The sequence below is a fragment of the Arthrobacter burdickii genome (assembly GCF_030433645.1).
GTDB classification, from domain to species: Bacteria; Actinomycetota; Actinomycetes; order Actinomycetales; family Micrococcaceae; genus Arthrobacter_D; species Arthrobacter_D burdickii.
In genome coordinates this window covers 2,163,399-2,219,569 of record NZ_JAROCG010000001.1, presented here as the reverse complement: position 1 = coordinate 2,219,569, position 56,171 = coordinate 2,163,399, and the positions used below count along the sequence as shown (strand labels likewise).

The 56,171-nt window shown below is 70.1% G+C and carries 50 protein-coding genes and 3 tRNA genes (2 of these 53 cut by a window edge); 20 read left to right on the top strand and 33 right to left on the bottom strand.

Annotated features, from left to right (window positions below; genetic code table 11):
* A protein-coding gene (leuC, locus tag P5G52_RS10305) for a 3-isopropylmalate dehydratase large subunit (RefSeq protein WP_301227083.1) crosses the window boundary here: on the bottom strand, nt 1-68 show its 5' portion. Its footprint begins 1,402 nt before the window's first position; only the first 68 of its 1,470 coding nucleotides appear in the window; the start codon lies at nt 66-68; the stop codon falls past the left edge of the window.
* Between the two features lie 146 nt (nt 69-214).
* Here leuC and P5G52_RS10300 point away from each other — a divergent pair, with 146 nt between their 5' ends.
* The 3 genes from P5G52_RS10300 (at nt 215) to P5G52_RS10290 (ending at nt 2,288) form a co-directional block, all read left to right on the top strand.
* Nucleotides 215-931 carry an IclR family transcriptional regulator gene (locus tag P5G52_RS10300; protein WP_301227081.1) on the top strand — a complete coding sequence of 239 codons (717 nt, stop codon included), beginning with the start codon at nt 215-217 and terminating at the stop codon, nt 929-931.
* Nucleotides 931-1,521 carry a DUF1697 domain-containing protein gene (locus P5G52_RS10295; RefSeq protein WP_301227079.1) on the top strand — a complete coding sequence of 197 codons (591 nt, stop codon included), beginning with the start codon at nt 931-933 and terminating at the stop codon, nt 1,519-1,521. Before P5G52_RS10300 ends, P5G52_RS10295 begins: the two co-directional genes overlap by 1 nt.
* A 119-nt stretch (nt 1,522-1,640) precedes the next feature.
* A complete protein-coding gene (locus P5G52_RS10290) occupies nt 1,641-2,288 on the top strand; it encodes an MBL fold metallo-hydrolase (RefSeq protein WP_301227078.1) in 648 nt (215 codons plus the stop codon).
* Between the two features lie 34 nt (nt 2,289-2,322).
* On the opposite strand, the gene P5G52_RS10285 is transcribed toward P5G52_RS10290, so the two are convergent.
* The 8 genes from P5G52_RS10285 to P5G52_RS10250 all read right to left on the bottom strand — a co-directional run bounded on the left by P5G52_RS10285 (nt 2,323) and on the right by P5G52_RS10250 (nt 10,169).
* On the bottom strand, nt 2,323-4,251 hold the full coding sequence (locus tag P5G52_RS10285) for a dynamin family protein (RefSeq protein ID WP_301227076.1): 1,929 nt from the start codon (nt 4,249-4,251) through the stop codon (nt 2,323-2,325).
* On the bottom strand, nt 4,248-6,062 hold the full coding sequence (locus P5G52_RS10280) for a dynamin family protein (RefSeq protein ID WP_301227074.1): 1,815 nt from the start codon (nt 6,060-6,062) through the stop codon (nt 4,248-4,250). Before P5G52_RS10280 ends, P5G52_RS10285 begins: the two co-directional genes overlap by 4 nt.
* Nucleotides 6,063-6,224: 162 nt before the next feature.
* Nucleotides 6,225-6,297 (bottom strand) — tRNA-Glu (locus P5G52_RS10275).
* A gap of 68 nt (nt 6,298-6,365) precedes the next feature.
* Nucleotides 6,366-6,437, bottom strand: a tRNA-Gln gene (locus tag P5G52_RS10270).
* A 70-nt stretch (nt 6,438-6,507) separates the two neighbouring features.
* Nucleotides 6,508-7,341, bottom strand: coding sequence for an HAD family hydrolase (locus P5G52_RS10265; protein ID WP_301227072.1), 834 nt, complete (start codon nt 7,339-7,341; stop codon nt 6,508-6,510).
* Between the two features lie 15 nt (nt 7,342-7,356).
* Complete coding sequence (gene gltX / locus P5G52_RS10260) at nt 7,357-8,865, bottom strand: glutamate--tRNA ligase (protein ID WP_301227070.1); 1,509 nt, start codon at nt 8,863-8,865, stop codon at nt 7,357-7,359.
* A 187-nt stretch (nt 8,866-9,052) separates the two neighbouring features.
* Nucleotides 9,053-9,826, bottom strand: a complete 774-nt coding sequence (locus tag P5G52_RS10255; RefSeq protein ID WP_301227068.1) for a fumarylacetoacetate hydrolase family protein — start codon at nt 9,824-9,826, stop codon at nt 9,053-9,055.
* A 202-nt stretch (nt 9,827-10,028) separates the two neighbouring features.
* Nucleotides 10,029-10,169: a hypothetical protein gene (locus tag P5G52_RS10250; protein WP_301227066.1), complete on the bottom strand. Its 141-nt coding sequence runs from the start codon at nt 10,167-10,169 to the stop codon at nt 10,029-10,031.
* 204 nt (nt 10,170-10,373) lie between these two features.
* Between P5G52_RS10250 and P5G52_RS10245 the strand changes: the two genes are divergently transcribed.
* Nucleotides 10,374-11,408 (top strand): hypothetical protein, encoded by a 1,035-nt coding sequence (locus tag P5G52_RS10245; protein WP_301227064.1) that lies wholly within the window; start codon nt 10,374-10,376, stop codon nt 11,406-11,408.
* 516 nt (nt 11,409-11,924) lie between these two features.
* A complete protein-coding gene (locus P5G52_RS10240) occupies nt 11,925-13,499 on the top strand; it encodes a putative bifunctional diguanylate cyclase/phosphodiesterase (protein WP_301227063.1) in 1,575 nt (524 codons plus the stop codon).
* An 83-nt stretch (nt 13,500-13,582) separates the two neighbouring features.
* Here P5G52_RS10240 and P5G52_RS10235 read toward each other — a convergent pair whose 3' ends face one another.
* On the bottom strand, nt 13,583-14,689 hold the full coding sequence (locus tag P5G52_RS10235; protein ID WP_301227061.1) for a branched-chain amino acid aminotransferase: 1,107 nt from the start codon (nt 14,687-14,689) through the stop codon (nt 13,583-13,585).
* Nucleotides 14,690-14,784: 95 nt separating this feature from the next.
* The gene (locus tag P5G52_RS10230) at nt 14,785-15,837 is read right to left on the bottom strand and encodes a 3-isopropylmalate dehydrogenase (protein WP_301227059.1); all 1,053 of its coding nucleotides are present in this window, start codon (nt 15,835-15,837) and stop codon (nt 14,785-14,787) included.
* A 110-nt stretch (nt 15,838-15,947) separates the two neighbouring features.
* Here P5G52_RS10230 and P5G52_RS10225 point away from each other — a divergent pair, with 110 nt between their 5' ends.
* From P5G52_RS10225 to P5G52_RS10200, 6 genes are all read left to right on the top strand, one after another.
* A complete protein-coding gene (locus P5G52_RS10225; RefSeq protein ID WP_301227057.1) occupies nt 15,948-17,153 on the top strand; it encodes a sensor histidine kinase in 1,206 nt (401 codons plus the stop codon).
* 127 nt (nt 17,154-17,280) lie between these two features.
* On the top strand, nt 17,281-17,967 hold the full coding sequence (locus P5G52_RS10220; protein ID WP_301228760.1) for a response regulator: 687 nt from the start codon (nt 17,281-17,283) through the stop codon (nt 17,965-17,967).
* Nucleotides 17,968-18,128: 161 nt separating this feature from the next.
* Nucleotides 18,129-18,914, top strand: coding sequence for an ABC transporter ATP-binding protein (locus tag P5G52_RS10215; protein ID WP_301227055.1), 786 nt, complete (start codon nt 18,129-18,131; stop codon nt 18,912-18,914).
* A gap of 1 nt (nt 18,915) precedes the next feature.
* Nucleotides 18,916-21,474: an ABC transporter permease gene (locus tag P5G52_RS10210; protein WP_301227053.1), complete on the top strand. Its 2,559-nt coding sequence runs from the start codon at nt 18,916-18,918 to the stop codon at nt 21,472-21,474.
* Between the two features lie 81 nt (nt 21,475-21,555).
* A complete protein-coding gene (locus P5G52_RS10205) occupies nt 21,556-23,244 on the top strand; it encodes a sensor histidine kinase (protein ID WP_301227052.1) in 1,689 nt (562 codons plus the stop codon).
* A gap of 31 nt (nt 23,245-23,275) precedes the next feature.
* Nucleotides 23,276-23,815 (top strand): hypothetical protein, encoded by a 540-nt coding sequence (locus P5G52_RS10200; RefSeq protein ID WP_301227050.1) that lies wholly within the window; start codon nt 23,276-23,278, stop codon nt 23,813-23,815.
* 30 nt (nt 23,816-23,845) lie between these two features.
* Here P5G52_RS10200 and metG read toward each other — a convergent pair whose 3' ends face one another.
* The 7 genes from metG to ilvD form a co-directional block, all read right to left on the bottom strand.
* Nucleotides 23,846-25,420 (bottom strand): methionine--tRNA ligase, encoded by a 1,575-nt coding sequence (metG, locus tag P5G52_RS10195; RefSeq protein WP_301227048.1) that lies wholly within the window; start codon nt 25,418-25,420, stop codon nt 23,846-23,848.
* A gap of 29 nt (nt 25,421-25,449) precedes the next feature.
* The gene (locus P5G52_RS10190) at nt 25,450-26,394 is read right to left on the bottom strand and encodes an acetamidase/formamidase family protein (protein WP_301227046.1); all 945 of its coding nucleotides are present in this window, start codon (nt 26,392-26,394) and stop codon (nt 25,450-25,452) included.
* A gap of 32 nt (nt 26,395-26,426) precedes the next feature.
* A complete protein-coding gene (gene serA / locus P5G52_RS10185) occupies nt 26,427-28,019 on the bottom strand; it encodes a phosphoglycerate dehydrogenase (RefSeq protein ID WP_301227044.1) in 1,593 nt (530 codons plus the stop codon).
* A gap of 151 nt (nt 28,020-28,170) precedes the next feature.
* Nucleotides 28,171-29,196, bottom strand: a complete 1,026-nt coding sequence (ilvC, locus tag P5G52_RS10180) for a ketol-acid reductoisomerase (protein ID WP_301227042.1) — start codon at nt 29,194-29,196, stop codon at nt 28,171-28,173.
* Between the two features lie 51 nt (nt 29,197-29,247).
* On the bottom strand, nt 29,248-29,760 hold the full coding sequence (gene ilvN / locus P5G52_RS10175; RefSeq protein WP_087076134.1) for an acetolactate synthase small subunit: 513 nt from the start codon (nt 29,758-29,760) through the stop codon (nt 29,248-29,250).
* Nucleotides 29,761-29,762: 2 nt separating this feature from the next.
* A complete protein-coding gene (locus P5G52_RS10170; RefSeq protein ID WP_301227039.1) occupies nt 29,763-31,643 on the bottom strand; it encodes an acetolactate synthase large subunit in 1,881 nt (626 codons plus the stop codon).
* 369 nt (nt 31,644-32,012) lie between these two features.
* Nucleotides 32,013-33,716 carry a dihydroxy-acid dehydratase gene (ilvD, locus tag P5G52_RS10165; protein ID WP_301227037.1) on the bottom strand — a complete coding sequence of 568 codons (1,704 nt, stop codon included), beginning with the start codon at nt 33,714-33,716 and terminating at the stop codon, nt 32,013-32,015.
* Nucleotides 33,717-33,949: 233 nt separating this feature from the next.
* Here ilvD and P5G52_RS10160 point away from each other — a divergent pair, with 233 nt between their 5' ends.
* Together P5G52_RS10160 and P5G52_RS10155 are read left to right on the top strand one after the other, a co-directional pair.
* Complete coding sequence (locus P5G52_RS10160; RefSeq protein ID WP_301227035.1) at nt 33,950-34,417, top strand: hypothetical protein; 468 nt, start codon at nt 33,950-33,952, stop codon at nt 34,415-34,417.
* A 147-nt stretch (nt 34,418-34,564) separates the two neighbouring features.
* Nucleotides 34,565-35,524 (top strand): IS481 family transposase, encoded by a 960-nt coding sequence (locus tag P5G52_RS10155; RefSeq protein ID WP_301226372.1) that lies wholly within the window; start codon nt 34,565-34,567, stop codon nt 35,522-35,524.
* Between the two features lie 10 nt (nt 35,525-35,534).
* Here the strand turns inward: P5G52_RS10155 and P5G52_RS10150 are convergent, their stop codons facing one another.
* Nucleotides 35,535-36,506 (bottom strand): 2-hydroxyacid dehydrogenase, encoded by a 972-nt coding sequence (locus P5G52_RS10150; protein WP_301227033.1) that lies wholly within the window; start codon nt 36,504-36,506, stop codon nt 35,535-35,537.
* 214 nt (nt 36,507-36,720) lie between these two features.
* Here P5G52_RS10150 and P5G52_RS10145 point away from each other — a divergent pair.
* The 5 genes from P5G52_RS10145 (at nt 36,721) to P5G52_RS10125 (ending at nt 39,872) form a co-directional block, all read left to right on the top strand.
* Nucleotides 36,721-36,793, top strand: a tRNA-Lys gene (locus P5G52_RS10145).
* A gap of 199 nt (nt 36,794-36,992) precedes the next feature.
* Entirely contained in the window at nt 36,993-38,066 is a 1,074-nt protein-coding gene (locus P5G52_RS10140) for a hypothetical protein (RefSeq protein WP_301227031.1), read from the top strand.
* A 231-nt stretch (nt 38,067-38,297) separates the two neighbouring features.
* Nucleotides 38,298-38,540 carry a hypothetical protein gene (locus tag P5G52_RS10135; protein ID WP_301227029.1) on the top strand — a complete coding sequence of 81 codons (243 nt, stop codon included), beginning with the start codon at nt 38,298-38,300 and terminating at the stop codon, nt 38,538-38,540.
* A gap of 43 nt (nt 38,541-38,583) precedes the next feature.
* Nucleotides 38,584-39,291, top strand: a complete 708-nt coding sequence (locus P5G52_RS10130; RefSeq protein ID WP_301227027.1) for a hypothetical protein — start codon at nt 38,584-38,586, stop codon at nt 39,289-39,291.
* A gap of 92 nt (nt 39,292-39,383) precedes the next feature.
* Nucleotides 39,384-39,872, top strand: a complete 489-nt coding sequence (locus P5G52_RS10125) for a VOC family protein (RefSeq protein ID WP_301227025.1) — start codon at nt 39,384-39,386, stop codon at nt 39,870-39,872.
* 54 nt (nt 39,873-39,926) lie between these two features.
* Here P5G52_RS10125 and P5G52_RS10120 read toward each other — a convergent pair whose 3' ends face one another.
* The 5 genes from P5G52_RS10120 to P5G52_RS10100 form a co-directional block, all read right to left on the bottom strand.
* On the bottom strand, nt 39,927-40,955 hold the full coding sequence (locus tag P5G52_RS10120; RefSeq protein WP_301227023.1) for a cation diffusion facilitator family transporter: 1,029 nt from the start codon (nt 40,953-40,955) through the stop codon (nt 39,927-39,929).
* A gap of 66 nt (nt 40,956-41,021) precedes the next feature.
* On the bottom strand, nt 41,022-41,210 hold the full coding sequence (locus P5G52_RS10115; RefSeq protein WP_087076149.1) for a DUF2795 domain-containing protein: 189 nt from the start codon (nt 41,208-41,210) through the stop codon (nt 41,022-41,024).
* A 53-nt stretch (nt 41,211-41,263) separates the two neighbouring features.
* Nucleotides 41,264-42,127: a glycosyltransferase family A protein gene (locus P5G52_RS10110; protein WP_301227021.1), complete on the bottom strand. Its 864-nt coding sequence runs from the start codon at nt 42,125-42,127 to the stop codon at nt 41,264-41,266.
* Entirely contained in the window at nt 42,124-43,674 is a 1,551-nt protein-coding gene (locus P5G52_RS10105; RefSeq protein WP_301227019.1) for a PfkB family carbohydrate kinase, read from the bottom strand. Before P5G52_RS10105 ends, P5G52_RS10110 begins: the two co-directional genes overlap by 4 nt.
* Nucleotides 43,674-45,083 (bottom strand): aldehyde dehydrogenase family protein, encoded by a 1,410-nt coding sequence (locus P5G52_RS10100; RefSeq protein WP_301227017.1) that lies wholly within the window; start codon nt 45,081-45,083, stop codon nt 43,674-43,676. The genes P5G52_RS10105 and P5G52_RS10100 overlap by 1 nt, the downstream gene beginning before the upstream one ends.
* Nucleotides 45,084-45,345: 262 nt before the next feature.
* Here P5G52_RS10100 and P5G52_RS10095 point away from each other — a divergent pair, with 262 nt between their 5' ends.
* The gene (locus P5G52_RS10095) at nt 45,346-46,500 is read left to right on the top strand and encodes a glycosyltransferase family 9 protein (protein ID WP_301227015.1); all 1,155 of its coding nucleotides are present in this window, start codon (nt 45,346-45,348) and stop codon (nt 46,498-46,500) included.
* Here P5G52_RS10095 and P5G52_RS10090 read toward each other — a convergent pair.
* The 7 genes from P5G52_RS10090 to P5G52_RS10060 form a co-directional block, all read right to left on the bottom strand.
* Nucleotides 46,466-47,215: an SDR family oxidoreductase gene (locus P5G52_RS10090; protein ID WP_301227013.1), complete on the bottom strand. Its 750-nt coding sequence runs from the start codon at nt 47,213-47,215 to the stop codon at nt 46,466-46,468. The two genes, P5G52_RS10095 and P5G52_RS10090, sit on opposite strands and share 35 nt — an antisense overlap.
* Before the next feature lie 61 nt (nt 47,216-47,276).
* Entirely contained in the window at nt 47,277-48,644 is a 1,368-nt protein-coding gene (gene rfaE2, locus P5G52_RS10085; protein ID WP_301227011.1) for a D-glycero-beta-D-manno-heptose 1-phosphate adenylyltransferase, read from the bottom strand.
* Complete coding sequence (locus tag P5G52_RS10080; RefSeq protein WP_435868665.1) at nt 48,641-49,354, bottom strand: D-sedoheptulose-7-phosphate isomerase; 714 nt, start codon at nt 49,352-49,354, stop codon at nt 48,641-48,643. The genes rfaE2 and P5G52_RS10080 overlap by 4 nt, the downstream gene beginning before the upstream one ends.
* Nucleotides 49,351-50,643: a glycosyltransferase gene (locus tag P5G52_RS10075; protein WP_301227009.1), complete on the bottom strand. Its 1,293-nt coding sequence runs from the start codon at nt 50,641-50,643 to the stop codon at nt 49,351-49,353. Before P5G52_RS10075 ends, P5G52_RS10080 begins: the two co-directional genes overlap by 4 nt.
* The gene (locus tag P5G52_RS10070; RefSeq protein ID WP_301227007.1) at nt 50,640-51,641 is read right to left on the bottom strand and encodes a glycosyltransferase; all 1,002 of its coding nucleotides are present in this window, start codon (nt 51,639-51,641) and stop codon (nt 50,640-50,642) included. Before P5G52_RS10070 ends, P5G52_RS10075 begins: the two co-directional genes overlap by 4 nt.
* Nucleotides 51,638-52,741 carry a glycosyltransferase family 9 protein gene (locus P5G52_RS10065; RefSeq protein WP_301227005.1) on the bottom strand — a complete coding sequence of 368 codons (1,104 nt, stop codon included), beginning with the start codon at nt 52,739-52,741 and terminating at the stop codon, nt 51,638-51,640. The genes P5G52_RS10070 and P5G52_RS10065 overlap by 4 nt, the downstream gene beginning before the upstream one ends.
* A complete protein-coding gene (locus tag P5G52_RS10060; protein ID WP_301227003.1) occupies nt 52,738-53,283 on the bottom strand; it encodes a D-glycero-alpha-D-manno-heptose-1,7-bisphosphate 7-phosphatase in 546 nt (181 codons plus the stop codon). The genes P5G52_RS10065 and P5G52_RS10060 overlap by 4 nt, the downstream gene beginning before the upstream one ends.
* A 232-nt stretch (nt 53,284-53,515) precedes the next feature.
* On the opposite strand from P5G52_RS10060, the gene P5G52_RS10055 reads away from it, so the two are divergent.
* Nucleotides 53,516-54,556: a glycosyltransferase family 9 protein gene (locus tag P5G52_RS10055; protein WP_301227001.1), complete on the top strand. Its 1,041-nt coding sequence runs from the start codon at nt 53,516-53,518 to the stop codon at nt 54,554-54,556.
* A gap of 176 nt (nt 54,557-54,732) precedes the next feature.
* On the opposite strand, the gene P5G52_RS10050 is transcribed toward P5G52_RS10055, so the two are convergent.
* Both P5G52_RS10050 and P5G52_RS10045 read right to left on the bottom strand, forming a co-directional pair.
* Complete coding sequence (locus P5G52_RS10050) at nt 54,733-55,677, bottom strand: sigma-70 family RNA polymerase sigma factor (RefSeq protein WP_301226999.1); 945 nt, start codon at nt 55,675-55,677, stop codon at nt 54,733-54,735.
* A gap of 226 nt (nt 55,678-55,903) precedes the next feature.
* Nucleotides 55,904-56,171, bottom strand: partial view of a MarR family winged helix-turn-helix transcriptional regulator gene (locus P5G52_RS10045; protein ID WP_301226998.1) — the 3' portion only. 242 nt of this gene lie beyond the right edge of the window; 268 of the gene's 510 nt are visible here — the last part of the coding sequence; its start codon lies beyond the right edge, outside the window; the stop codon is at nt 55,904-55,906.

Genomic DNA, 56,171 nt, shown 5'->3' with positions numbered 1-56,171 from the left:
GCGCCGACGACGTCGCCCTTGCGGACCACGTGCGCGTCCCAGACCTTCTCTGCCAGTGTCTTGCCCATGACGATCATCCTTTTCTGTCCGGCGGGCCGGGACCCGGTGGGGCGGCCGCTGCCGGGACTGATGGTCCTACAACTCAACCAGTGCTGTGCGGCGAGTGCCAGCCGCATAGCTTGCGTCTCAGATAATGAGACGGCAATATCATCCTATGGACAATTCTAGCGGCGTCGGAGTCATCGACAAGGCCGCCCTCGTACTCGACGCCCTCGAGGCCGGACCCACCACCCTGGCGCAGCTCGTCGCGTCGACGGGCCTCGCCCGGCCCACCGTCCACCGTCTGGCCCTCGCCCTGGCGCACCACCGCCTGGTCGGCCGGGACATCCAGGGGCGCTTCGTCCTGGGCAGCAGGATCGTGGAGCTCGCCTCCGCCGCCGGCGAGGACCGTCTGATCGCGGCGGCGGGCCCCGTGCTCCTCAGCCTGCGCGACGCCACCGGAGAGAGCGCCCAGCTCTTCCGCCGCCAGGGCGACTGGCGCGTCTGCGTCGCCTCCGCCGAGCGTCCCGTCGGACTGCGGGACACCATTCCGGTCGGGACGCAGCTCTCCATGAAGGCGGGGTCCGCCGCGCAGTGCCTCCTCGCATGGGAAGACCACGACCGCCTGCTCAAGGGACTGCAGAGCGCGCGCTTCACGCCCACCGTCCTCGCCGGCGTCCGGCGGCGGGGCTGGGCCCAGAGCCTCGGCGAGCGGGAGGCGGGGGTGGCCTCGGTATCGGCTCCTGTACGCGGTCCTTCGGGGCGCGTGATCGCCGCCGTCTCGATCTCCGGACCGATGGAACGCCTCACCCGCCAACCGGGGCGGATCCATGCGGAGGTGGTGTCCGACGCCGCCCGCCAGCTGACCCTCGCCGTCGGCAAGGCGGAGTGATGCCCGCCCGCACCGGCACCGGGTCCACAGCCGATCCCGACGCCGGCCCCGACGCCACCCAGCGGTACGCCATCTTCCTGCGTGGAGTGAACGTCGGCGGGATCACGGTCCGGATGGCGGAGCTCCGCGAGGAGCTCGCCACCCTTCCGGTCACCGATGTGGCCACGGTGCTCGCCAGCGGCAACGTCACGTGCTCGTCCCGGCTCGGCGCTGCCGAGCTCACCGAGTGCGTGGAGGAAGCACTGCGGCGCCGCTTCGGCTACCTTGCGTGGGTCATCGTCGTCGGCCGGGCCGAACTCGTCGCGATTGCCGCGTCGGTTCCCCAGCCCCCGGCGGGTGCGGACGACGTGCACACCTACGTCACCCTGTTCAAGGCTCCCGCGGACCTCGAGGCCTTCCTCGCCGACGCCGATGCACTCGCCGAACGGCCCGAGGTGCTGGCGGGCGGAAGCGCCATCGGGTGGTTCTCCCCCAAGGGGCAGTCCACCGAGGTCCCGCTCGCGAAGCTGCTCGCGAAGGCACGCTACGCGGCGACGTCCACCACGCGGAACGTCAACACGGTGGACAAGGTCGTGCGCCTCCTCGCCTGATCCCGGAGGCCCGGGAACCCGGCAGCACTGTCGGAGGCTCTGTCGGCAGTGCTGTCGGCAGCGCTGTCGCGTTGGTAGTGTTCGACCAACCTCTTCCCCGGATCAGCCCAAGGACAGCCATGCGCCTCATCGCCGATGATTGCTACGAACTCGAGCAGCAGAAGGGCTCGCACGGCTTCGTGGTCTCGGGCGCCGGACGCACCGCGGTGATCGACCCGGGCATGTCCTCCGGTTTCGACGGCGTCATCGCCGAACTCCGCGCCAACGAGGCGACAACGGGCCCGGTCACCGACATCGTCCTCACGCACTACGACGCCGACCACGCACAGGCGGCGCGGCGGCTCCAGGAGGTCCTCGGTGCGACGGTGTGGATCGGGGGCGAGGACGCCGATGTCCTCCGCGGCCGCACGAAGCCGAAGACGCTCTTCCGGAAGGTGCTGCAGAGGGTGGCCCGCGTCCCGTTCCCCGACGGCGCCCGGGAGCTGAGCGGCTCCGGCGAGATCTTCCCGGGGCTGGAGTATCTCCCCACCCCGGGCCACACTCCCGGCCACTACGCGTACCAGTGGCGTAGCGTGCTGTTCAGCGGGGACGCCGCCCGGGTCTCCAAGGACGGACGCGTCCGGACCTTCTACGCCGTGCTGAACAACGACACGCAGGTCGCGTCGCGTTCCGTCGGGGTGCTCGCGGAGCGCATCGGCTCGGGAACCGTGGACTGGATCTGCTCGGGCCACAACGCGATCGCCCGCGCGGCGGTCCGGGACTCCTGACGACGGCGCGGGCAGCTCGCCCGCCGGCCGGAGTTCAGGGGCGCCGAAGCGCCGCCAGGACCGCGGTGCGGAAGCTGTTGCACCGTTCCACTTCGTCCTCCACGGGCCGCATGACGACCTCCTGGGCGACCCGCGCACAGGAGGCCAGGAGCCGCCGTCGCACCCGGGACGCCCGGCGCGCCGCTCCCCACCGCGCCAGCAGCGCCGCGATGACCCCCAGCAGGATGCCGGTCACCACGCCGCCGAGGATCAGGAGCGTGGGAAGCGGGAACCCCTCCACCCGCGGGACGTCGATCGCGGGGAGCTGCAGGAATCCGAGAACGGCCAGGACGCCGAGCCAGGCCAGTCCCCCCGCGAGCGCGGCGAAGGCGACCCACTGCAGGAGACCGAAGATCCCCCACCATGCCCGCCGGCCGGTCTCGAGGTCGGTGCCGGTGACGGCCGAGTCGAGGGCATCGGTGAGGTCGGCAGCCGTACCGCGCGCGGCGTCCCGGATGGAGGTGTGCCAGGGCTCGACGGCTCCAGCGGCCGACGCATCCCCGAAGACGCGCAGGGCGTGGTCCACCTTCGCCCGTTGTGCCGGCTGGCCCTGCGGCAGCGAGGACCGGCGCATGTCGGGGGCGATATCCTGCCGCCGGAGGTTCAGCCGGCGGAGCGGATCCGGGCGGAGCCCCGCCAGCCAGCGCGTGACCGGCCAGCCCGCCACGGCGTGCGCATCCCGGCGGTAGGCACTGCGCACTGCGTCGACCACCACCGGTACTCCCGCCGCGGATCCCAGTTCATCGGACAGGGCCGTCGTCGCTTGCCCGGACGGCCCGGCCACCGGCTGCTCCCCGGCGTACGGGAGGAGGTCCGCAGCCGCGAGCGCAGCGTCCGCCGCCATCCTCCGAGTGGCTGCTGCGCGGCTCTCGGCGAGGGTCCGGATGGCGTCGGCGAGCCCTGTGACACCGTCGCCGGTGCGTGCGGACACCGGAAGGACGACGACGTCGGACAGTCCCTCACCGGCCAGGATGCCCCTCAGCGACGACGTGACGGCCTCGAGGTCCTGGGGGCCCAGGCGGTCCGCCTGGTTGAGTGCCACGACGGTCACAGCCTCGTGGGTCGCCAGCCCGCGCAGGAATCCGTGGTGGAGGGCCGCATCGGCGTACTTCTGCGGATCGACCACCCAGAGGAGGACGTCGACCTGCCCGGCCAGTCGCTGAACGATCTCGCGATGGGCGAGCGTGGTCGAATCGAAGTCGGGGAGGTCGAGGAGGATCAGCCCGGGGGCGTCGTCCGCCGCGACCGTCCGCACAGCTGCCGCGACCTGGGGCACGGCGGGAGCCTTGGGACGGCGCCGCCGCCGGAACAAACCGCGGAGGCCCGTCAACGCATCCCGAGCCGGGCCGGCGGTCGGCCCGCCGGTGCCCTGCGCGTCGCGCCCGCCCTGTGCGTCGCGCCCGTCCTGCTCCTCGTGCCCCTCGTGCCGGTCATGACCCTCGTGAGCCTCGTGCCCGTCGAGGACGAGGACGGCCGCGCCCGCGGACCGGAGCGCAGCGGTACTTCCCTGCGATGCCAGGGCGGGGGATCCGGTCACGAGGGGGGCGCCCTCCGGCAGTTGGACACGCTGGCTGACCCCGAGCCAATCGAGCAGCTCATCGCTCCCCCGTCGACCCCAGACCAGGGCGAGGGGTTCCGACGTCGTCGGACGCCGTGCGGCCACCCGCGCGGCATCCGTACCGCTCAGGGCGTTCACGAGGGAGGACTTCCCGCTGCCGGTGGGTCCGAACACACCCACGACCGTGTGGTCGGCGGACAGGGACCGCCGCGCGCCGGCGCGATCCAGCATGCCGTGGAGGCGCTCGAGCTCGTCCTGCGGCAGCCGGTCCGTCCCGAGGTCGTACGCCTCCTGGAGACGGTCGAGAGCGTCCAGGAGGGAGGTCGCGAGCAGCGCGTCCGCCGCCGCTCCGGTGTCTCGGCTCATGCCTCGTCCTCCGCGGCTGCCGGCAGTCCGGTCGGAACCGCCGTGCGCAGATGCTGGGCCAGGACGCGTAGCGACTCCGCCGGTGTCTGGTGGGCCATCGGCTCCAGGCAGCGGTCGAAGTCCTCGCGCTCGTGGCGGAACAGGCCGTCGACCCGCTGCGACAGGTTCTTCCGCGCGATCGCCGTGAGGCGCCGCACGGCATCATCGCCGAACACCGCTTCCAGGAGTTTCTGGCCCGCGATCGCCGACGCGCCGGCGATGCCGATCTCACCACCGGTCAGCCCACCGGTGGAGGCGAACACCACCACCATCAGTGCCACCGCGACCCCGTTGACGCCGAAGGAGAGCATCCGCGCCGTGAACCGTTTGTCGGCCCCCTCGGCCTGGACCAGCTGCAGGAGGTCCTGCTGCCAGGCCCGGATCTCGCGGGCCACGCTGGAGGAGAAGTCCTCGGCACGCCAGGGGGGTACCCCCTCGAGCAGCACCCTGCCGGCCTGCTCTGCCCGCCAGCGCCTGCGGGTCGCTTCGTCCGCGCGCGCCGCCTGCTCCACGATGACGGTCTGCAGGCCGCTCCCGATGGCGTCCGCCACCGTCGCGGAAGGAGCGGGCCGGCCTGTGAAGAAGGCGCTGACCCGGTCCCGTGCCCAGCCGATCCTCGACTCGAGGCCGCGCATGAATTCACCCGTGCCGACGAAGTCCTGCCAGCGGGCCAGCACTTCGCCGCGCAGCAGCCTGCCGTCCTCGGTGGCGGCGAGGACGTCCGTCAGCGCGTCGCGGTAGGCGCCGTCGACCGCGCTGCGCAGTGCGTCACCGACCGCCTGCTCCTGCGTGGCCGCCTCGGCGATCGAATCGATGCGCCCTGCGAGCGCGCGCATGGCGCCCTGCACGGTCCGCCGCGCGATGTCCCGGCGCCCCTCGGCGTCGGCGGCAAGGGCCTGCAGCCACCGGCCGATCGGCACCACCGCGTCCGCGGGCAGCATGCGCGAGGGGCCGAGGGGAAGTTCCGGGACGACGAAGATGGGAGCGTGTCCGAGGTTCTCGGCGGACAGCAGGTTCAGGAGGTCACCCCTGATCTCCTCCTCCACGCCGGGCGGGACGCGATCAAGGACGACCGCTACCAGGACGTCGCGCCGCCCGGCCTCGGCCAGCAGCTTCCACGGCACGGCGTCGGCGTAGCGGTTGGCCGTCGTCACGAAGATCCAGAGATCCGCTGCCGCCAGCAACTGTCCGGCGAGCTTGCGGTTCTCGTCCGCGATGGAATCGACGTCGGGGGCGTCGAGCAGTGCGAGGCCGGCCGGAAGTGCCCGGGTGGGCCGGAGGAGCAGGGTGTCCGCCCCGGAGGCGTGCCCCCGCTCTCCGGACGCGTTCGGCGTCGTCACGGGGTCCGGGAGATGTGCGGGAGCGTCCTCCGCGCCGTCGTCCCCCGCCAGCCGGACCCGGCTGAGCGTCGGCAGCACGCGGGCGTCGTCGAACCAGCCTGCGTCGTCGGGGTGGTGGAGCAGGAGCGGCTGGCGCGTGGTGGGCCTGACGGCGCCCGTTCCGGACACGGGACGCCCCACGAGGGCGTTCACGAGGGTGGACTTTCCGGCACCCGTCGAACCGCCGACGACGGCGATCAGAGGCGCGTCGAGGCTGGCCAACCTGGGAAGGATGTAGTCGTTCAGCTGCGCACGGGCAGCTGCCGCGGATTCCCTAGCATCAACCGAGCTCGGCAGGGCCAGGGGGAACGCGAGGTTCTCGAGCGCGCCTCGCACGTCCCGCAACAGCGGGGGTAGCCCCCGGGCTTCGCTGGCGGTCGACGGTGCGCTCATGGCTCCATCATGCCAGCCCCTCCCCCTGCGTTCGGGGCTCCACGCCAGCACGTCCCGGACTTACCCTTCCGATATCCTTCCGAAACGCAGAAAATCCCGGACATCGGCCGATGTCCGGGATTTCCCGTTGTCCTTGCGGACGAGCGCCTGTTCAGGCTGCTGTGACCCCAGCGGGATTCGAACCCGCGTTACCGCCGTGAGAGGGCAGCGTACTAGGCCGCTATACGATGGGGCCAGTACTTTTCCATCCTACTACTTGCTTTTACTGCTTTTTGCCATCCTGTCCGTGAGGACCGGAGTGCGCTGGGGTACCAGGACTCGAACCTAGAATGTTGGTACCAGAAACCAGTGTGTTGCCAATTACACCATACCCCAATGGCACTTTTCGAAGACCCGATCGTGCTGGATTCTCGACCGCGTAACCGCTCCGCGCCGAGAAACAACTTTACCGGACAGAGGGCAGGAACTGCAAAACGGCCGCCAGATCGGTGATGCGCGGCACCTCGAGGGCGTCCTCGGCGGAACCGGGTCCCTCCGGATTTCCCGCCCCTTCCGACAGTCCCACCGGGTCCCCCGAGGGATTCGGGGCCGGTGCCGTAACGGGTTCCCCGCGCATCCCCGTGCGGTCGAGCCAGACGCCGACGAGTCCTGCCGCATGGGCCCCGACGGCATCGATCAGGCGGTTGTCCCCCACGTACAGGGTGCGCGCGGGAGCCGTGCCGATGAGCCTCGCGCCCTCCAGGTAGATGGCGGGATCAGGCTTCGCGACGCCGACCGCGTCGATGCCGACGAGGACGGCGATGCGGTTCAGGCCCGCCCGATCCAGCTTGGCCCTCTGGTAGTCGTGCACGTTGTTGCTCACGGCTCCGTAGGGGATGCCCCGCGCGTCGAGTTCGTCGAGCAGCGGCACGACGTCGTCGTACGCCCGGAAATGCAGGGGAAGCATCTGCTCGTACGCCCGGACCCAAGCATCCGCCGTGTGGCCGAGGAAGGGTTCACGGGTAAAGCCCGCCCGTGCATGGCGGACCCGGTGCACGCGCTGCTCCTCGAAGGTGAGCTCGCCGGCGAGGAAGCGGTCGTAGTGCCTCTGCGGGTCCCCCGTGTACAGGGCCTTGTACCGGACCCAGTCGTCGTCGCTGAGGTGGTCGAGCGCAGGATCCGGGATGGACTGGAGCGTCCGCCCCATGGCCTGCTCCAGGTCGACGAGCGTCTCGTCGATGTCGAACAGCACGCCGTCGACGCCCGGGCTTCCCCCGGCCGCCTTCCCCGCCCCTGCCATCGGAACCGGCACGCCTCAGCCCACCGTGGCGCGGAGCGCACGGACCCGGGCGAGCGAGGAGTCCCGCCCGAGGATCACCATCGACTCGAAGAGCGGCGGTGAGATCCTGCGGCCCGAGACGGCGGTACGCACCGGCCCGAACGCCAGGCGGGGCTTCAGCCCCAGCGTGTCCACCAGCGCGGACCGGAGAGCGCCCTGCAGGGACTCCGCGTCCCACGACCCGACCCCCTCGAGGGCCTCCAGCGTCGCCTCGAGGACCTCACCCAGGTTGTCGGGGAGGCCCTTGCGGGCGTCGTCGGCGATGTCGATGGCGTCGTCGGCCTTGAACAGGAAACCCAGCATCTCCGGCGCCTCGCCGAGGAGGGTGATGCGCTCCTGGATGAGCGGGGCCGCTTCCGCGACGATCCGCAGCTCCTCCTCCGTGGGGTCGACGCCGATGAGCCCGGCGGCGGCGAGGTAGGGCAGGAGCCGTGAGCGGAACTCGGCCGGGTCGAGCAACCTCACGTGCGTCCCGTTGATCGCCTCGGCCTTTTTGAGGTCGAAGCGCGCCGGGTTGGCGAGGACGTCGCGCACGTCGAACTTCTCGATGAGCTGCTCCACCGAGAAGATGTCCTCGTCCGCCGAAAGGCTCCAGCCGAGCAGCGACAGGTAGTTGAGGAGTCCCTCGCGGATGAAGCCGCGCTCCCGGTGCAGGAACAGGTTGGACTCGGGATCCCGCTTGGACAGCTTCTTGTTGCCCTGGCCCATGACGTACGGCAGGTGGCCGAACAGCGGCATGTAGCGGGCGACTCCGATGTCGATCAGCGCCCGGTACAGCGCGACCTGGCGAGGCGTGGAGGACAGCAGGTCCTCCCCGCGGAGGACGTGCGTGATTCCCATGAGGGCATCGTCGACGGGGTTGACGAGCGTGTACAGTGGCGCCCCGTTGGCCCGCACGACGGCGAAGTCGGGCACGCTGCCGGCACGGAAAGTGATCTCGCCGCGGACGAGGTCGGTGAAGGTGATGTCCTCGTCCGGCATCCGCAGGCGCAGGACTGCCGGCCGCCCGGAGGACCGGAAGGCTTCCTTCTGCTCCTCGGTCAGGGTGCGGTCGTAGTTGTCGTAGCCGAGCTTGACGTCGCGTCCTGCTGCCCGGTGGCGCTCCTCCACCTCCTCGGGAGTGGAGAAGGACTCGTAGAGGTGGCCGGCCTGGACGAGGCGTCCGATCACGTCCTGGTACAACTCGCCGCGCTGCGACTGGCGGTAGGGCGCGTGCGGCCCCCCGACCTCGACGCCCTCGTCCCAGTCGATGCCCAGCCAGGTCATGGCCTCCAGGAGCTGGTGGTAGCTCTCCTCGCTGTCACGGGCGGCGTCGGTGTCCTCGATGCGGAAGACGAGCTTCCCCCCGGTGTGGCGTGCGTAGGCCCAGTTGAACAGGGCCGTGCGGATCAGCCCGACATGCGGGGTGCCCGTCGGCGACGGACAGAATCGGACCCGGACGGGTGTGGCATCGGTGACGGTGGGGATATCTGCGGCAGTAGTCATGATGGTCCCAGTCTAAGTGCGACCACCGCGCCCGCCCTCGTGCAGCACCCGCGCCGAGAGCCCGGAACTCGGTGCCGCCGATGCGCCGTCAGGCGCCTTCGAGCACTTTCGAGACCCTTCGGGCGCCTTCGGGTCACCGAGGCGCAGTCGGGCGCCATCGTCCAGCGGCCCGACGCCGCCGTGCCTGTCAGCGGCGTGCCGGGTTGGACAGGCGTCCGATGCCTTCGATGTCGACGTCGTACCGCTGGCCGTCGGTGATCATGCCGACCCCGGCCGGTGTTCCGGTGAGGATGATGTCACCCGGCAGCAGGGTGAAGGCCTGCGACACGTAGGCCACCAGCTCGCGTGCTCCCCAGATCATGTCGCTCGTGGAGCCGTCCTGGCGGAGTTCGCCATCCAGTGTGCCGCGGATGCTGAGGTTCTCGGGGTCGAGGTCGGTCTCGATCCAGGGCCCGATCGGGCAGGAGGTGTCGAAGCCCTTCGCGCGGGCCCACTGGTCGTCGGTCTTCTGGACGTCCCGCGCCGTCAGGTCGTTGGCGCAGGTATAGCCGAAGATCACGTCGTCCACGCGCTCCAGCGGGACGTCCTTGCAGATGCGCCCGATGACGACGGCCAGTTCTGCCTCGTAGGAGATCTGGTCGGAGAAGGAGGGCAGCATGACGGGGTCGCCGGGACCGACGACGGAGGTGTTCGGCTTGAGGAACATCAGCGGTGCGGCCGGAGTCTCGCTGCCCATCTCCTGGATGTGATCGGCATAGTTCCGGCCGACGCCCACGACCTTGCTGCGTGGTATGACGGGGGCCAGGAGCCGGACGTCCTCCAGGGCGTGGCGCACGCCGGTGAGCTGGACGCCGGCGTAGAAGGGATCGCCCTGGATGACGGCGACTTCCTCGCTGCCGGGGGCTCCCTCCACGACTCCGAACGTTGGGTCATCATTTACGACAAAGCGTGCAATTCGCATAGCGCCAGCCTAACGTGAGGTGTTGCCCGCGGAGCGTGCCCGGATGTGCTTTGCTCACACCAGGGGGTTAACTCGCACCTGGGCTCAAAGAGATACCGCGGGCACTCCCTCCCCAGAGACGAGGGTGCCCGCGGTATCAGTGCTGCGGATCAAGCCGGATTGCTCAGATACCTGATGAGACGTCAGGTGTCTGCCGAGTTGCCTAGAAGGGCCACGAACCAACACGGTCCGTCGAGGAGACAGTGGTATCGGAGCCGGCCTTGGCGGGAGCAGCGTTCGCTGCTGCGGCGCCGCCGCTGACGAGGAGGGTTGCGAGCAGGAGGGCGGAGGTGAAGCGCTTCATGGTGTACGTCCTTTGGCTTGATCGACAGTGGTTGGAGTCCCGCTTAACTACCACGGGGTGCTCACTATTTATCGTAAGCCACACCAGTCACTTCTGTAACACTTTTCCCGAAGTTATTTTGTACTATTTCCGCAGGATTGTCCCCCGAGCCTTCGGACCCGAGAATGGTATGAGTCAGCCGTCAACCGGAAGTCGTAGGTACGCATGTCCCATCAGCACGATCCTGGCGAACGCATGCTGCTCGAATTCCAAGCCCGGGATGCATGGAACCAGCGGAATTATGCGGCCGCGCAGAAGCTTGCCGAGCAATGGGCCGCGATGTCGTCGGCGAACCACGAAGAGGAGAGCTGGTGGAACGCCTCATTCCTGGTGGCGGAGTGCCTCCGCAAGCAGGACCTGATGAACGAGTCGTTGGAAGTGGCGGATGAACTGGCGAACCACCCCCTGACTCAGCAGTCGGTGGCATTGCAAGCGCGAATCTTCACCCTGCGGGCTTTCGCTTTGCAGGGCACCGGTGATCTCGCCACAGCCGTAGAAGCAGCACGTCGGGCCGTATCCGAGGCACTGCTCGAGCCGATTCACAACACCATCGCCATAGAGGCTCAGAACGCGCTCATCGCCGTCTTGGCTGAAAGCGGTCTACTTGAGAGCGCATGGAGCGAGTGCCGAATCCTTGCGGACCTTCTCGACAAAGACCCGGAGAACACCTATTCGGGTCAGTCCTACTGGGCGATCGGCAACGTGGCCTTCCTCCTCAAGAACATCACCGAGGGCGTTTCTTACCACGAGCTTGCGGCGAAGACCTTGTCACCGACGAATGACCTCGACTTGTGGGCCCGGTTCAATCGGGGGTCGGCGGATTTCCGCCTCGCGGCCGGTGTGATCGAGCCCGAGACTCTCGAGTGCATCGAGCGGGCGGAGCTCGCAAGCTCCATCGTCGGCGGCACCGAACGCGACCGCCTCGAATTGAAATTGATTCGAGCGCAGTGGCTCGTTCTCACAGGGCAGTTCGAAGCCGCCGTCGAAAACCTCGCCGAGATCACCGCCCGCAAGCACCTCCTGGCATCACACGTGGCCGCTCAGGCGCACTTCCTTCTAGGTCAGGCGCAGTCGGGCCGTGGAAGCGCTGCCGATGCCATTGCGGATCTCGAGCTGAGCGAGGATCTGTTCCTGCAGTCCGGAGCCGAGGACCGCGCCTCCAGTGCGCGGGCACTGATCGTGAGCATTCAGGGCCAGTGAACGGTGCGGTGCTGGCGCGGAGGAGCCGGATCGGTTCCACGCCCTGACCAGCTGGGGGAAGTCAAGCGAAAAACCCGTAGAACGTATGTTTGCATCGGGGTGCGCCAGCGGATGGATCTGGCATAGAGTCATCAGCGGGCCCCGGTCGGGCCGGGCGTTTTCCCCCATTACTCCCACCCTGGCCGGGGCTTCTTCATGCCCGGATTCATGCCAGCACCGACCCCAGGGGCAGCGCAGTGCGGACGGACCCGGAGGGTCCGCAGGATCCGGGGCGAGGAATGCTAATCTTGCCCCCGTCAGGTAGTGCGGAAGCATGATCGCGCCGCCTGCTGCAGGACCTGCGCGACGGCAGAGGCCGATGCGCTCCATTCCTTGTTCGGCGGGGACAACTCGGGGGTAGCGCCATGACGACGGTCATCGTCCGCAGCACGCAGCCCTGTTCCAGCAAAGCAGCCGAACCGGTTCCCGCCGGTCGTCGTGCGGCGCGACCTTCCTCTGGAACGTACGCTTGGACCGATGAGCGCTGACAACAAGGACCCCCGGCTCGCGATGCTGGTCGAGAGCATCGTCCGGCTCTCCCGAGGAGAACTGAGCAGCCGCATCGAACCCTCGACCGCGAGGGACGAGGTGGACGCCGTCATCACCGGCGTGAACCTGCTCGCCGAGGAACTCGAGCAGGTCTACGAGCAGTTCGAGAAGCGCGTCGAGAGCCGTACCGCCATGCTTCGCCAGGCACACCTGGACATGATGAAGATGGCGATGTCCGACGCCCTGACCGGCCTCGCCAACCGCGTCGCGCTGATGGAGGGGATCGAGGAAGCACTCGGCCAGGCCGCGAACGGCGCAGCGCCTCCGGCCCTTCTGCTCCTCGACCTGGACAGCTTCAAGAACGTGAACGACCGCTTCGGCCACGATGCCGGCGATCGCGTCCTCCAGGAAGTCGCCGCTCGGCTCAACAGCGTCGTACGCGAGAGCGACCTCGTGGCGCGCCTCGGCGGCGACGAGTTCGCGATCCTACTTCCTGCCGCCTCAAAGGAAGTCGCCACACAGGTAGCGCGCCGCGCCCTCGAAGTCCTGGGCGAACAGATCCAGCTGGATTCGCTCCACGTCACCGCGAAGGCGAGCATCGGTGTCCGCCTGGGCGCTCCCGGCCAGACGGCCGACGACCTCCTGCTGGATGCGGACACGGCCATGTACGCGGCGAAGCGCGAGGGGCGCAGCATCATCAAGATCTTCGAACCGGTGATGCTCTACTCGCGGCAGCTGCGGAGCCAGATGGCCGCCGAGTTGCGCGGCGCCATCAGTTCCGATGAGTTGATCCTCCATTACCAGCCGGTGGTGGAGCTGGCCACGAACCGGATCCTGGGCGTCGAGGTCCTCGTACGGTGGCAGCACCCCCTGCGCGGACTGATTCCCCCGGACACCTTCATCCCGTTGGCCGAGGAGATCGGGGTCATCCACGACCTGGACCGCTGGGTCATGTCCAACTCGCTGAGGCAGCTCGCAGAGTGGCGGAAGGACTTCGCGCTCGACGACGACTTCCAGCTGAGGGTCAATCTGTCCGCCGTCGAACTCAAGCAGCTCGACCTCGTCGACCACGTCCGGTCCCTGCTCCGGGCACTGCATCTGCCGGCGCACAGCCTCGTGATCGAGATCACCGAAACGGCGATCGTGACGCGGGGTGAGGTGGAGATGTACTCGCTGCTGAGCCTGCAGCAGCTCGGGGTCGGCATCGAGATCGACGACTTCGGAACGGGCTATTCCTCCATCAGCTACCTCCGCGAACTGCCTGTCAGCATGGTCAAGGTGGACCGCTCCCTCCTGGTCGAGCTGAACACGAGGACCGGCCAGCTCGAGTTCGTCGCGGCGATCCTGCAGCTCATCCGGGCGGCCGGACTCGAAGCGGTCTTCGAGGGCATCGAGACGCGGGAGCAGGCGGACCAGTTGCGGGCGCTCGGCTGCGCCAGCGGCCAGGGGTACTACTTCAGCCGACCCCTGCCCGCCGACGACGCATCAGCACTTCTCGCAACCACGCGTTACCTCCGTGCCGGTGAGGGCATCGACGGTTCGGAGATCGCGCCCTCCCGCTGACCGGCCGGGCAACTAGGGCCGATGCGAACGGCGCCTGTCGGAGCCCTTACGGAACCGCCAGACGCCGTCCACAGCGATCGGTATCAGACCAGGCGCGTCAGCCAGCCGTGCGTGTCCTCCACGACGCCGGTCTGGATCCCCAGCAGCTGGCTCCGGATCGACATGGTCACCTCGCCGGCCGGTGCACCCGCCGAGCCGATGAACTCGTCGCCGTCACGCAGCTGGCCGATGGGCGTGATGACAGCGGCCGTACCGCAGGCGAAGACCTCGGCGATATCGCCGCTGGCGACGCCGTCGCGCCATTCGTCCAGCGTGATCTTGCGTTCGCTCACCTGGAGCCCCCGGTCCCTGCCGAGCTGGATGATCGAGGACCGGGTGACGCCCTCGAGGATGGTGCCGGAGAGTGCAGGAGTGACGAGGGAACCGTCGCGGAACACGAAGAAGACGTTCATGCCGCCGAGTTCCTCGACCGCGTTGTCGTTGAACTGGTCGAGGAACAGCACCTGCTTGCAGCCGTGCGCTTCGGCCTCGAGCTGCGCGGCGAGCGATGAAGCGTAGTTGCCGCCCGCCTTCGCAGCTCCGGTACCACCGCGTCCCGCGCGGGCGTAGTTGCGGGAGACCCAGATGTCCACGGGCTTCACCTCGCCGCCGAAGTAGTTGCCCGCGGGCGATGCGATCACCCGGTAGGAGACCTCGCGGGCGGGCCGGACGCCGAGGAACGCCTCGGTGGCGATCATGAAGGGCCGAAGGTAGAGGCTCTCCCCGTCGCCGGAGGGGATCCAGTCGGAGTCGGCCGAGACGAGCTGGCGCAGGGACTCGAGGAACAGTTCCTCGGGCAGCTGGGGCAGGGCGAGGCGGGCTGCGGAGCGGTTCAGGCGGGCCGCATTCGCGTCGGCCCGGAAGGTCCACACGGAACCGTCGGCGTGCCGGTAGGCCTTCATGCCCTCGAAGATCTCCTGGCCGTAGTGCAGGACGGCGGCTGCCGGATCCAGTGCGATGGGCCCGTAGGGTTCGAGCCGCGCATCGTGCCAGCCGCCGACGCCGGATGCGTCGACGCTGAAGTCGACGACAGCCGTGTGGTCGGTGAAGAAGTTGCCGAAGCCCGGGTTCGCCAGCACCGCCTCCCGCTCCTCGGCCGACTTCCGCTGCGTCGACAGGTGCTGGGCGAACTGGGTATCGGTGGCTGTCATGGTTCCTCCGCGCTGGAACGGACTACACGCGGCATGGCCGTCGTCGCCCGTCGGTGGTCAGTGCTCCGGCACTGGGTTAATAATGTGTAACCACCTTAGGACACGGCAGCGGCAATAGCATCGCCGATGGCCGAGGTCCTGCGGGCACCGGAACGCGATGCGATGTCCTGCTCGACGGCCTGCTCGATCCGCTGGGCGTGGGCATCGAGGCCGAGGTGGCGGAGCAGAAGCGCTCCGGACAGGATCGCGGCCGTCGGGTCCGCGACCTGCTGGCCGGCGATGTCCGGGGCCGACCCGTGCACCGGCTCGAACATCGAGGGGGCGGTGCGGTCCATGTTGAGGTTCGCGGAGGCCGCGAGGCCGATCCCGCCCGAGACCGCTGCCGCCAGGTCCGTGACGATGTCACCGAACAGGTTGTCCGTGACGATGACGTCGAAGCGCGAGGGGTCGGTGACGAGGAAGATCATCGCGGCGTCCACGTGCAGGTAGTCGTGGTGCACGTCGGGGAACTCGGCGGCGACGGCCTCGACGGTGCGCTTCCACAGGTGTCCCGCGTAGACGAGGACGTTGTGCTTGTGCACGAGTGTCAGCTTCTTCCGGCGCCCCGACGCGCGCGCGAAGGCGTCGCGCACCACCCGCTCCACGCCATGAGCGGTGTTGAGGGAGACCTCCGTGGCCACCTCGTGCGGCGTCCCACCGCGCAGCGTTCCCCCGTTGCCGGTGTACGGCCCCTCCGTTCCCTCCCGCACGACGACGAAGTCGATGACGCCGGGATCCGCCAGCGGACTGGCCACGCCGGGGTACAGCTTCGAGGGCCGCAGGTTCACGAAGTGGTCCAGCGAGAAGCGGAGCTTCAGCAAAAACTCCCGCTCGATCAGCCCTGAGGGGATGCGGGTGTCACCGGGGGCGGCCCCGACGGCACCGAAGAGGATCGCGTCGTGGCGCCGCAGCTGCTCCAGGGTCGCGTCGGGCAGGGTCTCCCCCGTGGCCAGCCAGTGCTCCGCCCCCAGTTCGTAGTCGGTGAGCGAGAGCTCGACGTCGTCGCCGACCGCCGCACGCAGCACCTTGACCGCCTCCGCGGTCACTTCCGGGCCGATTCCGTCTCCGGGGATGACGGCGAGGTCGATACGGTGCGGGGCATCAGTCATGGTTCCAGCGTAGGAAAGCAGCAGCACGGGCAACAATCCGTCCGCAGGGTGAGACGGCTCCACCCCTGGTTGGATGTGCGACGGCGGGGGCCCACCTAGAGTTGGTCCCCATGGACATCCACCTGCGGCTGGCGCGCTGGGTCCGCGCGCACCCCGGGACGATCGATGCATGGCTCGCGCTGGGGATCTTCGTCCTCCTCGTCCTGCCGTTCGCGGCGAGCCGCGTGGAGGGGACCGGCCCGACCGTCGTCGTGTCCGTGGCCCTGGTGCTCCCCCTCGCATGGCGTCGTTCGCGCGTGGTGCCCTCGGCCATGGCCGTCGCGGGCGTCTCCGTGCTGCAGCTCATCACCGGCATCCAACCGGTTCCGGCCCAGTTCGTCATCCTCATCACGATCTACACCCTGGCCGCCTTCGGCCCCCGGTGGGCGAGCCTCGGAGGCCTCGGTCTCGCCATCGCGGGGGCCGCGATCGGGCTTGTGCGGTACGGCGACATGCTGGGTGTGAGCGGAGGCAACCCCGTACTGACCACGGTGCCCCTGTTCCTGATCCTGCTGTTCTTCGTGGAGTCCCTCGCGCTTCTCGCCTGGACCATGGGCGACCTCGCCCGGTCGCGGCGGCTCACCTACCGTGCACTCGAGGACCGGAACCGGCGGCTGGAGGTCGAGCGGCAGCAGGAGCGCGACCTCGCCGCGGCGGACGAGCGCAGCCATATCGCCCGGGAGATGCACGACATCGTGGCGCATTCCCTGTCGGTAATCATCACGCAGGCCGACGGCGCGCGGTATGCGAGCGCACAGGCGCCCGAACTCGCCGTGCGGACGCTGGGTACCATCGCCGACACCGGGCGGGGATCGCTGCGCGAGATGCGGCGGCTGCTCGGCGTCCTCCGCGGTGACGAGAGCGCGTCAACCCGACCGCTCCCCACGCTCGACGACATCGACTCCCTCGTCCAGTCGGTCCGCAGATCCGGTGTGCGGATCGACTGCCGCCGCGTCGGCACGCCGCGCAGGCACCTGCCGCTCGGAGCGGAACTCACGGCGTACCGCGTGGTGCAGGAGTCGCTCACGAACGTGCTCAAGCACGCGGGATCGGCCACGTCCACGGAGGTGTCGCTCGAATACGGCCCGCGGGGACTCACCATCACGGTGGACGACGACGGGCGCGGGGCCGCTCCGGATCCTGCCACGGCGGGCGCGGGCCAGGGCATCATCGGCATGACCGAACGGGTCCGGCTGTACGACGGCACGGTCTCGGCCGCGCCGCGCTCCGGGGGCGGCTACCGCGTGGAGGCGTTCATCCCGTACACGCAGGCCTAGGGTGGGTGTACCGCTCAGCGGCACATCTAGGACAGCACAGGAGAGCGACACAACCGTGGACAGCACCGTCAGCAGCACCGCCCCGACCGGCATCCCGTCGGCCGTCGACGCCCCGCCTCCGATCCGCATCGCGATCGTGGACGACCAGCACCTGGTGCGGAGCGGTTTCGCCATGCTGATCAATTCGCAGCCCGACCTCGAGGTGGTCGCCGAGGCCGCGAACGGCGAGGAAGCGGTGAGGGCCCTCGCGACCACGCGGGCCGACGTCGTCCTGATGGATGTGCGCATGCCGGGCATGGACGGCATCGAGGCCACGCACCGTATCCTCGCCGATTACGCGGGCCGCGCGCCCGCCACGTCCGGCGGGGATGCAGGACCGCGCATCGTGGTCCTGACGACCTTCGACCTCGACGAGTACGCCCTGTCCGCCATCCACGCCGGGGCGAGTGGCTTCCTGCTCAAGGACGCCCCACCCGAGGAACTGCTCGAGGCGGTCCGGACCGTCCATCGGGGGGACGCCGTCATCGCGCCGTCCACCACGCGCCGGCTGCTCGACCACGTGGCGCCGCTCCTGCGCCGGCCCTCGGCCACCCAGGACGCGCATGCCGCCGCGGTGGCGCGGCTGACGGCCCGCGAGCGCGAGGTGTTCGAACTCATCGCCCAGGGGCTCTCGAATCCGGAGATCGCCCTGAAGCTGTTCCTCTCCGAGGCCACGGTGAAGACGCACGTGAGCCACATCCTCGCAAAGCTCGAGGCACGGGACCGCGTCCAGGCCGTGGTCATGGCCTACGAGACGGGGATCGTCCGCCCCTGACACCGCACCGGACGGGAGGGTGCCTCCCGTGCCGCCGGACGATACCGGCGGCCGGTCGTAGTCCCCCGCCCTCGCAGCTCATCCCCCGGTATGACGAGCTGCGCCACAACCCCGGACCTGGCGCCGATCCGTCGGGACCAGAGGGTCCATAGCGTGGAGGCATGTCTACTTCCATGCATCCAGCCGTCCCGACGGCGATCCCCGCGGACGGCTCCCCCGCTCCGACAGCCGCTGTCTCCGCCAGGGGCGTCTCCAAGAGCTACGGGCGCGGCGAGACCGCCGTCCACGCCCTCCGCGACGTCTCACTCGACTTCGACCGGGGACGTTTCACAGCCATCATGGGTCCGTCCGGCTCCGGCAAATCGACACTCATGCACTGCCTCGCCGGCCTCGACAGCATCGATGCCGGACGGCTCTGGATCGGCGGGACCGACATCACCGGGCTGCCCGATACCGCACTGACCCGACTGCGCCGCGAGCGCGTCGGGTTCGTGTTCCAGGCCTTCAATCTCGTGCCGACCCTGACGGCGGAGCAGAACATCACCCTGCCGGTGGCCCTCGCCGGTGGCAGCGTGGACACCGACTGGCTGCAGCAGATCTCGTCCTCCCTGGGACTGACCGACCGGTTGTCCCACCGCCCCCACGAGCTCTCCGGCGGACAGCAGCAGAGGGTCGCCGTCGCCCGCGCCCTCCTGACGAGGCCGGACGTGATCTTCGGCGACGAGCCCACGGGCAATCTCGACTCGACCACGGGTGCGGAGGTGCTGTCCCTCCTGCGGCGGAGTTGCCGCGAGATGGGCCAGAGCATCATCATGGTCACCCACGACCCGGTCGCGGCCTCCTACGCCGACCGGGTGGTCCTCCTCGAGGACGGTGCGCTCGTCGGCGAACTCGAGCAGTCCACACCCGAGGCCATCCTCGGTGCACTCGCGAAGCTGGGGGCATAGCGTGCTGCAGGTAGCCCTCGCGCAGGTCCGTGTCCATGCACGGCGCTTCCTCGCCGTCGGCCTCGCCGTGATGCTCGGCGTGGCCTTCCTCTCCGCGACGCTCATGGTCGGTGCGACCACGAGGGCCAGTCTCGGCGAGAGCATCGGCGCCTCCTACGCCAAGGCCGACCTCGTGGTGACGGGGCAGGAGGGCCCGGAGGTGCCCGCCGAGATCGCCGGGGAGCTCGCATCGGTCCCCGGCGTGGACGTCGTCCACGGGCTCGAGCGCGCCTACACCCGCGTCACGACGGGGTCTGCCACCGCGCTCGCCGTCCTCACCGCGGTGGCACCGGACCGGCTCGAGACCACGAGGGTGACGAAGGGCTCCTATCCTTCGGGACCGGGCGACGTGGCGCTGGACGAGGCATCAGCCGTGCGCCTGGGCGTCGTCCCCGGGGACACCCTCGCCGTCGACTCCGGAGCCGCTCCCACCTCCCCGGTCCATGCACTCACCGTCACCGGGCTCACCGCGCCGAGTGCCGATCCCATGCTCTCCGGGGCGGCTCAGGTCCTCGCCCCTTCCTCCGTGGTGCACGAGGTGAATGAGGGTGGGACGACCTACCGCAACATCCAGCTCGCGCTGTCGCCCGTCGCCGACCCGGCGGCGGTCGCCTCGGCCGTCACCGCTTCCCTTGCCGCGTCGCGCACCGATGGGGCCTCGGAGCTGGTGGTGAGGACCGCCGCCGAACAGACCGTCACGGATGTCGCGGCCCTCTCGGACGGCGGTGACGCGCTCACGGGGATCCTCCTCGCCTTCGCAGCCGTGGCCGTCCTCGTCGCCGGACTCGTCATCTCGAACACGTTCTCGGTCCTGGTGGCGCAGCGTACGCGTGAACTGGCCCTGTTGCGCTGCATCGGCGCCGAGCGGCGTCAGGTCCGGGCCTCGGTGCTGGCCGAGGGCGCCGTCGTGGGACTGGTGTCATCGGTGCTCGGCGTCCTGCTCGCCGTCGGAGTCATGGCCGCCCTCGTGGGGCTCGCCCGCCGGACGGGCTTCGGGTCCTTCGCCGTCCTGGCCGTTCCGCCGTCGGCCGCAGTGATCGGCGTCGGTGTCGGAGTCCTGATGACCCTGCTCGCGGCGCTCGTGCCCGCGCGGGCAGCTACCCGGGTCGCGCCCCTGGCCGCGCTCCGTCCGTCGGAGCCGCCGACCACCGGGAGCGCGAGCGGCCGCGTCCGCCTCCTCATCGGCCTCGTGGCGGTGTGCGGCGGGGCTGCGCTCCTCCTGCTCGGCGCCGTGTCGGTCGCGATCCTGCCGGCCGTGGCAGGCGGCGCGGTGTCCTTCCTCGGCATCCTCCTCCTCGCCCCCTTCTTCGTCCCGGTGAGCGTGGCCGCCGTCGGGAGGATGGCCCGCCCGCTCGGGGTCCCCGGCACCCTCGCGTCCGTCAACGCCGTCCGCAATCCGGCGCGCACCACCGCCTCGTCGGCGGCGCTGATGGTCGGCGTCACCCTCGTCACCATGATGATGGTCGGCGCGCAGACCGCCCGGACGTCCTTCGACCGCGAGCTGGACGAGAACTACGCCGTCGACCTCGAGGTCTCGGGGCTCGGGACTGCAGCCGGGGCGCCCGGTACGCGCGTGGACGCGGCCACGCTGCTGCAGGTCGACGGCGTCCGGACCGTCGTCGAACTGACCCCGGTCCTGCTCACGAGCGCTGAGGAGGGCGGGTCCCTCGTCTATGCCGCCGATCCGGCAGCGATCGCCGACGTGCTCAGGGCGCAGGGAGTCGCACTGACCGACGGGATGGTCCTGGCGCCCCAGGACTGGAACCAGGGCGAAGTGATCGTGGAGGCCGCGAATGGCCCCTCGACCCTTCCCGTCACCCCCACCGATGCCACCTTCTTCCTGCCGCTCATCACCCCCGCGACCGCGGAGTCGCTCGGCGGCACCCCGGACGGCGCCCTGGCCGCCTACGTGGGAGCCGGTGGGATCCCGGACCCGGCGGAGGTGCAGGGGTCCCTGGCCAGCTACGTCGGCACGACGTTCTGGCTCGGGCTCGATGACGCACGGGACGCCGGGACGGTGGCGGACATCCAGTCGCGGATCGTCGCAGCCACCGGGGTCTCCGAGTACCAGGTCACCGGAGCAGCGGTGGAGCGTGCGGCCTACAGCCAGATCATCGATGTACTGCTGCTGATCGTGACGGCGCTGCTCGCCGTCGCCGTCCTGATCGCACTCATCGGGGTCGCCAACACGCTGTCCCTGTCCGTGCTGGAGCGGCGCCGGGAGAACTCGCTCCTCCGTGCCCTCGGCCTCACGCGGGTCCAGCTGCGCGGGATGCTGGCGGTCGAGGCGGTGCTCGTCGCGGGAGTCGCGGCGCTCCTGGGGTCCGGCCTCGGCGTCCTCTACGGCTGGCTCGGAGCACAGTCGGCGCTGGGCGGGATCGCGTCGGTCAGCCCGTCGGTACCGATCGGCCAGATCGGGGCGGTCCTCGCCGTGGCGGTCGCCGCGGGGCTGCTGGCCTCCGTGCTCCCCGCCCGCCGGGCAGCACGACTCTCGCCCGTCGCCGGACTCGCGATGGACTGACCCTCCAGCGCACGGCGTCCTCGGTTCCCGCTCCGGGCGGCATATATTAGGGAGAACGCAGCAGAGGTCGGAGAGGACGCCGTGGCGCAGGAGGCAAGAGCAGGGGTTCGCGGTGAGGCATCTGCCGTCGTCGCTTCCCCGTCCGCGGAGGACTGCGCCGGGCTGCAGCGTATCCTCGCCGCCGGCGGCTATCCCTCCAGGGCCGCCACCACGCCGGAGGCGCTGCTCGACGAGGTGCTCGCGGCGCGACCGGATGTGCTGCTCGTGGACCTGGAGACGGCGCTCGCCTACGCAGGGTCGCTGGCCGACCTCGTCGCGGAGCACCCCCAGCTCGCCCGCCTGCCCGTGATCCTCCTGCTGCCCGAAGCCGGTACCCACGCCCTGCCGGACGCGGTGACACCGTACGTGGCGGACGTCGTCTTCCGCCCGGTCACTCCCGCCGAACTGCTGCACCGCACGCACGCAGCGGTCGCCCGGCAGCAGCGCCACCAGCAGCAGAGGACGTCCTCGGCCCGCCTGCGCGAGGAGATGAGGCGGATCTCCGCCAGGATCCGGGCGACGAACGATCCGGCGGCGATGGTGGACCAGTTCCTCCCGGCCGTCGGACGGGCGCTCGGCGCACACCACCTCGTGCTGCAGATCTTCGATGACGAGCGCGTCGCCGCCCGGAGCAGCACCTGGACCAGCGACAGACGTCCGCCCCTCGCCGCCCCGCTGCGCGTCCACCAGGACGCCTCCCTCGCCCTCGCGCTGAGGCTCTGGGAGGAGTCCTCGAGTGCGAGGTTCAGCACCGGTGTAGCCGTCCCCGCAGTGCGGGACGTCGAGGCTCCCGCGTGGCTGTGCGACCGCGCGGGCAACGGCAGCACGGTCAGCGGAGTCGTCGCAGCGCTCGGTGAGGGGGACACCCCGTTCGGCCTGCTCTGGATCATCAGCGAGGAGACGCCGCTCGCCTGGTCCGGCGTGGAGAGCGCGCTGACGCAGCATGTCCTCGGCAACCTCGCCCACGGACTGATCCAGGCGCAGCTCATCTCCCGGCAGCAGCAGGCCGTCCGCAAACTGAGCGCCCTCAACCAGGCGAAGAGCGACTTCGTGGGGACCGTGAACCACGAGCTGAGGACCCCGCTGGCATCGATCGCCGGGTATCTCGAGATGATCCTCGACGGCGTCGGCGGCGAGCTGCCGCCGGAAGCCAGCACCATGCTCCAGGCCGTCGAGCGCAACACCGCGAAGCTGAGCGAGCTCATCGAGCACATCTCGGCGGTCTCCTCGCGGGACACGGACGCATCCGAGCACGGCCCCGTCGATCTCGTCCACCTCGTCTCGCAGCTGACGGGCCGCGCCGTGCTGCAGGCCTCGGCCGGCGGCATCACGCTGGACTCCGCGCTGCCGGACCACGCCGTGACGGTCTCCGGCGACCGCGAGCAGCTCTCCGCAGCCCTGGCCATCGTGCTGTCCAACGCCATCAAGTTCACGCCGGAGGACGGCACGGTCTTCGTCGGACTCACGCATGAACCCGACGAGGGACACGTGGTCGTCGTCGTGCGCGATACCGGCATCGGCATCCCCCCGGACGACCTGCCCCGACTGTTCGAGTCCTTCCACCGGGCGGCCAACGCGAACCAGGTCCTGCCGGGAGTCGGGCTCGGCCTGTCCATCGCGAAGAAGACCTTCGAGGCGCACCGCGGGACTATCACGATCGAGTCGAGCCTCGGCGTCGGCACCGCCGTCGCCATCACGCTACCGCTGCTGAACCACGCTCCCGTAGGGTGAAGAGCTGAACGAATCACGGAAGGACTTCCCCATGACCCGCGCCGCGAACGGCATCCCGGTACGCCAGCTGGACCTCGGGACGCTGCTGCCCTACCTCGACCTGCACCTCGTCGGCGCGACCAACGGAGTGCGCCTCTTCGGTGCGGCGCGGGTCTCCTGGGCCGGGACTCCCTACGAGGAGGATTTCGCCCGGCTCCGCCGCGAGATCGGCCAGGAGCGCGCCTTCCTCAAGCGGCTGATCAAGGCTCTCGGCCACCGGCCGAGCCTGCTGAAGATGGCGATGGCACGCGCCCTGTCCGTCGTCGCGGAACTGGACCCGCTCAACCCGATGAGGCGCAGGGCGAACGCCGGCGCCCAACTGGAACTCGAGGCCCTCCAGTCCCTGCTCAAGGGCAAGGAGGCACTCTGGTCCACGCTCCTCGCGCTGTCCGCCGATGCCTCGGCGTCCACGGGCGACGCGGTGCTCAACCGCCCCGTCCTGGAGCAGCTGCTCGACGCGTCGAAGCGCCAGCAGGAGACCGTCGCCCGTGTCATGACGCAGACGGCGGCGGACCGCTTCCTGCGGCGCTGAGACCGCAGGAAGCGACGCAGGGCCGCACGGTCAGGACGCCACGGGCTCCTCGTACTTGGGGAACACCGGCGACGGTGCGGGCAGGGCGGTCCCCGGCTCGATGCGCCGGCCGAGCGCACTGAAGAGACGCCGGGCGTCGTCGGCCTCCGTGCCCTGGCCGAGCGCCGTGAGGATCTGCCCTGCGCTGCCCGGCATGACGGGCTGGGCGAGGACGGCAACCACCCGGAGGACCTCCAGGGTCACGTACAGGACCGTGCTCATGCGCTCGGGATCGGTCTTCCGCAGGACCCAGGGCTGCTGGTCGGCGAAGTAGGCGTTCGTGTCGCCGAGGACTGCCCACACGGCTTCGAGGGCGCGGGAGAACTCCTGCCGGTCGTACGCGGCGCGGCTGGCCTCCAGCAGTGCATGGGCCTGGTCGAGGATCTCCGTGTCAGCGGGAGCGAATTCCCCCGGCTGCGGCACCGCGCCGCCGCAGTTCTTGGCGACCATGGACAGCGACCGCTGGGCCAGGTTGCCGAAGTTGTTGGCGAGGTCGGAGTTCATCCGCCCGACGACGGCCTCGTGGCTGTAGGAGCCGTCGGCTCCGAACGGGACCTCGCGGAGGAGGAAGAAGCGCACGGAGTCGAGGCCGTACTGGTCCACCCAGTCCGCCGGCGCCACGGTGTTGCCGAGCGACTTCGACATCTTCACGCCGCGGTTGTGCAGGAAGCCGTGGATCATGACGCGCTTCGGCAACTCGAGGCCCGCGGACATGAGGAAGGCGGGCCAGTAGATGGCGTGGAAGCGTGAGATGTCCTTGCCGATCACGTGGACGTCGGCGGGCCAGTACATGCGGAACCGTTCCGAGTCGGTGTCGGGAAAGCCGACACCGGTGAGGTAGTTGGTCAGGGCGTCCACCCAGACGTACATGACATGCCGGTCGTCACCCGGGACCGGGACGCCCCAGTCGAACGTCGTGCGGCTGATGGACAGGTCCTCGAGCCCGCGCCGTACGAACGAGATGACCTCGTTGAAGCGCGACTGCGGCGCACCGAACTCCGGCTGCGACTCGTAGAGGTCGAGCAGCTTCTGCTGGTAGGCCGAGAGCCGGAAGAAGTAGCTCTCCTCCTCGGTCCAGGTGACCTCGGTGTCGGTCTCCTTCGAGTACCGCACGCCGTCCTCGCGGACCTCGGTGTCGTCCTCCGCCCAGAAGGACTCGTCCCGCACGGAATACCACCCGGCGTACTTGTCGAGGTAGATGTCCCCGTTCGCCTCCATCCGCTTCCAGATCTCAGCGGCCGCGGCGTAGTGGTCCGCGTCCGTGGTGCGGATGAAGCGGTCGTAGGAGGTGCCGACGACGTCGTTCATGTCCCGGAACGCCTGCGCGTTGCGCGTGGCGAGGTCCCGGACGGGGATGCCCTCCCGGTCCGCGGCCTGCTGCATCTTGAGGCCGTGCTCGTCGGTGCCCGTGAGGTACATGACGTCGAAGCCGTCGAGGCGCTTGAAGCGCGCCATGGCGTCCACGGCGATGGTCTCGTAGGCGTGCCCGATGTGCGGCACGCCGTTGGGGTAGGAGATGGCCGTGGTGATGTAGAACGAGGGCTTTGCGTCAGCTGGGGAGGTCACCCTATGAAATTACCCCGGCACTCCCCGATTTACCCAAGCGTGGCGGCTGCCGTGCCGACGGCGTCGAGCGCGAGCACGGCGTGGACGCCCCACGTCTGGTTGGCGATCTGCGTGACCCGGAGGTCGACGACGGAGCCGGCCAGGGCCAACGCGGTCGCCCGCTCCAGGCCGTGGAGCTGCTGGAGCCAGGTGAGCATGGCGCCGAGGGCCTCCGCCGTCGCGCGGTTGAGGTCCGCGTCGAACCCGAACGTGATGCGCGCGGTGGGCGTGACGGCGTGGATGGTGTCGAGCGGCGCGTCCCGGACGAGATCGACCGTGAGGGTCGACGTCATGCCGCACTCGATGGCCGTACCGCCGACCTCCCCGTCGCCCTGCGCGGCATGCCCGTCCCCGAGGTGCAGCTGCGCGCCGGGAACGGTCACCGGGAGGAAGAGCGTGGAGCCCGCCGTCAGCTCCCGGCAGTCGATGTTGCCGCCGCCCGCCGAGCGCGGCGGCGTCGTCGAGTGCTCCCCCGGCTCTGCGGGTGGCAGCCCCACCACGCCGAGGAACGGGGCGAGGCGGACGACATGCCCGTACTGGTTGGTGCCGGTGGCGGCGGCGCCGTCGAGATCCCACAGCAGCCACGCGGGCTCCGTGCCCTCGAGGCCCAGGCTGCGCGTGAAGGCGTCATCCGGGCGTCCGGCGCGGGTCCAGCCCCAGTCCGCGGGCTCGAAGGACTCGAACCGGACGGCCAGCACGTCGCCCGGGACGGCCCCGGCGACCTCGATGGGTCCGGTGAGGGCGTGCCCGCGCCGGTGGGGGAACCGGTAGGGCGTCACCGCGCCCGGCGTCGCCTGCCGCTCGAGGTGGCCCCAGGCGTCGAGGGACTCGACGACGACCCGGTCCCCCGGCTCGATCCGCAGGACCGGCGGGGTGTCCCGGGACAGGACCTGCGTCGCCGTCGCCGGCTCGGCCGGTAGCCGGTGCAGAGCCATCGGTCCCCCTCGCTGATCCTGGTCGGTCCCGGTCAGTCCTGGAGGTCCACTTCGCGGGCAACCGACGCACCGATCTCGGAACGGATGGCGTCGAGGACGTCCTGGGGCACGGAGCTGTCCACAGTGAGGAGGGAGAGCGCCTGGCCGCCTTCGGTATTCCGTGCCACCTGCATGCCCGCGATGTTTATGTCCCGTTCGCCGAGGAGGCGGCCGAGCGCGCCGATCACGCCGGGTCGGTCGGTGTAGAGCAGCACCAGGAGGTGGTCGCTGATCGGGATCTCGAGGTCGTAGCCGTTGACACCGACGAGCTTCTCCACCTGCTTCGGCCCCGTCAGGGTCCCCGCCACGGAGATCTGCGTGCCGTCGGAGAGCGCCCCACGGAGGCGGAGCACGTTGCGGTACTCCTCGGACTCGGGGGTGGTGACCAGCCGGGACGTGATGCCACGCTGTTCGGCGAGGATCGGCGCGTTCACGTAGGAGACCTTCTCGGAGACGACGTCGGTGAAGACGCCCTTGAGCGCGGCGAGCTCGAGGGCCTTGACGTCGAGGGCGGCGATCTCACCGGCGACCTCGATGTCGATCTGGGTCAGGGAGGCGTGCGTCAGCGCGGTGAAGATCCGCCCGAGCTTCTCCATGAGCGGGATGCCGGGACGGACGGCCGGGTCGATGACGCCGCCGGCCACGTTGACGGCGTCGGGGACGAGTTCGCCGGCCAGGGCGAGCCGGACCGACTTCGCGACGGAGATGCCGGCCTTCTCCTGGGCCTCCTCGGTCGACGCCCCGAGGTGCGGTGTCACCACGACGCTGTCGTGGGCGAAGAACGGGAGGTCGGTGCTGGGCTCCCGGACGAAGACGTCGACGCCGGCGCCGGCGATCTGTCCCTGCTCGAGTGCGGCGTGCAGCGCAGCCTCGTCCACGAGGCCACCCCGTGCCACGTTGACGACGTAGGCGGTGTCCTTCATGAGTGCGAAGGCGTCGGCGCCGAGCATCCCGACCGTCTCAGGGGTCTTCGGCATGTGGATGGTCACGAAGTCGGATTCGCGCAGCAGTTCGTCGAGGGACACGAGCCGCACGCCGAGCTGGGCCGCCCGGGCCGAGGTCACGTAGGGGTCGTAGGCGAGGATCTGCGTGCCGAAGCCCTGGAGGCGCGCCGCGACGAGCGCGCCGATGCGGCCGAGCCCGATGATGCCGATGTTCTTCTCGTACAGCTCCGTGCCGGAGTACTTGGAGCGCTTCCACTCCCCCGCCTTCAGGGCCGCGCTGGCCTGGGGGATGTTGCGGGCGAGGCTCAGGATGTGGCCGACCGTGAGTTCGGCGGCGGAGATGATGTTCGACGTCGGGGCGTTGACGACCATGACGCCGGCCCTCGTCGCGGCCTTGATGTCGACGTTGTCGAGACCGACTCCCGCGCGGGCGATGACCTTCAGTTTGGGCGCGGCCTGGATGGCTTCCTCGTCCATCTGCGTCGCGGAGCGGACCAGCACGGCGTCGACGTCGGCGAGCGCGGCGAGGAGCTGGGCGCGGTCGGCGCCGTCGGTGCTGCGCACCTCGAAGTCGGGTCCCAGTGCTTCGACGGTGGCGGGTGAGAGTTCTTCGGCGAGGAGGACGACGGGCTTGGTGGTCACGGGAGAATTCCTTCTGCGGTGGACTTGCGGGATCAGGACGGGATCAGCCGGGCACGGTCAGGACGGGAGGAAGCGGACCCGGGCACAGGTCCGGCAGGACACCTGCTCGTCGCTGAGCGTTGAACACGTGTCCTGCCGGCAGTGGGGGGCGCTAGCGCGCTACGGAACCCTCGGTGTAGTCGTCGTTCGTCTTGATCCACGAGAAGAGCTTGCGGAGCTCGCGGCCCGTGCTCTCGATCGGGTGGTCCTCGCCCTTCTTGCGCAGCTCGGTGAACTCGGGCGCTCCGGCGTCCTGGTCGTCGATGAAGCGCTTGGCGAAGGCACCGTTCTGGATGTCCGCGAGGACGGCCTTCATGTTCTCCTTCACCTCGGGGGTGATGACGCGGGGGCCGGAGACGTAGTCGCCGTACTCGGCCGTGTCGGAGACGCTCCAGCGCTGCTTGGCGATGCCACCCTCGACCATGAGGTCGACGATGAGCTTGAGCTCGTGCAGGACCTCGAAGTACGCGACCTCGGGCTTGTAGCCTGCCTCCGTCAGCGTCTCGAAGCCGTACTGGATCAGCTGCGAGGCCCCGCCGCACAGGACGGCCTGCTCACCGAAGAGGTCCGTCTCGGTCTCCTCGGTGAAGGTGGTCTCGATGACGCCGGCGCGGGTGCCGCCGATCGCCTTCGCGTAGGACAGCGCGAGGTCGCGTGCCTTGCCCGATGCGTCCTGCTCGACGGCGATCAGGTCGGGGACACCGCGTCCGGCCTCGAACTCGCGGCGGACGATGTGCCCGGGTCCCTTGGGAGCCACGAGGGCGACGTCGACGTCGGACGGCGGCTGGATGTAGCCGTAGCGGATGTTGAAGCCGTGGCCGAAGAACAGGGCGTCACCGGCCTGCAGGTTCGGTGCGATGTCCTCCTTGTACACGTGCCGCTGTACCTGGTCGGGCGTGAGCACCATGATGAGGTCGGCTTCGGCGGTAGCCTCGGCGACCGAGAGGACCCGGAGCCCCTCGGCTTCGGCCTTGGCGCGCGACGCGGATCCTTCCTTCAGGCCGACGCGCACGTCGACGCCGGAATCGCGCAGGCTCAGCGCGTGGGCGTGGCCCTGGCTGCCGTAGCCGATGACGGCCACGGTGCGGCCCTGGATGATCGAAAGGTCTGCATCGTCGTCATAGAACAACTCGGTCACGGGTGTTTCTCCTCTTGTGGGTGGTGCTGGGAAGGTCTGGAAGGGGTGCCGTCAGGCGCTGCGCAGGGCGCGATCGCTCATCGACTTGGCGCCACGGCTGATCGCGAGCGTGCCGGACTGCACGATCTCGCGGACGCCGAACGGCTCGAGGACGGACAGGAGCGCCGAGAGCTTCTCCGGCGTTCCCGTCGCCTCGATGATGAGCGAGTCGATCGCCACGTCGACGACCGACGCACGGAACAGGTCCGCGGCCTGGGTCACCTGCAGGCGCGTCGCCGCGTCTGCCCGGACCTTGATCAGGACGTGGTCGCGCTGCACCGACTGCTCGGTCGTCAGTTCGACGATCTTGATGACGTTGATGAGCTTGTTCAGCTGCTTGGTGACCTGCTCGAGGAGATCCCCCTCGGCTTCCACCACAACGGTGATGCGGGACATGCCCGCGACCTCGGTCGGTCCGACCGCAAGTGAGTTGATGTTGAACGCACGCCGCGCGAACAGGCTCGCGACGCGGGTGAGGACGCCGGGCACGTCCTCGACGAGCACGGAAAGGGTGTGTCGTGCCATGATCAGTCCTCCTGTTCCCATGTCGGGGTCATGTTGCGGGCAATCTGGATGAGGTCGTTGCTGACGCCCGAGGGCACCATCGGCCAGACCATGGAGTCGCGGCTGACCACGAAGTCGATGACGACGGGGCGGTCGTTGATCGCCAGCGCCTGCTCGATGGTCGCGTCGATGTCCTCGTCCCGCTCGCAGCGCAGGCCCACGCAGCCGTAGGCGTCGGCGAGCTTCACGAAGTCCGGGACGCGCACGGTGTCGTGGCCCGTGTTGAGGTCCGTGTTCGAGTAGCGGCCCTCGTAGAAGAGGGTCTGCCACTGCCGCACCATCCCCAGAGAGGAGTTGTTGATGACCGCGACCTTGATGGGGATGTTGTTGATGACGCACGTGGCCAGTTCCTGGTTGGTCATCTGGAAGCAGCCGTCGCCGTCGATCGCCCAGACCACGCGGTCCGGGTCGCCCACCTTGGCTCCCATCGCGGCCGGCACGGAGTAACCCATGGTGCCGAGGCCGCCGGAGTTGAGCCAGGCGTGCGGGCGCTCGTACTGGATGAACTGCGCCGCCCACATCTGGTGCTGTCCCACGCCCGAGACGAAGACGCCCTCGGGACCGGTCAGCTCACCGATGCGCTTGATGACCTGCTGCGGTGCCGACAGGCCGTCGTCGGGCTGCGTGAAGCCGACCGGGTAGGTCTCGCGCAGGTGGTTGAGGGTCTTCCACCAGGCGGAGAGGTCCGGCCGTTCCTGCGTCTCGAACGAGTCTCGGACGGCGGCGGTCAGCTCGGGGATGATCTCCTTGACGGACCCGACGATGGGCACGTCCGCGGCGCGGTTCTTGGAGATCTCGGCGGGATCGATGTCCGCGTGGATGACCTTCGCGTTCGGGGCGAAGCTGGAGAGGACTCCCGTGACGCGGTCGTCGAACCGCGCGCCGAGGGTGATCAGGAGGTCTGCCTGCTGCAGCGCCGTGACGGCGGAGACGGAACCGTGCATGCCGGGCATTCCCACGTGCTGGTCGTGGGAGTCGGGGAAGACTCCGCGGGCCATGAGGGTGGTGACGACGGGGGCGCCGACGAGCTCGGCCAGCTCCTTCAGCTCCACGGAGGCATGGGCCTTGACGACGCCGCCGCCCACGTAGAAGACGGGGCGCTGCGCGTTGTTGATGAGGCGGGCTGCCTCGCGGACCTGCTTTGAGTGGCCGCGCACCACGGGCCGGTAGCCCGGGATGTCCACCTTGGGCGGCCAGGAGAATGTCATGCTGGACTGCTGGGCGTCCTTGGCGATGTCGACCAGCACGGGCCCGGGACGCCCCGTGGTCGCGATGTGGAAGGCCTCGGCGAGGACGCGGGGGATGTCCTGCGCCTTCGTCACCAGGTAGGAGTGCTTGGTGATGGGCATCGTGATGCCGACGATGTCGGCTTCCTGGAACGCGTCCGAGCCGATGAAGGCACTGGAGACCTGGCCCGTGATGGCCACCATGGGCACCGAGTCCATGTGGGCGTCGGCGATGGCCGTCACGAGGTTGGTGGCGCCCGGACCCGAGGTGACGATGCAGACACCGGGCCTGCCGGTCACCATGGCGTAGCCCTGCGCCGCATGGCCCGCGCCCTGCTCGTGCCGCACGAGGACGTGCCGGAGCTTGGTGGACGCCAGAAGGGGGTCGTACGTCGGAAGGATCGCTCCCCCGGGAAGACCGAAGACGTCGTCGACGCCGAGTTCCTCGAGGGACCGGACGATCGCCGCGGAACCGAGCATCTCGGTGGGGCCCACGACATTGTTGGGGCCACGGACGGCGCTCGCCGGGACGACGGGGGCTGTCTCACGCGCGGGTGCTGCGGGAGGTGCTGGCCTTGCTGCCAGCAGCGCTGGGCTGATGGGCGATCCCTTGGACATCTTCGGCTTCCTTTGGAACGTTTGCTGCACTGCTGCAGCTATGACTGCGGATTGACTTCCGCGCGCTTCTTCTGTGCCAACAAGGTGTGTCAACAAAAAAACCCCTCAGCCTTGTCGGGCTCTGCGAGGGGTTGCGCGTGACTGTAGTCGTCTACCGGACGGGCTTCAGGCCACGCGCTGGGTAAGGACGACGACTACTGGTTCGGGCTGCATACCTGTAGTTTCCACGCCCCCGCGAAAGAGTGTCAACCGCACCCCTGCTTGTCTCACATCGTGGACGCGGGCGTCCAGTGAGTGGACCACCACCCCTGGTGTCGGCACTGCCCGGAACGGGAGGACATCCCGTCCCGGGCAGCGACGGCGACGTCCCTAGCCCGTGACCGCACCCTTGGAGGCGGAGTGCACGAGCTTTGCGTATTTCGCCAGCACGCCCTTCGTGTAGCGGGCCGGGAGCGGCTCCCATCCCACCTTGCGCTGCTCGAGTTCCGCCTCGTCGACGAGGAGGTCGAAGCTCTTCGCCGCGATGTCGACGCGGATGCGGTCGCCGTTGTGCACGAAGGCGATGGGGCCGCCGTCGACGGCTTCCGGCGCCACGTGGCCGATACACAGACCCGTGGTGCCTCCGGAGAAGCGGCCGTCCGTGAGCAGGAGGACGTCCTTGCCCAGACCGGCTCCCTTGATGGCGCCGGTGATGGCGAGCATCTCGCGCATGCCGGGGCCGCCCTTGGGTCCCTCGTAGCGGATGACGACGACGTCACCGGCCTGGATCTCGCCGGCATCGAGCGCATCGAGGGCGCCCTGCTCACGCTCGAACACGCGGGCGGTGCCCTCGAAGACGTCGGCGTCGAAGCCGGCGCTCTTCACCACGGCGCCCTCGGGGGCCAGGGAGCCGTGCAGGATGGTGATGCCACCGGTCTTGTGCAGCGGGTTGTCGAGCGCGCGGAGGATCTTGCCGTCGAGGTCCGGCGGGTCGATCTCCGCGAGGTTCTCGGCGAGGGTCTTGCCGGTCACCGTCAGGCAGTCGCCGTGCAGCAGGCCGGCGTCGAGCAGCGCCTTCATGATGACCGGCACGCCGCCCACCTTGTCGACGTCGAACATGACGTAGCGGCCGAAGGGCTTGAGGTCGCCGAGGTGCGGGATCCGGTCGCCGATGCGCGTGAAGTCGTCGAGCGTCAGGTCGACCTCGGCCTCACGGGCGATCGCCAGCAGGTGGAGGACGGCGTTGGTCGAGCCGCCGAAGGCCATGGTGACCGCGATGGCATTCTCGAACGCCTTCTTCGTCATGATGTCGCGGGCCGTGATGCCGAGGCGCAGCAGGTTCACGACCGCCTCGCCGGACTTCCGCGCGTACATGTCGCGGCGGCGGTCGGCCGAGGGCGGAGCTGCCGAGCCGGGCAGGGACATCCCGAGGGCCTCGCCGATGCAGGCCATCGTGTTCGCGGTGTACATACCGCCGCAGGCACCCTCACCGGGGCAGACGGCGCGTTCGATGCTGTCGAGGTCCTTGTGGCTCATCTTGCCGGCAGCGCAGGCGCCGACGGCCTCGAAGGCGTCGATGAGGGTGACTTCCTTCTCGGTGCCGTCCTCGAGCTTCGCGAATCCCGGCATGATCGTTCCTGCGTACAGGAACACCGAGGCGAGGTCGAGGCGGGCCGCCGCCATGAGCATGCCCGGAAGGGACTTGTCGCAGCCGGCGAGGAGCACGGAACCGTCGATGCGTTCGGCCTGCATCACCGTCTCCACCGAGTCCGCGATGACCTCACGGGAGACGAGCGAGAAGTGCATGCCCTCGTGGCCCATCGAGATGCCGTCGGAGACGGAGATGGTGCCGAACTGCATGGGGAACCCTCCCCCGTCACGCACACCCTCCTTCGCTCCCTGGGCGAGGCGGTTGAGGGACAGGTTGCAGGGAGTGATCTCGTTCCAGGAGCTCGCGACGCCGACCTGCGGCTTCGCGAAGTCCTCGTCACCCATACCCACGGCTCGCAACATCCCGCGGGACGGTGCCGCATGGATGCCGTCGGTGACGACGCGGCTTCTTGGCTTGATGTCTGGCTTTGTTTCCACGGTCATGTTAGAAGTCTAGGCCCGTGTAACAGGCGGGTTTCGCCATGTGACCCGCCTGTTACAGCTGCCTCTGCGCCGGATGGAAGGGCCGCGCCTCTCCGCCCGGGTCCTCGTGCGGCGGCTCCCCGCTCCGGTACAGTGTGGATTTCGCGGGCGAATCTTCCGGCCCGCCGGCCGCGCGCACCGCGAACAATCCCTCCGGGGACCAGTCCGACAGCCTCCTACCGCAACGGCATGATATGACTCCCGATGATCCCTCCGGAACCGGCCGACCGCTCCCTGGCGGGCAGGGACTGAAGAACGCCCTCCGCCGCGTGTTCGACGGGCAGATCCCGAACTACGGCGACTACAACCTCGTCTTCGCAGCGCCGTACGCCCGCGGCTCCGAGGGCCCAACCTATCCGATCGGCTACGTGGTGGGTTACCGCTGGAAGCCCGCCGAGCTGATGATCGCGCCGGTGGACCTCGCGGCCATCAGGGGCGCGGGCGTTCCCGTCGAGATCAACATGACCAATCTCGCGCACGCCCTGCAGTGGGTCGAGGACGGCAGCTACGAGGTGGGCACGAGCACCGGCCGGGTCTTCCGCTTCGGCGTCAGCGCGGACCCGGTCCTCGACGTCGGTCCCGGCACCCCGATGAGGCTGACCCAGGACGACGACCTCGTCGACTTCGACTCCTTCATGGATGCCTTCATCGCCATGGCCTGAGCCCGGGCCGCGCCCATTCCCAGCGTCCGCGTCCGGGCCGCCTAGCTGTACTGGGCCGGGACGTTGGTGACAGGTAGGGCTTGAAAATGAGGAGGACCTCCGGGCTTAGTGGAGCTGTCTAGTTCCCGCACCCTCCCGGAGGTCCTCGTGTCCAACGTTATCCCTCGTTTGAGCCCGTTTGGTCGATCAATCATCATTGAACGCGTTTTAGCAGGCCGGCCCGTCGCGCACGTGGCCAAGGAACTCGGCGTGTCCCGGCAGACCGCCTACCGGTGGGTGCGCCGCTACCGGGCCGAAGGAATCGACGGGCTGCAGGACCGCTCCAGCCGCCCGAGGACCTTCCCGACCAGGACCAGCCGTGAGACCGAGCACGTGGTTCTTGCCGCCCGCACGCAGTTACGGGCCGGACCGTTACGCATCGCGGCCGCCACCGGGGTACCGGCCCGGACGGTCTCCCGGATCCTGTCCCGGCACCAGGTTCCCCGGCTTGCCTGGTGCGACCCGGTCACCGGGCAGCTGATCCGCGCCTCGAGGGCGACCAAGGCCCGGTACGAACGAGCCCGCCCGGGCGAGCTCGTGCACCTGGATGTGAAGAAACTCGGCCGGATCCCCGACGGCGGCGGCTGGCGTGCCCACGGCCGCTCCGAAGAGGTTCGGGGTTACGGCATCGGTTACGACTACGTCCACGCGGCTATTGATGACCACTCCCGGCTCGCGTACGCCGAAGTCCATCCCGACGAACGCTCCGACACCGCCGCAGGGTTCCTGCTGCGCGCCCGGGACTTCTTCGCCACGAACGGGATTCCCCGCATCGAACGGATCATCACCGACAACGCCCTGGCCTACCGGCGCGGACACGCGTTCAAAGCAGCCGTAACAGCCATCGGCGCCGAGCAGCGTTTCATCAAACCCCACTGCCCCTGGACCAACGGGAAAGTCGAGCGCTTCAACCGGACCCTGCAAACCGAATGGGCCTACCGCCGGCCCTACACCTCGAACACAGCCCGCACCGAAGCCCTTGACCGGTTCCTCACCCACTACAACACTGAACGCATCCACACAGGCATCGGAACCACACCCATCAACCGACTGTCACCCACCTCATGACCCAGTACACCTAGCCCCAGGGTCCGCGCCGCACGAGGTTGGCGGGCTCCTGTCCGCGGCCGAGCAGTTCGACCTGGCGTTTCAGCAGCGCGAGGATCCGGGGCGGGAAGGCACCGGTGTTGCCCCCGACGTGCGGCGTGATGATGACGCCGGGAGCGTTCCACAGCGGGTGGCCCTCGGGCAGCGGTTCGGGGTCGACGACGTCGAGCGCCGCCTTCAGGCGGCCTGCCACGACTTCGCGGGTGAGGGCCTCGGTGTCCACCACGGCCCCCCGGGCGACGTTGACGACGAGCGCGCCGTCGGGCAGGGCCGCGAGCACGTCCTTCCCGATGAGTCCGCGCGTGGCGTCGGTGAGCGGGGTAATCACCACGACGACGTCGTGGTGCGGGGCGAGGTCCACCAGTTCGTCGCTGCCGTGGACGTGACCGAGGGCGTCGTCGCGTGCGGCGCTGCCGACGCGCGTGACCTGCGCCTCGAAGGTGTCCAGGCGCCTGCGGATCTCCTCGCCGATGCCGCCGACACCCACGAGGAGGACGCGGCGGTCCGCGAGCCCGGGATAGCGGGCGCTGTGCCACCGGCCTTCGGCCTGCTGGCGGACGGCGTCGTCGATCCCGCGCAGCGAGGCCAGGGCGAGCCCGACGGCGAGTTCGGCGGTGGCCGCTGCATGCACTCCCGCAGCCGTCGCGATGGCCACCTCGGGTCCCACGAGGTCCGGGACGCCGTCGTATCCCGTGGACTGCGTCTGGACGAGCCTGAGGTTCCGCGCGGCGTCGAGCGCCCCGTCGAGGTGGGCGCGGCCCGTGTACGGCAGCACCGCAGCATCGAGGTCGGCGGGGTCGAGCCCCTCCGGTGCCCCCTGGAAGTCCCAGAGCACGACGTCGACGGCCGGGGACACTCCGGCCAGCGCATCCCGCAGCTCGGCGGTGGGGACGCTCAGGGTACGGACGGTCGGGGCATCGGAGCTGGGTGCAGGAATCGTCATGGCGCCAGCCTAGTGCGGGGATACGGCGGAATCGGCCTCGCCGGGCGGTGCGGACGAGATGCGGACGAGATGCGGACGAGATGCGGACGAGGTGCGGAAAAGGGGTCCCGAGCGGAGGTCGGGGAGCCGGTTTCATGTTTCGGGCGAAGTGCTGGTAGAGTTTCATGCTGTTGCGGATGAGCCAACCGGGTGAAATCGGGAGGCAAAACGGCACGCACCTCTAGCTCAATTGGCAGAGCAATTGACTCTTAATCAATGGGTTCCGGGTTCAAGTCCCGGGGGGTGCACAACAGAACCCCGTGTTCCAGGTCTCGCCGCCTGGGACGCGGGGTTTTGTCTTGCCCTGATACCGGCTTCCTCCACGTCGAGGTCCTCCACGTGCAGTCGAAGTTCTCCTCGCCCGGGGATCGTGCCTGCCCACGTTCCCCTGACGCCTCGACCCGGAGCCCACCCGGTGGGAGAATCACCCCCACGTAGGAGGCCCTCGTGGATCTGGACAGCTGGGTGGCGTGTGCGGATACCGGGCGTGGACGTCAGCGCGCCGCGGCGCTCGCCGTCGGCGCCGTGATGACGTTCCTGCTGGGCGCATGCACCTATGAGACGTCGCCTGTGGAGCAGCCGACCCCCACCTCGTCCTCAGAACCCGGGTTCTCCGCTTCGAAGCCCGAGGCGTGGGGCCCCGGTTCCCCGTACTACACGAACAACGGCATCCCGTATGTGGGAGAGAGCACATGGCCCTCGCCTGTTCGGGTCGCATCGTTCACGGAGGCGAAGACGGGTGTCGTGTATGTCGATGCGGACTCGTCGAAGATCGTCTGGGAGAGCTGGGAGCACGACACGAAGGAGATCGGCCGGCAGCCCTGGCGAAACGCGGGCGCAACCCCGGTGGGCCGGATGTGGGGTGAGTTCCGCGACATCGTGGGAAACCCGGAGTCCGACGTCGTCTCCTGGGTCGAGACGACGGACGGGCAGCGCGGGGATATCGTCGTGGTGCAACCGAGTACCGGGCGGGTGCTCGCCCGCACGCCCATCGAGGCGTCGCCGGAGCAACCCGTGGTTTTCGCCTCGGTGGACGACCATGCGGTCCACTATGCGACTGGCACCGACCCGGGCGGTAGTGGGGCGAACGAGAACATCTGGGTGTGGCAGTGGGCGTCCGGCGAGGATCCGCACCTCGGCCGGCGCGGCGTCGCGGTGCTGGATGTCAGCGGAGATACCTGGGCGGTGGCTGGAGGGAGCCGCATCAGCTTCGAGCGCACTGACGGATCCGTTCTGTCATCGGTCGACGCCTCGTACGGGGACCGCACATACTTCGGTGGTGGGTTGAGCCCGGGCGGCCGGTTCTGGTTCGCGCCGGCGTACGGCTTGGTGGTCGAGACTTCGACCGGCAAAGAGGTCCGGCTCGAGCATGGTTTCGACGGACGTTACGGCTGGACGGGCCCGGAGGAACTGACGATGATCGGCCCCGGCCTGTCGGTCTGCTCGGCGATCACCGGGAATTGCGACGATCCGATCGACGCTCCCTACACCTACTCCGCGTTCGGCCTGCCATTGAATTGATGTGGCAGATGGAGCAGCGTCACCGCGGCACCCCTCGTAGCTGTGTCAGGGCTCCCGGTAGCCGGCCGGGGCATCATGATGTATCGGTCCCCGCCACTGCAGTGATGTCCACCCCGGAACGTCGCCATGCCGCGGCCGGACAGTCAAGGCCCCACCCCAGCCCTCCGGTGCATTGCACCGGCTTTCCGGATTCCTGCACGATGGCTGGTATCCCACTTCCGGAGGACCACCATGTTCAGGAACGCGGCGGATGAACCGCCCATCATCGACTTCCACCCGTGGCCGCGCCCGGTCCCGGCACACTACCTCTCGGTCCTGCAGGCCGGCGTCCTGCTCGGCCTCGTGACGATCCTGCTGCTGACGGTGCTCCCCTCCCTCTCGTTCCTCCACCTCCTCGTCAGCGCGCTGGTCCTCGTGTCGCTCCTGCGGCGCACCCGGAAGCGGCACCCCGGGCGCGAGGACGCGAAGGACTGACCGGTCCCCGGCGCCTTCCGGCTGCCGGGCCTACGATGGACGGGTGAACGAGATCCTGTCCTTCGCAGGGAACTACTGGTGGCTGGTCTTCCCGCTGTCGGGGGTGTTCGCGGTGTGGGGACGGCAGTGGTCGGAGGCGGGCGAACGGCGCCACCAGCGCAGGATGGAGCTCTACCGCCTCAAGCACCCCGGCGTCCTCCACGGCGCGCACTCCGCCGAACAGGTCCCGCAGCAGGCACCCCGGCTGGAACGGGATGTCCTGCACGTCGAGCGCATGCACGACGAGGTCGACAGGAAGTGGCTGTCGTATGAGCTCGACGCGGCGAAGCTGATCGATTACCCCACGATGACCGACGTGCGGGAGCCGCTCACCGTCGCTTTCCTCAGGGCCAAGCGCGAAGCGGATTCGCTGCGGCCGGAGGAACCCTCGGGGGTGTCCGCGGAAGACCTCGCCGCCTACCGGTCCGCCGTCACGTCGTACGACGTCGCCTTCCAGGTGGCGGAGACCGAGGCGCGGCGCGTCAGGGCGAGCGGGTTCAGCGCGGAGGAACGGCAACGGCTCTCGACCGCCCGCAAGCTCGTCACGGTGGCCGTGGACGACGCGGCGACGGCAGCGGAACGCCAGACGGCCTACCGCCGGGCCCGCCGGGAGCTGGACGGCCTGATCGTCCTGCCGGATGCCACCATCACCTCGCTGGAGGAGAAGGTCGCCGGGGCGATCGGCCCGCGTTCCGAGCCCTCCCCGTCCTGATGCGGCGGTTCCCTTCCCTGCGCGCCGCGGCTGAACAATAATCGCTTACACACAGACGGCGTGGCGGGAGCCACCGGCAGAAGGCGGACACCATGGCGGCGACGATCAATTCCTACCTCAGCTTCCGGGACACGGCAGCGCAGGCGATGGACTTCTACCAGTCCGTCTTCGGCGGCGAGCTCCAGCGCAGTACGTTCGCGGAGTTCCAGGTGAGCGAGGACCCTGCGGAGCAGGACAAGATCATGCATTCCATGCTGACCACACCGTCGGGGCAGGTCCTGATGGCGGCTGATACGCCCAACAGCATGGAGTACACGGCCCCGGCCGGGCATTCGCTCTCGGTCAGCGGTGACGACGAGGCGGAGCTCCGCGGATACTGGGACGCACTCGCCGGCAGCGGCAGCGAGATCGTGCCCCTCGCGCAGTCACCCTGGGGCGACAGCTTCGGCATGTGCATCGACCGCTTCGGCGTCACCTGGATGGTGAACATCGCCGGGGCTCCCGCGGCCGGGCAGGAGGCCCCTGCGGCCGCCGCTGCGCCGACCCCGGCAGACGCTCCGGGCGACGCCGTCGGCGTCTGACGCCCCGCGCCGTTCGCTCTGGCCTGGCGTCGGGCGTGCCTGGACTCGACGACGTCAGGCGCGCGCGCCCGCTTCGAAGGTGAGTGTCGGCTCATCCGGGGTGGAGAGCGTGAGCACGGCCTCCTCGATGCGCTCGTGCTCCTCGATGTCCCGCTCGACGGCGCGGAGGGCGATGGCGACGTCGTGCTCCCGCCGGTCTCCCACGAGGTCCACCGCCGCCACCAGGTACAGGCGCTCGGGGCCCACGTACTCGAGGTGCAGGTACGTCACGCGCTCGATGCTGTCGTGTGCCCCCAACCGCTGGGCGACCGATTCGAGCAGGGCCGGGGACACCGCCTGGCCGACGAGGAACCGCCGGTTGCGGTCGATCAGGATCACGGCGATCACCCCGAGCAGCACGCCCACCAGGATCGAGCCGACCGCGTCGGGGACGGGAGAGCCGGTCAGCTGGTGCAGCAGGATCCCGAGGAACGCGAGGACGAGGCCGATCAGCGCGGCGGAGTCCTCCGCGAACACCGCGCGCAGCGTCGGGTTCGAGGTCGTGGACACGCTCTGCAGCGTGGTGGTACCCCTTTCACGTCCGGCCTTCCGCGCCTGCCGGAAGGCCTGGGCGAAGGAGATCCCCTCGAGGACGAATGCGACAGCGAGGACCGCGTACGCGATGCCGAAATCCCCGCCGGGTTCGGGTTCGAGCAGTTGCTGGACGCCATGCCAGATCGAGACCACGGCTCCGGCGGTGAACAGCCCGAAGGCCGCGAACATGGACCAGACGTACGCTTCGCGCCCGTAGCCCATCGGGTGCGCCCGGTCCCTGCGGCGCCGCGATTTGCGCTCCGCGATGAGCAGGAAGATCTGGTTGCCGGTGTCCGCCCACGAGTGGGCTGCCTCCGCTGTCATCGAGGCCGAGCCCGTGATGAGCGCGGCAACCGTCTTGGCGCCTGCGACCAGGAAGTTGGCCACGAAGGCGATGATGACGGTCAGCACGCCCTCACCGCCCGATGACCGGTTCGCTTGCGCTTCGTCGCCCTGCCCGTCGTCGTCCGGCCGGGCCCGATCCTCCGCCTGCGATACCTGGTTCTTCATGCCGTCCTTCCGGAATGCCTCCGCGGGCGGCGGCGGGTGCCACCGCCCGCCGCCGCCCGCACCCTGCTACTTCGACGCTTCCTTGTTCACATCCGTCGGCGAGTCGAACTCGCGGTCGGGAAGGTTGTTGAGCGTCTCGAGGACGGTGTCGTCAGCGCCCTTGTCCTGGGCGTGCTTGACGAGGTCCTCCTTGGAGGCCGGGTAGTTCATGCCGCCCAGTGCTTTCTGGATGTCGATCGGACTCGGATCTGCCATGAGGTGCTCCTTCGTGTCGGTTCTCTTCCACGGTGCTCCGGATACGGGCACCGTCACTGGCCCAGGATCACGTGGGCAGCGTCTATCGCGCGGTCGACCACCGTGGTGGGCGCCTCGAGGTGTACGGCTCCGGAGGGGATGATGCCCGCCCCGCCGTGGCGTTCCATGACGCGCCACTGGGCGGCGACGTCCTCGCCGGCGTGCTCGGGCGGGAGCTTGTCCCAGAAGTCGAACCCGCCGCACTCCACGAGGGCCTCGCGGTCGAACAGCACGCACCCGCCCACCCACGCCACGCGGTACAGCCGCCAGCCCCCGGGCGGGATCGCCAGTTCGGCGGCGGCATGGGCGAGGTTCGCCGCGTTGTGGAGCGGCCAGCGGGCGAAGCCCTCCGACCCGGGGCGGATCCGCTCCGGCGTCACCTCGTCGTCCGGCCACAGCGCGAGCTCCGCCCGCTCGTGCGGCCTGCGGTCCTCGAGGTAGGACAGGCCCTGGACGGCGGATCCGATGAATCCGCACCGGGCCGCCCGGATCGCCCTCGTCATGCGGTCCAGCGAACCGGGTTCCAGCCAGACGTCGTTGTCGAGGAACAGGACGAGCGGGGCGCTCGCCAGGTCCAGCAGGTAACTGCGGTGTTCCGCCAGCCCCCGGCGCGGCAGGTGGCGTTCGAGCCGCACCGGGCGGCCCTGGGCTTCGAGGACCCGCACCATCGCGCGGACGGCGGGCTGCTCGAAGGACGCGTCCTCCCCCTCGGTCTGGTCGCTCACGATCACCCGGAACGGCACGCCGTCCTGGGCCGCGAGCCCGGAGAGCGTCACGGCGAGTTCGGCGGGGCGGCCGAAGGACGGGATCAGCACATCGACGGCGGGCTCGTCCGCCGGCGTGTCCAGGGCCCACTCCCCCGACCAGCGGCGGGTCACGGCAGGTCTCCTGCCAGCGGGCTCGAGCGGATCCGGCGCACCACCGCCGCGGTCGAGTGTTCCGGGACGTAGTCGAGGATGCTGACCCGGCCGCCGCAGGCCTCGACGGCGGGAGCCTCCTCGAGCATCTGCGCCGTGTAGTCACCGCCCTTGGCATACACGTCGGGCTTCAGCAGTTCGATCAGCGGGACGAGCGTGTCGGAGCCGAAGACGGTGACGTAGTCGACGCAACTGAGCGAGGCGATGACGCCCGCGCGGTCCGCGATCGGATTGATGGGACGGTCGGGGCCCTTCAGCCTGCGCACGCCGTCGTCGTCGTTCAGGGCCACCACGAGGACGTCGCCGAGCTGCTTCGCCTGGTTGAGGTAGCGGGTGTGGCCGCGGTGCAGCACGTCGAAGCAGCCGTTGGTCAGGACGATGCGGCGTCCCGCCGCGCGGTCGGCCTCCACCTTCCGGAGCAGGTCCGCCGTCGACAGCGCGGTGTCCGCGAACTGCTGCAGGTGGCCCGTCAGGTCCGCCGTCGTGCAGACGGAGGTGCCGGGCCGATGGACGACGACGTCGGCGGCCGCCTGGGCGAGGTCGAGGCTCGTCGTGAGCGGCAGGCCCGCTGCGCGCGCGGCGGTGAGGCTGGCGACGAAGGTGTCGCCCGCGCCGGACGCCTGCTTCTCGGTGGCGGGCTTGGCCCACGTGCGGTGTTCCTCGCCGTCCTGGCCGAGCAGCACGGTGCCGTCGCGGTCGAGGGTCACGACGACGGCGGCGGCGTTCGTGGCTGCGAGGAGCTCGCTCCGCCGTTCGGTCACCGTCGCGGCGCGGTCCGACCGCGGGTCGAGCCGCATCGCGAGGACCTGGGCGGCCTCCTGCGCGTTGGGGGTGACGATGTCGGGTCCCAGCACGGACCAGGCCGCGGTGTCGTGGGCGTCGACGACGACGAGCGTCTCCGGGCCGATCGCCGAGGCGCGCCCGAGGGCGGACCGGACCTCGTCCCCGAGGGCACCCGAGCCGTAGTCGCAGACGACGACGGCGTCGGCGCCCGCGACGGCACGCGGGATCCGGGCGGCGAGCGCGGTGACGGCCTCCGGGGGTAGCTGGTCGTGCGTGTCGTCGAGCCGGAGCATGACCTGGTCCCCGCCGAGGATCCGGTACTTCGTGGTGGTGCCCACGCGGTCGTCCTGCACGAGGTCCGTCGTGTCCACCCCCGCGTCCTCGAGGATCGCGTGCAGGCGGCGACCGGCGTCGTCCGTCCCGATGAGTCCGCACATCCGCACCCGCGCGCCGAGGGCGGCGAGGTTCATGGCCGTGTTCGCCGCACCGCCGGCGGCGTAGTCGCGCCGGGTGATGTCGACGACGGGCGCCGGAGCCTCACGGCAGAAGCGCTCGATCGTCCCGCTCCACCATCCGTCGAGCATGGCATCGCCCACCACCGTGATGCGGGGTGCGCGGTCGGCGATGGCCGCCGGGACCCAGGCCGCGAGCCCGCGGACCTCGGAGAGGTCCCCCGCGTCGTCCGGCGTCGTGTTCCCGGCGCAGTCCTGCAGTGCGTCGTCCATCAGGCACCCTCCGGCGGTGCGCTGATGTGGACGACCTTCACCAGGGCGAACTCGTCGAGCAGTTCGGGTCCGTAGCCGAAGCCGGCCCCGCTGATGCCGCGGGGCTGGGCAGAACCGCCCGGCGCGCCGCCGAAGACCGCGTTCACCTTGACGGTGCCGACGGCCAATCCGGCGATGGCACGCTGGGCGTGCGCGATGCTGCCGGTGAGTACGGACGCGGCCAGGCCGTAGGGGCCGGCGGCAGCGAGGCGGAGGCCGTCGTCGAAGCTGTCGACCACGGTCACGGGCGCGATGGGCCCGAAGGTCTCCTCCGTCATGACCGTCATGGCCTCCGTGCAGCCCGCCAGGACCGTGGCCGGGTAACGGGCGCCGGGGCCCTCGGGCACGCTGCCGCCCTCGAGAGGGTCGGCGCCGAGCTGGACGGCTTCGCGGACCTGGGCATCGACGGCGTCCCGCATGCGGCGATCCACCAGCGGGGGGAACGTCCCGCTCGCGTTCCGGCTGCGTGCCTCCTCGGTGAGAGCGGCCAGGAACGGTTCGGCGATGGCCCGGTGGACGTAGATACGCTCCACCGACGTGCAGATCTGGCCCGCGTTGGCGAAGGCACCGAGGGCCGCCTGGCCCGCTGCCCACACGGGGTCGACGTCGGCGTCGATGATCAGGGGGTCGTTCCCGCCGTTCTCGCGGATTACGTGCGCGCCGGTGAGGGACGCCGCGCGTGCGATCCGGGCCCCGGTGGCGCTCGAACCGACGTGGGCGAAGACATCGACGCCGGTCTGCATCGTGAGCATCTGGCCCACCCCGGCGCCACCGGTGAGTGTGGTGAGGACACCGTCCGGGAAGGCCGGCTGCAGCAGTCGTCCGAGCAGTTCGCCCACGTGCGGGCACCGTTCGCTCGGCTTGTGGATGACGGTGTTGCCCGTGACGAGGGCTGCACCGATGAGTCCGGCGGCGACGGCCACCGGGTCGTTCCAGGGGGTCAGGAGCACGGCGACTCCCCGCGGCTCGGCCACGGTGTAGTCGGTGGCGGTGACGGCTCCCCGCAGGCTGAGCCCACGGTGGACGGGGCCGAGTTCCGCGTACTGCTCCAGCGTGGAGATCCCGGCTTCGATGCCGCCGAGCGCATCCTCGAGGGGCTTGCCGGTCTCCCGCGTGTTGAGTTCGGCGAGTTCACGGGCGCCGGCGCGGAGCGCACCTGCGGCCCGCCGGAGCGCGGCGCCCCGGTCTGCGGGGCTCGTGGCCGCCCACTCGGGCTGCACCGTCCGTGCCAGTGAGACCGCCAGTGCCACCTGTTCGCGGGCAGCGCTGGGAAGGGTCCCGACCTCGCTGCCGTCCCGGGGATCGGAGATGGTGATCGACTCGTCCTCCTGCACATCAAGCGGGGAGTGTGCCTGGGAGTTGATGGACATTGCTCTCCTTGATGTCGTGTACCGCCGCGGCATGGTTCCACCGCACGGCTAGTGGTCCCGTACCCACCTACCGTGCGTTCACACACGCCACCGGCCGATTTCTGCACCCGCATCCATCAGCACGCTTAGCATAATGTGGCAGGAGGAGGGGCGGCTGCTTCACCGCTCCCGGACAAGGCATGGACAGCAGCAGCAGCCCTGTGTAGAGGTGGAGGAGCACACCAGGCACATCAGGCGAGCAGGCACAGGAACGGGGATACACGTGACACAGCAGGACACGACGGCGGACTTCGGCGGGCGGCAGGACACGGCGCGATCCGTCGGGCCCGTGCTCGCCCCGTTCGCGGACATCCGGCGGATCGCCGTCCTGCGTGGAGGCGGACTCGGCGACCTCATGTTCGCGATGCCGGCCATCGCGGCCCTCAAGGACCGGTACCCGGACGCCGAGATCACGCTCCTCGGCATGCCCGGCCACGCCGCCCTGCTCGAGGGCAGGCCGGGGCCCGTGTCCGCCGTCCTGGAGCTCCCGTTCTCTCCCGGCGTGCGGCCGGGAGACGAGGACCCCGGTGCCGTCGACCGGTTCTTCGACGGGATCCGCGGGTCCTTCGATCTCGCCGTCCAGCTCCACGGCGGCGGGCGCAATTCGAATCCCTTCCTGCTGCGCCTGGAAGCCCGGCACACGATCGGGACACGCACGCCCGACGCCGCCGGACTCGAACGGACCATTCCCTACGTGTACTACCAGCACGAGGTGTTCCGCGCCCTCGAGGTGGTGGGCCTGGCCGGCGCGACACCCGTCGACCTGGAGCCGCGGGTCCAGGTCCTGCCGGAGGAGTCCGAGAGCGCGGCCGGGCTGACGGGCGGCGGTGCGGTGATAGCGCTGCATCCCGGAGCCACGGACCCGCGCCGGAGGTGGCCGTCGTCGTCCTTCGCGGACGTCGCCGTGAGGGCGGCGGCCGATGGCTGCGAGGTGCTGGTGGTCGGGGATGCCACGGATGTCCCGACGGCGGAGGAGATCGTGCGCCTGGCGCTCGACCGCGACCCGACGGCGAACGTCCGCTCGCTCGCCGGACGGCTGACGCTGGGCGAGCTGGCCGGGGTGCTCGACCGCAGCGCGGTCATGGTCGGCAATGACAGCGGGCCGCGGCACCTGGCCCAGGCGGTCGGCACGCCGACCGTGGGCGTCTACTGGATCGGCAATGTGATCAACGCGGGGGCGATGGGACGATCGCTCCACCGCGTGCATTTCTCCTGGGTGTCCTCGTGCCCCGTGTGCGGGGTGGACGTCACGCAGGTGGGCTGGACGGCCGAACGCTGCGAGCACGATGACTCGTTCGTTGCGACCGTCCAGCCCGACGCCGTCTACGCGGACGTGGCGGAACTCAGGGCCACGAGCCTTCTTCTGCGTGGGCGATGACCATCTCACGGATCTCGCAGCTCTTGGGCTGCGAGAGCGCGAACAGGATCGCCTCGGCGACGCGCTCCGGGTCGTTCAGCCGTGAATCGTCCTGCGGCTTGTACTGCTCGTCGCGGTCGTCGAAGAAGCGGGTCTTCATGCCGCCGGGGATGATCGTCGTGACGCCGATCTGGCCGGCGGTCTCCGCGGCCAGTGCCTGGGAGAACCCCATGACGCCGAACTTGGAGGCGCAGTAGGCCGTCGCGTCGCCGACGGCCTTGATGCCCAGCGTCGAGGCGATCGTGACCACGCGGCCGTGGGTCTTCTTGAGGTACGGCAGGGCTGCGCGGGCGGTCGAGGCGGTACCCAGCAGGTTCACTCCGATCACCTTCTCCCACTGGTCGGCGGGCACCGTGTCCAGGGCGCCGCACCGGTCGATGCCGGCCGCGGTGACGACGGCGTCCAGGCCGTCCATCATCTCCGCGGCCTCCCGGACGGCCGCCTCGACGGCCTCGCGGTCCGCGACGTCGACCTCGAAGGCCTTGACGCCCGTCACGCGGCTGATGTCGCGGTCGAGCACCACGGGGGTGCCTCCCGCGGCGATGACGCCCTGCACGATGGCCGCGCCGAGGCCCGAGCCTCCGCCGGTCACCAGGACGCGTCCGGGGTTGAAGCCCGTGCCTGTCGAGGGAGTTCCGGCGGCAGTTCCTGCGGTGGTTGATGCATTCTCAGTCATGCTGTTCCTTTCGTTGCGTGCGCCGGCCGACGACATGGACCGGGCGCGGGTCTGCAGCCCGTCAGCCGACGCGGGCGAGCGCGGCTGCAAGTTTCGTGGTGGAGCGGGCCGGAATGTAGGGGACGGTGACCGTCCTGCCGCCCCAGCTGCTGACGAGGGCGGCCTCGGGGAGGTCCTCGGCGGCGTAGTCGCCGCCCTTGACCCAGATGTCGGGCTGCAGGCGCGAGATGGCGTTCTCGGGGGTGGACTCGCTGAAGATGAGCACCGCGTCGACGCATTCGAGGGCGGACAGCAGCTCGGCGCGGTCCTCCTGCCGGATGATCGGGCGGTCCTCGCCCTTCAGCCCGCGCACCGACTCGTCGGAGTTGAGGCACACGATGAGGCAGTCGCCGAGGCGCCGGGCGGCAGCGAGCGTGCGGGCGTGGCCCGCGTGCAGGAGGTCGAAGCACCCGCCGGTCGCCACCACCGTCCCGCCTGATTCCCGTGTCCGGCGGACGACGTTGAGGGCGTCGAGGCCGTCGACGGGCAACTGCTCGGGCGTCTCCTCGCGGCTTCTGCCCATGGCGCCCACGCCTCCGGACGCCAGGAAGTGCGCGGCGGCTTCCGTCGCCTGCTGCGCGGCGGCGTCGATCGGGGCTCCCTGCGCCAGCCCGACGGCGAGCGCGGAGGCGAAGCGGTCACCGGCCCCGCAGGGGTCCGAGGCGCTCACGCGGGGCGCCGGCACCACCTGGGGCAGGAGGCCGGCTGCGGCGACGAGCGCTCCGTGCTCCCCCATCGTGACGAGGACGGCCTTGCTCCGCCAGGCGGCGATCAGCACCTCCGCAGCCGCGGCGGCCGCCTGCGTCCCCGACCCCTGGACGTCGGCGAAACGGAGGGCCTCGCCGATGTTCGGGGTCACGGCAGCGACACCCGGGACGGGCTGCGCTCCGGCGGGATGGGGGTCCCAGACCACAGGGATCGAGGCGGAGAGCGCCTCGAGGCGGGCGCGCAGGTCGTCATTCGCAAGCAGACCACGGCCGTAGTCGGCCGCGATGATCGCGTCGGCTCCCTCGAGGGCCGCGAGCATGGTCCCGGTGCAGCCCGGGACGGGCGGCGTCGCGCACCCCTCGTCGAAGCGCACCACGGGCTGCCCCGAGGCGCGCACGCGGGTCTTCACGGGCGTGGGTGCTCCCGAGGGGCCGGCGACGACGGTGATCCCGTCGAGTTCGGTGCGCAGCAGCCCGGCGGCGTCGTCCTCACCGAGGACGGTGACCAGGACGGCGTCGTGCCCGTCGGCCTGCAGCATGCGGGCCACGAGGCCTGCTCCCCCCGCCCGCCGCTGGATCGCATCGACGTCGACCACGGGCACGGGGGCGTCGGGCGAGAGCCGCCCGGCATCACCGGACAGGTCCGTGTCGAGCAGTACGTCTCCGACCACCACGATCCTCATCGCTGCTCCTCCCGCCGGCGGCGCACCTCTGCGTCGAAGGCACGGCAGATGGCATGGAGGGCTATCAGATGGCCCTCCTGGGCATTGGCGGACGTCGCGTCGACCGCCACGTAGTCGTCCACGCACTCGGTCAGCGGATTGGGGCCCACACCGGTGAGCGCCCAGGTGGTGATACCGGCCGCACGCGCGGCCTCCACCGCATGGAGCAGGTTGGGGCTCTTGCCGCTCGTGCTCAGGAGCATCAGGATGTCCCCCGGACGGCCGTGGGCGCTCACCTGGCGGGCGAACATCCGGTCGAAGCCGTAGTCGTTGGCGATCGCCGTCACCGCGGAGCTCTCCGCGTGGAGCGAGATCGCGGAGAACGGCTCGCGTTCTCCGTCGAACCTGCCCACGAGCTCGGCGGTCAGGTGCTGCGCCTCGGCGGCCGAGCCACCGTTGCCCGCTGCGAGGAGGCGCTGGCCGGCCAGGAGGCGGTCCGCCATCTCCACGCCCCAGGCCGCCAGGGTGGCGGTGCTGCCGAGGAGGGACTCCACCGCCGGTGCGACAGCGTGCAGGTGTTCCAGGACGATCCGGTGCGAGTCGGCCCGCACCTGGTCGGCCCTGACGTCCGGGCTGCCCGGATCGAGGGCCGTAGCTGTCGGTGCGATTGTCGGGGCGGTCGGTGCCGCGGTGCGCGTATCCGGGAATACGTCGGAGAAATGCGTGGTCACAGTGCCCTGCCTCCCGTGCTTTCGAGTCGACGCGCGGCACTGCGCCGCGCTGTTGCCGGTTGTGCGGGCGCTACCGCGCCCAGTGCCGTCTGGTAGGCCTTCTCGGTGTCGGCCGCGATGCGGCTCCAGGAGTAGCGGGCCTTGACGCGGCGGTAGCCGTTGTCGCCGAGTTCGCGCCCCCACTCGGGATCGGCGACGATATCGGCGATGGCCGCCGCGATGGCCGCCGGGTCCTGTGGGGGGACGTGGAGTCCGGTCTTGCCGTCCACCACCGTGTCCACGAGCCCGCCGACGGCCGCGGCGATCACGGGGACCCCGCAGGCCATCGCCTCGAGGGGGACGATGCCGAACGGCTCGTACCAGGGTGCGCACACGACGGCGTCGGCGCTCCGAAGGACCGCCGGCATCTCGGCACGCGACACCTGGCCGCGGAGGATGACCCTGTCACCGACGCCGAGGTCGACCGCCAGTGCGCGGAGCCGTTGCGCCTCGGGATCGTCCTCCAGCCCGGTGGAGTTGCCCGCGCCGCCCACGATGACGAGTTCGACGTCGTCGCACCCTCTGTCGGCGAGCTCGCGCAGGGCACGGATGGCGAGGTCCATGCCCTTGCGGGGCACGAGGCGGCCCACGGTCACGATCCGGTGGGCGCGTCCGCGCTCCTCCACCGGGCCGCGCGGGGTGAACAGTTCGAGGTCCACGCCGCAGGGGGCGATCGACACCCGGCTGCCCGGGACGCCCATGGCCTTGAGTTCGAAGACCTCGTCCGAGCAGGTCGCGACGATGCGGTCGGCACTCCGGCCCACCATGGTCTCGAGCATGAGGCGCTCGGACGGGCTGGTGTCCTCGCCGCCCTGGTGACGGCGCTTGACCGTTCCGAGAGCGTGGAAGGTCTGGATGACCTGCACCGGCCGCCCGGCGGCCCGTGACTGTCCGGCGGCATCGAGCGCTGCGAGTCCCGACATCCAGAAGTGCCCGTGCACGATGTCCGGCGGCTCGGTGCCCCAGTCCTCCACGATGCCGGCGGCGAGCTCGCCCATGTAGGGCAGCAGCATGTCCTTTGGGACGCTGCGCACGGGTCCCGCGGTGATGTGCACGACCTCCAGCCTCGGGTCGGTCCGGACGCGGTCAGGGAGGGCGGGGTCGTCCCGGCGCGTGTACACCGTGACCTCGTGTCCCCGGCGGGCCAGTGCGAGGGACAGTTCGGCCACATGGACGTTCTGCCCGCCGGCGTCCACGCCCCCCAACGCCGCAAGTGGACTTGCATGCTCAGACACCATCGATATCCTCACTGCGCTTTCCTTTCTGTTACCGCCAGGACCGGGTGCCGCGTCGGCTCCTGCGCCAGGACGTCGTCCCAGTCGGCGAGGAACCGGGCGAGCCCGTACCGTGCGAGTGCCGCCTCCCGGGCAGCCAGTCCCCGTGTCCGGGCTTCGTCCGGGTCGTCGATCAGGCGTGCTGCCATCCGCACGAGGTCGTCGATGCTGGTCGAGACGGCTCCGGCCTCGGGGGGCACCGCGCGTGCCGCCTCCGTCGTCGCGAGCGCCAGCACGGGAAGCCCGACGTGCATGGCTTCCAGGAGGGAGAGTCCGAGGGAGGTCCAGCGCAGTGGGTGGACATAGGCCCGCGAGCGTCCGAGCCGGGCGTGCAGTGCGGCCATGGAGAGGTCCCCGCCGATGCGCAGCTCCCCGGGGCCGAGGTCGAGGGTGTCGGCGAGCTTGTCCGTGCCCATGCCGAAGACCTCCAGCGGGGCGACGCCCGCGAAGCGCGGAAGGAGGTCCGTCCCGGTGATGCGTCCGCGCCGTACGGGCTCGTTGATGACGACGGCGAGCTGCTCGAGCTCACCGGTGTAGAGGTACCCCGGGTCGACGATGCCGTGCTCGATGACCCGGGTCCTCGCGGAGCCGTTGTCCCAGAAGAGCCCGTTGAAGTGGGTGACGTGGATGACGGGGATGTCGGTCTGCCCGGCGAGCGGGTGCACGGTGCCGACGATGTCGCGACGCGGGGTGTTGTGCTCGAGGAAGACGGCCGGGAGGTCCCGCCCCGGCGTGCGCCCGAGGAGCCGCTCGCACTCGGCGATCTCCTCGACCCGCTGCAGGACGACGACGTCGATGTCGGCATCCCGGAGGTCGGAGGGCGCCACCTCGACGACGGACGCCGGCCAGTCGCGGCCGGCACGGCCGAGGCCCCACGCGCCGCCGTCGGGGGTGGTCGGCAGCACATAGGTGTGTGCACCCCTCACGAAGGCGTCGGTCCACCCTCCGTGGACGTGCCATAACAGGATCCTCATCGGTTTCCCCTCGTTGTTCTGCGGCCTTCTGTGCGGCCGATACTGCGGCGTGAGCCGAGTGACGATATTCCGGAGCTGAGTCGGAGGACGGCGTCGACGACGTCCTCCGGGGAGACGTTGGACAGGCACGGGTGGCCCTGGACGGGGCAGATGCGGGCCCGGCTGAGCGCACACGCGGCCTGCTGGTCCCCCAGTAGCTCGACGGGCACGCGGTAGGGTGCCCAGCGGATCGCCGGCACGACGGGCGAGAAGAGGCAGACGACGGGTGTGCCGACGGCGGCCGCCAGATGGGCGGGACCGGTGTTCCCGGTGACGACGACGGTCGCTCCGGCGAGGACGGAGCCCAGCGCGGCGAGGTCGGTCCGTCCGCCGAGGTCCAGGGCCTCGGGCCCGGCGACGGTGGAGGTCAGATCGGTCTCGTTCGGTCCGCCGGTGACGACGACGCGGAACCCGGCCGCGGTCAGGAGCTCGACGGCGGCCGCGTGGTGCAGCGGCGGCCAGGCGCGTGCGGGCACGGACGCCCCGGGATGCACGACGACGTAGGGCCCCCGTCCCACGAGGCCCGACACGTCGGTGAGGTTGGTGACCTGGAGCCGGCCGTCGTCGCCGGGCGGCAGGGCGTAACCCGCGGCTTCCGCGATGCCCAGCGCGCGCTCGGCCTCCGGCTGGTCCTCCGGGAAATCCTCACCGGGCTTGAGCCGCACGTCGAGGAGCGACCCCGGGTAGTCGACGGATGCGCCGGCGATCCGCCGGACGCCGGCCAGCCGGAGCAGCAGCGCGAGCGGCAGGGGTGACTGGTGGAACGACGTGAGGATCACGGCCTCGTCCACGTCCAGCGCCAGCACCGCGTCGTGCAGTTCGCCCATGAGGTCCGCTGTGGGCTCGGGCGGGGGATCGACGATCCAGGGCGCGGACCAGGTGAGAACGTCGACGACGCCGGGCAGGAGCCGCGCGGCGGCGGCCCCCTGCGGCCCGCACAGCATGACGACGTCGTTCGGGGAGTCCCCGTGGTCCCCTGCGGCGATCGCACGGACGGCCGGCCCCGCGAGGAGAACGTCGCCGGCGCTGTCGAGCCGGGCCACGAGCACGCGCCGCCTCATTGCGTCCCCCACAGGGACTCGACGGCATGGGCGAGGTCGCGGGCGACGACGGGAGCCGAGAGGATCTCCTCCTCGAGCGTGATGTCGGTCGGGACCAGCACTCCGCGGGCCCCGGCCGCCGCGGCGGCACCCATGTCCGCTCCGATGTCCCCCACGACGGCGACGTCGGACGGGTCGACGCCGAGGCGCGCACTGGCGGAGAGGACCATGCCGGGACCGGGCTTGCGGCACGCGCACCCGTCAGCCACCCCGTGCGGGCAGACCTCCCAGACGTCGAAGGGGCCCAGCAGTTCCTCCACCCGGGCGTTGACGGCATCCACCTGCTCCCGCGTGACGAAGCCCCGCGCGATGCCCGACTGGTTGGTGACGACCCCCACGGGGATGCCACGCGACCGCAGGCCGTCGAGGACCGCGCGCGCACCCGGCATGGGCCGTACGAGCTCCGGATCCCCGTTGTACGGGACGTCGACGACGATGGTCCCGTCGCGGTCGAACAGGACCGCCCGAGGGGCTGTCTGGGATCGTCCGGCCGAAGTGTTCATACAGGCTTAGTTCCCGGGAAGAAGCAGTACTAAACACTTTCCGACGAACTTCTTCTCCTGCTCCTTCTTCTGCTTCTCCTCCCGCGGCTCCTTCCGGACCGCGATTCCGACCCCCTCCTGGCCCCGTGCCTGCCCCGCGGCGACCCCGCGGCGACCCCGCGACGACCCCGCGACGGGCCGGCGCCGGCACATGACGACGGACGGCCGCCGATCCTCTGGCAGGATAATTCGCATGACTTCCGAGGGCACCAGCGCCGCGAGCGACCAGCAGGCATCCCAGGAACCGCACCGGCACCTCTCCGCCGGTCCGGCTCCCCGCGCCATCCCCAGCACGACTCCCCCACCCGACGGGCGTCCCGAGATCCTGGCCCTCCGCGCCCTGAAGCTCGGTGACCTCCTCGTCGCCGTGCCGGCCCTCCGGGGGCTGCGCCGGGCGTTCCCCGACCACCGGATCTTCTACGCAGCGCAGCAATGGCTCCGGCCCATCGTCGCCCTCACGGACGCCGTCGACGACCTGCTGCCCACCCACGGGCTCGACGACCCCCTGCCCATCGAGCACGGGCGGATCGACCTGGCCGTCAACCTGCACGGCAACGGACCGGAGAGCAGGGGGCGCCTCGAGGAGATCGGCGCGAAACGCCTCATGGGACACAGCGCCCCGGGCTGGGACGGACCCGAGTGGGACAACGACGCGCTCGAGCGGAAACGCTGGGCCTCGCTCGTCGGCTGGCACGGCGTTCCCGCAGATCCACTGGACTGCCGCCTCCGGGTGCCCGACGGCGAGAGCCCTGCCCCCGACGCCGTCGTCGTGCATGTCGGGGCGGCGTACGGCAGCCGCCTCTGGCCGGTCGAGCGGTTCGCCGACGTGGCCCGCACCCTGGCCGCCTCAGGTCATCAGGTGGTCTTCACGGGAAGCGAGAAGGAACGGCCGCGCGCCCTCGCCGTCGCGGACGCAGCCGGCCTGCCCGAGGACACGGTCGCCGCGGGCACGCTCCCGCTGGACCGCTTCGCCCGACTGATCGCGGGGGCATCCCTCGTGATCTCCGCGGACACGGGCGCCGCTCACCTCGCATCGGCCTACGCGCGGCCGTCGGTCATCCTGTTCGGGCCGGCACCGGTGTCGTCATGGGGGCCGCCGCCCGGACCCCACACGGTCCTGACCGATGAGTCCCTCCGCCTCGGCGAGACCTTCTCCCCCACGCCGGACCCCGCCCTGCTGGCCGTGACGGTCGAGCAGGTGCTGGCCGCCGCAGCGGACCACGGCATCTCCTAGGCCCGGGAGCGCCCGTGCCTAGCCGACGGGTGCAGGTCCAGTCCTCCGGGGAGGCCGGTCCGCCGCCCGCTGTCGGTCGGGCCCGTCCGCTGCGAATCAGGCCTGTTCCAGCCTGCTCAGGCCCGTCCGCTGCGAATCAGGCCTGTTCCAGCCTGCTCAGGCCTGTTCGGGCCTGTTCAGGCGATACTGCGTCCGGCAGCCTTCTGGTCCTGGGAGGCTGGAGCGCCGAGGAGCCTCTTCTGCAGCTTCACGAGGATCCGTGCGAGGGTCCTCGAGACCTGCATCTGGGACATGCCGAGCTCATCGCCGATACACTGCTGGGTCTGCTCCATGAAGTAGCGGCGGTAGAGGAGTTCCTTCTCGCTGCTGTCGAGTTCGTTGACGGCACTGCGCAGGGAGATCAGGTCGTCGCTGCGCTCCATGCCGTTGTAGTCGGTGGCCAGCGTGTCCGCCCAGCTGCGTCCCTCGAAGGGCGCATCGAGGGAGTCGGGCCGCAGGCTCGAATGGGACGCCTGCGCCTCGAGGATCTTCTCCTCCGGCCAGCCGAGCTCCAGCCCGAGTTCGCGGGCCGTCGCCTCACGGCCGAGCCTCTGGGCCATGGCGGGTGCGGCCCGGGCGATCTCCGTGCGCAGGTCCTGGACATCCCGCGGCGGCCGGACGACCCAGCACGAATCCCGCAGGTACCGCTTGATCTCGCCGTTGATCGTCGGCACGGCGAAGGAGGCGAAGGGAACGCCCCGTGCCGGATTGAAACGCTGCACGGCCTTGATGAGTCCGAGGTACGCGACCTGTCGGATATCGGAAGCCTCCGGCCCCGACGCCGCGAAGGACCGTGCCACCGATTCGGCGATATCCATGTGCCGCAGGGCGATGTCGTCCTGCAGCGCCGCCTTGAGGGGACGCTCGGGGTACGTGCAGCCGACTCCCTCGTCGCCGGTGTCATCGGCGTCATCGGCGTCGTCGCGGTCGTTCGGTTCGACGTCGTCCCTGTCGTCCTGCCCGACGTCGTCGCGGTCGTTCCGGTGGTCCTGTCCGGCGTCGTTCGGTTCGACGTCGTTCTGGTAGGCGGCGTGCCCCGGAAGGGATCCGCCGGGCACCACGGGGGCGGCCGTACTCTGCATGCTGTTCTCCATCAAGCGTCGGGCACTCACGTCTCCCAACAAAACATCAGCCTGCTTAGTACGCAACCCCTTTCTCGCTCCGGATCATTTTGCATCGGGGCCTTCCCCTTTGCCTGCCGCTCCTGTACACAGCGGCCCCTCGGTCGAGGGAGGTCAGGACATGCAAAAGCCCCTTGCCGGAGGCAAGGGGCTTCGACCGGACGCTCACCAGCAGCGCACCGGGAAACTAGCCGACGACGGTCGCAGCGGGTCCTGCCGCTCCCGGCTCTCCGAGGGCCAGGTCAGCGTCGGCCGTGCCGGTCGTCGGCGCCAGGTTCCAGCGTGGAGCCCCGAGTTCGCGGATGACCGTCTGGAGATGGCTCCGCAGTTCCTCGGAGACGAGTCCGCCGCCCGCCACCAGGGTGCGTTCGATGTCGTCCGCGGAATCGAGGACCTCCCGCCCGGCCGGCGAGATGGACACCAGGTGCGAGCGTCGGTCGAGGTCGTTGCGCACC

What these genes read in the sequence shown, in the direction of transcription:
- P5G52_RS10250 (WP_301227066.1), bottom strand. Translation starts at nt 10,169, where the DNA reads ATGAAGCGCTTCACCTCCGCCCTCCTGCTCGCAACCCTCCTCGTCAGC.
- P5G52_RS10050 (WP_301226999.1), bottom strand. Translation starts at nt 55,677, where the DNA reads ATGCAGAGTACGGCCGCCCCCGTGGTGCCCGGCGGATCCCTTCCGGGG.
- P5G52_RS10290 (WP_301227078.1), top strand. Translation starts at nt 1,641, where the DNA reads ATGCGCCTCATCGCCGATGATTGCTACGAACTCGAGCAGCAGAAGGGC.
- P5G52_RS10170 (WP_301227039.1), bottom strand. Translation starts at nt 31,643, where the DNA reads ATGTCCAAGGGATCGCCCATCAGCCCAGCGCTGCTGGCAGCAAGGCCA.
- P5G52_RS10285 (WP_301227076.1), bottom strand. Translation starts at nt 4,251, where the DNA reads ATGAGCCGAGACACCGGAGCGGCGGCGGACGCGCTGCTCGCGACCTCC.
- P5G52_RS10255 (WP_301227068.1), bottom strand. Translation starts at nt 9,826, where the DNA reads ATGCGAATTGCACGCTTTGTCGTAAATGATGACCCAACGTTCGGAGTC.
- P5G52_RS10300 (WP_301227081.1), top strand. Translation starts at nt 215, where the DNA reads ATGGACAATTCTAGCGGCGTCGGAGTCATCGACAAGGCCGCCCTCGTA.
- P5G52_RS10280 (WP_301227074.1), bottom strand. Translation starts at nt 6,062, where the DNA reads ATGAGCGCACCGTCGACCGCCAGCGAAGCCCGGGGGCTACCCCCGCTG.
- P5G52_RS10235 (WP_301227061.1), bottom strand. Translation starts at nt 14,689, where the DNA reads ATGACAGCCACCGATACCCAGTTCGCCCAGCACCTGTCGACGCAGCGG.
- P5G52_RS10060 (WP_301227003.1), bottom strand. Translation starts at nt 53,283, where the DNA reads ATGAACACTTCGGCCGGACGATCCCAGACAGCCCCTCGGGCGGTCCTG.
- P5G52_RS10200 (WP_301227050.1), top strand. Translation starts at nt 23,276, where the DNA reads ATGACCCGCGCCGCGAACGGCATCCCGGTACGCCAGCTGGACCTCGGG.
- P5G52_RS10160 (WP_301227035.1), top strand. Translation starts at nt 33,950, where the DNA reads ATGACTCCCGATGATCCCTCCGGAACCGGCCGACCGCTCCCTGGCGGG.
- P5G52_RS10120 (WP_301227023.1), bottom strand. Translation starts at nt 40,955, where the DNA reads ATGAAGAACCAGGTATCGCAGGCGGAGGATCGGGCCCGGCCGGACGAC.
- P5G52_RS10230 (WP_301227059.1), bottom strand. Translation starts at nt 15,837, where the DNA reads ATGACTGATGCCCCGCACCGTATCGACCTCGCCGTCATCCCCGGAGAC.
- P5G52_RS10115 (WP_087076149.1), bottom strand. Translation starts at nt 41,210, where the DNA reads ATGGCAGATCCGAGTCCGATCGACATCCAGAAAGCACTGGGCGGCATG.
- P5G52_RS10190 (WP_301227046.1), bottom strand. Translation starts at nt 26,394, where the DNA reads ATGGCTCTGCACCGGCTACCGGCCGAGCCGGCGACGGCGACGCAGGTC.
- P5G52_RS10215 (WP_301227055.1), top strand. Translation starts at nt 18,129, where the DNA reads ATGTCTACTTCCATGCATCCAGCCGTCCCGACGGCGATCCCCGCGGAC.
- P5G52_RS10295 (WP_301227079.1), top strand. Translation starts at nt 931, where the DNA reads ATGCCCGCCCGCACCGGCACCGGGTCCACAGCCGATCCCGACGCCGGC.
- ilvD (WP_301227037.1), bottom strand. Translation starts at nt 33,716, where the DNA reads ATGACCGTGGAAACAAAGCCAGACATCAAGCCAAGAAGCCGCGTCGTC.
- P5G52_RS10225 (WP_301227057.1), top strand. Translation starts at nt 15,948, where the DNA reads ATGGACATCCACCTGCGGCTGGCGCGCTGGGTCCGCGCGCACCCCGGG.
- ilvN (WP_087076134.1), bottom strand. Translation starts at nt 29,760, where the DNA reads ATGGCACGACACACCCTTTCCGTGCTCGTCGAGGACGTGCCCGGCGTC.
- P5G52_RS10070 (WP_301227007.1), bottom strand. Translation starts at nt 51,641, where the DNA reads ATGAGGATCCTGTTATGGCACGTCCACGGAGGGTGGACCGACGCCTTC.
- P5G52_RS10135 (WP_301227029.1), top strand. Translation starts at nt 38,298, where the DNA reads ATGTTCAGGAACGCGGCGGATGAACCGCCCATCATCGACTTCCACCCG.
- P5G52_RS10125 (WP_301227025.1), top strand. Translation starts at nt 39,384, where the DNA reads ATGGCGGCGACGATCAATTCCTACCTCAGCTTCCGGGACACGGCAGCG.
- P5G52_RS10105 (WP_301227019.1), bottom strand. Translation starts at nt 43,674, where the DNA reads ATGGACGACGCACTGCAGGACTGCGCCGGGAACACGACGCCGGACGAC.
- P5G52_RS10150 (WP_301227033.1), bottom strand. Translation starts at nt 36,506, where the DNA reads ATGACGATTCCTGCACCCAGCTCCGATGCCCCGACCGTCCGTACCCTG.
- P5G52_RS10090 (WP_301227013.1), bottom strand. Translation starts at nt 47,215, where the DNA reads ATGACTGAGAATGCATCAACCACCGCAGGAACTGCCGCCGGAACTCCC.
- P5G52_RS10100 (WP_301227017.1), bottom strand. Translation starts at nt 45,083, where the DNA reads ATGTCCATCAACTCCCAGGCACACTCCCCGCTTGATGTGCAGGAGGAC.
- rfaE2 (WP_301227011.1), bottom strand. Translation starts at nt 48,644, where the DNA reads ATGAGGATCGTGGTGGTCGGAGACGTACTGCTCGACACGGACCTGTCC.
- gltX (WP_301227070.1), bottom strand. Translation starts at nt 8,865, where the DNA reads ATGACTACTGCCGCAGATATCCCCACCGTCACCGATGCCACACCCGTC.
- P5G52_RS10065 (WP_301227005.1), bottom strand. Translation starts at nt 52,741, where the DNA reads ATGAGGCGGCGCGTGCTCGTGGCCCGGCTCGACAGCGCCGGCGACGTT.
- P5G52_RS10055 (WP_301227001.1), top strand. Translation starts at nt 53,516, where the DNA reads ATGACTTCCGAGGGCACCAGCGCCGCGAGCGACCAGCAGGCATCCCAG.
- P5G52_RS10240 (WP_301227063.1), top strand. Translation starts at nt 11,925, where the DNA reads ATGAGCGCTGACAACAAGGACCCCCGGCTCGCGATGCTGGTCGAGAGC.
- P5G52_RS10265 (WP_301227072.1), bottom strand. Translation starts at nt 7,341, where the DNA reads ATGGCAGGGGCGGGGAAGGCGGCCGGGGGAAGCCCGGGCGTCGACGGC.
- P5G52_RS10245 (WP_301227064.1), top strand. Translation starts at nt 10,374, where the DNA reads ATGTCCCATCAGCACGATCCTGGCGAACGCATGCTGCTCGAATTCCAA.